The sequence below is a fragment of the Marivirga lumbricoides genome (assembly GCF_014636295.1).
In the GTDB taxonomy this organism is placed as follows: domain Bacteria; phylum Bacteroidota; class Bacteroidia; order Cytophagales; family Cyclobacteriaceae; genus Marivirga; species Marivirga lumbricoides.
Genome location: NZ_BMEC01000011.1, coordinates 1 through 57,671 on the forward strand (window position 1 = coordinate 1; position 57,671 = coordinate 57,671).

A 57,671-nucleotide genomic window follows, 5' to 3' on the forward strand; every position below is an offset into this window, starting at 1 on the left:
TTTAGATCTGAATCCGGTGCACGTTCTTTCGCAATTATCAGGTCTGTAATAGATACCATTATCAAAAGAAACAAAAACATATTTGATTGCTTGGCTATTACTGCTAATTTGGTACCTGAGTAGTTACTATTGTTTTAAGAAAGTGTATTAATATAAATATTCCTTTCTTAATCAAAGGTTCCGTTAGCTATATCGGTTACGGTTCATTGAATTGACAATTGGAAAAATAAAACATTATGGCTTATCCCAAGCACTATTTTTCTATCTTTGTACAAATCAATTGTATCAAAATAATTCAAATAGTTTATGGAGAATATAGCAGTGATTGGTTCAGGCACTATGGGTAACGGCATTGCGCACGTTTTTGCACAAAACGGTTATAAAGTAGCTTTAATTGACATCAATGAGCAAGCCTTGGAAAAAGCAATGGCGACCATTGAAAAGAATCTGGACCGTCAGGTAAAAAAGGAGTTAATTGACGAAGGAAAGAAAGCTGAAACGCTTAAGAATATTACTACTTATTCCAGCATGAAAGAAGGTGCTGCTTTGGCAGATTTGGTAGTGGAAGCTGCTACTGAAAGAGTAGACCTTAAATTAAACATATTTAAAGAACTGGATGCTATTTGTGGAGATAATACTATTTTCGCCTCCAACACCAGCTCTATTTCAATTACAAAAATTGCTTCCGTTACTCAGAGACCTGAAAAAGTAATAGGTATGCACTTCATGAACCCTGTACCTGTTATGAAGCTGGTTGAGGTAATAAGAGGTTACAGTACTTCTGATGAAGTAACTGAAAAAGTAATGGAATTATCCAAAAAGCTCGGTAAAATTCCTGAAGAAGTAAATGACTACCCTGGTTTTATTGCTAACAGGATTTTAATGCCAATGATCAATGAAGCTATCTATAGTTTATTTGAAGGTGTTGCAGGGGTATCAGAGATTGATTCTATCATGAAATTAGGAATGGCTCATCCGATGGGACCTTTACAGCTAGCCGATTTCATTGGTTTAGATGTGTGCCTCAGTATTCTGAATGTATTGCAAGATGGTTTAGGTGATCCTAAGTACAGACCGTGCCCATTATTAATTAACATGGTGCAAGCCGGAAAACTAGGTGCAAAATCAGGAGAAGGTTTCTACACCTACGGACATGGTACTAAAGATTTAATTGTAGCTGACCGGTTTAAGAAATAATGGAAGGTTTAAATCCTGAAATATTAAATGATTTAGTAAGAGTAAAGATGCCCTTCGGTAAATACAAGGGCTCTTTACTTTGTAATTTACCCGTCTCATACCTGGAGTGGTTCAAGCGAAAAGATGGTTTCCCTGCCGGTAAACTTGGTATGCAATTGGAAACACTATGGGTTATTAAAACCAATGGTTTAGAAGACTTACTGAAGCCTTTACAAACCAGGAGATAACTTATTTTTTGGATTTCTGAATATAAATTGCTGGTATTAATAGCAACATCAATGTAGGATTAATGATGAGCCTGTGGATAAAGGAAATATACATTGAGTTTATTGTAAATCCGTACCTCAAAATAAAATATGGAATCAACAGGAAGAAAAAACCAAATAGCTCCACTGCAAGTCCAAATTTCACATACTTCCTATCATAAAACAAGGCATAGATTAGTAAGAGCATGAGGTTATCATTTAGAAGAAACCTAATGCTTCTATTAAAAATAAAACTCCATTTAGAAGATAACCCTGAAAAGAAAAAGCTGCTGTAGTCAAAATGCTGGCCTATAAATATAATGCCCAAACCCAAAAGACTAGTGATAATGAGTATAAGCCTTAAGCTGCGGTTAGGTTGGAGTAAATCTTTACTTATCATTGATTTTAAAAATCCAAAGTGCCCAGGAAAGAAAAACGGCTATATAGATAAATGCTGTAAAAAGATATTTATGACTAAAATACAGAAAATCAGGCATAGAAAGTGTTACATGATATAAGAGAACAATCCTTGCTAAATTAAATAAATGAATCGTTAAAAGGCCTGCAGGTATAAACCAAAACATCTTTTTTGAAATAGTGCCGTAAGCCATCAGGAAAGAAATAAATATAATCATTACGTTCAACCCATTACAACCTTCATACACTGAAAGCACGGCTCTTTCTCCTTTAAATATGTAAACACTTTTTAAATCATCCTTCGGCCCGGTAGAAATACCGTTATTGTACCATGAAAGAATTTCTGCAGATTGCTCTGTTACCCACCTTGTCATTAGATCAGCTTCTCCCTTTGAAAGCTCTAAATAAAAGCCGTATAAAACATTCAAAACAATATAAAGCCCAATAAACTTAGCCAGAAATAATATAGAGGGTTTAAAATCCTGATAAATACTCACTTTCTTACGGTTTTTGCGGGTACACCAATAGCTACATTATTGGCATCTAAATCTTTTGTAAGTACAGCTCCGGATCCCAAAATTGAATTCTCACCCATCTTTAAGCCGTTTAATATATTGGCACCACTTCCTACAAAAGCCTTTTTTCCCAAAGTAACGTTCCCTGCCAAATTCGCTCCCGGCATAACTGAGCTGTAGTCTGTTAATTGGCAATCGTGTCCAATAGTAGCATTTAGGTTTACAATTACAAAGTCCCCTATTTCAATGTTGGTGGTTAGGTTGGCTCCTGCACAAATAATTGATCCCTTACCTACCTTAATAATATCATTTAAAATAGCGTAGGGTGATATTAAAGTGACGTAGCGAACTTTGATATTATCAATCTTATCAACAATTTTCTGCCTTGTTTGCCCATTTCCTACCGCTATGGCAATTGAAATAGGATCATTCCAGTTATTGAGTCGCTCAATATCTCCCAGGTATTTCTTCCCTAACTCGTTGGATTTATCTTCATCGTCAAAATAGCCAATGAAATTATAATCATTGTATTTCTTAATTAGTTGCTGAACGATCAGGTTTACTTCTTTTCCAAATCCACCCGCTCCTAAGATGGCTATATCTGTCATGGCTGTCTCGTTTTTATAATTTTTCCCGGGTTACCTACTACCACAGAATAGTCTGGTACATCTTCAGTAATTACTGCTCCGGCTCCAATAACGCACCACTTTCCAATGGAAACCAATGGAATTGCAGTAGCTCCGGCTCCAAAAAGGGTGCCCTCTCCTATTTTAACGCCACCACAAATGGAAGAGTTAGGTGCTATGTGAACAAAATCTTCTACTAAACAATCATGATCAACGCTTGATGAGGTATTAATAATCGCATGTTTACCAATTTTAGTATCAGCATTAATAATCACCCCGGGCATAACCACGCTGCCTTCCTGAATGTATACCTGAGAACCTATTGTAGATTGCTGATGGATAGCTGTACCAAAGCGGGCCTTCTCTTTAATTAGGTTGACCACTTTTCTCCGGGTCTTATTATCTCCAATTGAAACAATACAATGTCCTCTCTCCTGATTAAAATCAATGGTTTTTCCAAGTACCGGAATACCCATCAACTCCTTTTTACTTTCATCTTCATCATACAAACCCAGTACGGCTATTCCTTCCGAAAGAAGAATATCTATAATTACTTTTGCATGTCCACTGGCTCCAAACAGATACATTTTATTAATTTTGATTTAACTTAAATTATTCAGAACTCAAATATGCGAGAAGTTTTTAACATTATTAAGAATAATGAAACAGTTTAAAATTTCCCATTTATAATCCCTTGTTTCACCAATTCCTGAACTGTAAGTTCTGTCATCTCACTTTTAAATTTAAATTCATCCCTTATATCCATTACATAAGCCTTCAACCTCATTTTATAGTAGGAATGATTGTTATTTACCTCATTAAAAAAAAGCACAGTAATTGGCTTTTCCAAGTAAATATATTTGGATACGGTGGCTGCCTGGGTGGCTATCTGTCGGACTGCAATGGTATCTATAGTGAGTGGAAGGAAAATTTCGGCCACTACCTGGCAGTTGGGTTCTCCACTATTGGAGTTAGATAAAGAGCTATTCATCATCACTGCATTAGGTACAGCCACCAGTGAGTCATCAGGAGTTACAATCCGCGTAGAGCGTAAACCAATTTCTACCACTTCACCATAATATTTGTCTACTTCAATCTTATCGCCTGATACAAACGGCCTGTCCATTAATATCACAATGCCTCCAAAAATATTCTTCAGGATATCTTGAGATGCAAAACCAACAGCTACACCCACCGAAGCTGAAAAAGCCAACATAGTGGCCGCTGTAGGCTCAAAAATCACAATGATAATCAGCGTGATAATAATGATCCAACTTAGAATTTTTACAATAGGAATAGATCCTTTGAATGCGATTCTGTAGGTAGTGCTTCTCTCGGCAAGCGCATTTAAAATATAGGTTACTACGCGGATAAAAGCATACCCTATCAATAAGAAAACAATGGAATAAAAAATATTATTTCTGGAAAAAAACCTGCCAAAATCAGGCACTTCCTCTTCATTGCTATCCCCTTCAGCAGTTTCCTTTTCCTGCCTGTCTTCCACCAACTGACTATCCAGTGCCATTATGGCGGAATCGCTGATCTTTTTACTAATGATAAGACTGTCCTTATCAATAGGTTTCTTCTTGCTTTGCACTACAGGTTCAGTGACACTGGCAGAGCCTGAAGAAGTAGAGCCCTGAAGATCATTTTTAGGCAAACTGTCCCTCTTCAGACTTGAAGTATCTGGTTGAGCAGATAACTGACTCATACTTATTTGAAGTATCAGGAAATAACCAACTATTTTGATCAGTTTTTTCATTTGTTCCTTAGCTTTTTCCCACTATCATATTTCTGGCCTTTAGCAGCTGTACAGCATTTCTATAAACCAATGTGTTCACCATGTAAATATTATTCTGGTAAGTTAAAATACCATCCTCTGTCATTTCTAACACCAAAAATTTAATTTTCTGAAGGTCAATTGATAAAACCGAAGCTATCTGCCTTTCCGTAAGGCCATCATGCATAATAAGGGCTAGCAAAACGAATATTCTGTCCGATTGCAGAGAGGAGAGAAAACTAAGATCAGGCTTCTTGAAATTTTTAATCACTATACTCTGCCCGCTTACTTCCTTAGTGGAGAGCAACCAATACATAAGAGCCATGCTGATATTGCTTTTGGCAAAAGCATTTAATTCTTTAAAAAAACGCTCCTTTAAGTAAAGCTGCTTTTCCTTTTCATCCAATCGGTTAAACTTTTTATCGTTCAGGTCCTTTTCTGAGGCTTCAAATTCTATTTTAAATCCGCTGATTCTGTTTCTTTTTATAATTAGCTGGCTAATGCTTTCAGAACTGATAGGCGATAAAGGGATATGGTAACTAAAGAAAGCACTCATTTTAAGCGACCTCTCCAGGTAATTAAAAGTATATACAGACATAGAAGCAATCCAAAATATGTTTTTCTGGGTAGCGGTGATAATTTCTACCAACACCGATAAAGCTCTTTGTCCATATAAAACTCTAAGAAATACCTTTTGAAGATCTTCTAAAATAATAACCCTTTTATTTCCTTCGTTCAGGTACTTGATAATTTCTTCTGGGTCACTTGTTTCTTCTAACCCGATGAGCTGACTGAGTTTGTTACAAATTGCATCAGGCTCAGGATTGTTTCCGGCTAATGCCATTCTTACAGGGGTATATGGAAGTTTCAGTTGCTTTATACCATAATTAATGAGTGAAGTGAGCCCACTCCACTTTTCTCCTGTTAACAAAACTGAAGCATATTTACCCTTCTCCCAGGCTTGAAAAGCTGTGGCCAACCTATTAATCTCCAGCTCTCTACCCTCAAAAAGCACTATGTCATTTAAAGGCTCTATGGCATATAATCGTTTATAAATTACGGGCAGCTTATCTATAATAGTGTTGGATTCATTCAGAAAATCAGATACATCTCTATTAGGTTCATTTACAATTGTGGAAGAAAGGAACCTCTTATTGAGTTGCATCCGAATGTCGTTTGCCCGCTGGTAAGCTTGCAGAGTATAAGCTTTGGATATATTAAAAACGCGAATCGCCTCATCTGCTACTTTTACAGTAAAGGCTTCCGACTTTTGGAATGCCTTTGCCTTATTAATTCTTATTTTTAAAGCTGAAACATTCTCATTTTCCTTCAGTTTCTGAAGTTCATCTATTAATGATTGGCTTATTTTCCTGAGGTTTTCCACGCATAACAGGATAATCTCAGATAAGCGATCTTTACTTTCTTCTGACTTGTTGTGCGCCCTCTGAAAACCTTCTGATATAATTTTAAGCGCTTCTAGCTCTTTCTGCTCTTCATCCAGTGCATTGGAAGCTGTACTGAGCATGTAGCTTACCATTTCATCAATATCCCCTACCAGAATCAGCAATTCTCCCATTTTCTGGAATACTTTGCTCTTTAGGTCTTCCAGTTTTTCGTTGAGCTTAGGTTCAATTTCAAAAGAAAGCAGCTCATAATTGGAGATATAAGACAAATCACTATCCGCCAGAGGGATATTAAATTGATTATTTTTGGTCACCACGTACTGATTAGCCAGTTGGTCAATACGCTCATTGATCTGATGTTCTAATCTGTCCAGCTGATTGAGCAGTGAGTTTTTAGAAAGTGTGTCTTGAAGTTTCTGTAACAAACCTTGATCCAGCTGCTTTTTGGTTTGATAATTAACCTGAGTAATCTTTTTTCTCAACTCTGAAGCTTCCTCTTCTCTATCAAATTCAAAGTTTGACTGTGCCTCCAACAAAAACTGGTCAATTTCCTGTAAATAGTTATGCCTGATTTTCTTTTGCCAGTCTTCAATATTTGTTGATAAATCTGAGGTACCTGCCTGAATAAAAGCCTGAAGCGCCGAAAGCTCAAGCTCTGAACGCCAATCTTCAAAGAGCGCATAAGCAGTATTATTCCATTGATGATGGATCCGTTGCCATTTCTTAAGTGCTTTCGATTTTTCTTTAGAAAGCCTTCCTTCACTAAGATGTCTCTTTTTTAGTTCAACAGTACCGTCCAATTCATACTCCTCAGTTATTGATGCCAATGATTTTTCATACCACTCATCAATAGCGTTTTTAATGGAATGTCTGAAGTTTTCAGCAAAGAACTGATCAAAAGCTAAAACATTAGCCTCAGCTTCATCAATATTATAATTTTTCTCATAGTCTTTCACTGTCTCCAAAGCTGCCAAAAACTCCTTCTGAAGTGAGTCTTCTAAATTAGAAAGACAGTTAATGAAGTCTATAGCCAGATGTTTATCAATTAGCTTCTTTAGGCGCACTTCATGATTCCAATACCTGAGCGGTCGCTTATTTTTCCTGAATAGATTTAGAAAGTGAAATGGAATTCGAGAAATAAAGAAAGCTATAATCTTAAAAAACTTCAGAAAGCGAAGAAAGAAACCATCATTTTCCAGTAGTTTAAAGCGCTCTTTTTTCTGCTGCTCTACCATTATATCCGGTAAATCATTAAGAAGTATAGCTCCATTATCAAGCACCTCAAAATGGGTTTCTTCAAGCGAGCCAGTGGTGGGCTTTTCCGGAAATACGGTTTTAAGGTGGGTAAAAATAGCCTGCTTGTTCTTATCTCTAGCAGAAAAATCAGTAGTAAAGTGTAATTCAGCTTTTTTGGCTAAAATAAAGTCGGCTTGCTGCTTAACAAATTCTTTTCTTTCATCCACCTTGTTCTGAAAGTAAGATTGAAGAAATGCCCGCCACTTTGCTGCCTTTTCATAATACTGTTTTTCCATTGATCGAAATACTTCTGGATATTTAATCTGCATTTTACCACATATTCCTATTTCTTACAATATTTAAGGCAACTATAATAAAATAGGTACCGCTTGAATATACCTTATATCTAACTTCTCAGGAAATATATTGAAACAATAGCTCCTGATCTCAGAAAATAACAATTCTTATAAATTGAAAGTAAACTACTGAACTTCAACCAGGTCTGTTCACTCAGCCAAAATAAAATGAGCTATTTTTCTTCATTAAAACAGGAATAACACAAAGTGTTCCAATGAATATTCTTACCTTTGCAGCTTCAAAAATAAGCATATGATCACTACAAATAATTTAACCGTCCAGTTTGGTAAGAGAGTATTATTTGATGAAGTAAACATCAAATTTACCCAAGGCAATTGCTATGGCGTAATTGGCGCTAACGGGGCCGGTAAATCAACATTTTTAAAAATTTTAGCAGGCGACATCAACCCAACTAAAGGTTCTGTAGCATTAGAAGCAGGAAAAAGAATGGCTGTTTTAAAGCAGGACCACAATGCCTTTAATGAGCATACAGTACTGAATACTGTGATGATGGGCCATGACAAGCTATGGAATAATATTAAGGCCAAAGAAGAATTATATAGCAAACCGGATTTTTCCGAGGCTGATGGAATCAAAGTTTCAGAGTTAGAAGAGCAATTTGCGGAAATGGATGGCTGGAATGCTGAATCCGATGCAGCAGCTCTTTTAAGTGGTTTGGGCATTGAAGAAGAACACCACTATAAGTTGCTGAAAGATATAAGTGGTAACTACAAAGTTCGTGTGTTATTGGCGCAAGCCTTATTCGGAAATCCAGATGTGCTCATTCTTGATGAGCCAACTAACGATTTGGACATCCATACCATCGCGTGGCTGGAAGATTTCCTTCTCGATTTTAAAAATACTGTTATTGTAGTATCTCACGACAGGCACTTTTTGGATACTGTTTCGACACATATTGTAGATATTGATTTTAACAGCATCAATATGTTTTCGGGTAACTATAGCTTCTGGTACCAGTCCAGCCAGTTAGCCTTAGCGCAAAGGAGCTCGGCCAACAAAAAAGCAGAAGAGAAGAAAAAAGAATTGCAGGATTTTATTGCCCGATTCAGTGCAAATGCTTCTAAATCTAAGCAGGCAACCTCAAGAAGAAAATTATTGGATAAAATTAATGTGGAAGATATTAAGCCTTCTACAAGAAAATATCCTGCTATCATCTTCAACCAAAATAGAGAAGCAGGAGATCAAATTCTGCAGGTAGAAAAATTAAATAAGGCAGTTGAAGGTAAATCCTTGATCAAAGACCTTGATTTATTTGTAAATAAGGGTGACAAAATTGCTGTAATAAGCAAGGACAGTTTAGCGACTACCGCATTTTATGAAATTCTGAATGGAAAAATGAAAGCAGATTCCGGTGAGTTTAAATTCGGACAAACAATTACCACTGCTTATCTGCCAAACCACAACGATGAATATTTTCAATCTAATGAAAACCTCATCGATTGGTTAAGAAATTATTCCAAAGAAAAAGACGAAGTGTACATTCGTGGATTTTTAGGTAAAATGCTTTTTTCAGGTGAAGAGACCTTTAAATCAGTAAATGTGCTTTCCGGAGGAGAGAAAGTACGTTGTATGGTATCAAAAATGATGTTAGCTGGAGGTAACCTGCTAATGTTGGATGAACCTACCAACCATCTGGACCTTGAGTCTATTCAGGCATTTAACAACAGCTTGAAGGATTTTCCCGGAACGGTAATGTTCACCTCTCATGACCACGAATTCACGCAAACCGTAGCCAATAGAATTTTAGAGCTTACTCCTAACGGCATCATTGACAGCTTAAAAAGCTATGATGAATACATGGAGGATGAGAACATTCAGGCGCAAAGAGCTGAAATGTACGGCAAGGTGACTGCTTAATGATAAGCATCATTTAAGGAAGGTTTTAAAGCCTTCCTTAACCAATAACTATTTTACTTCTGAATCGTTATTTGATCAGCATGAAATTTTTAAAGAAATTCCTAAAAGGCCTGCTCATTGTGCTGGCTTTTTTTATTATAGTATTTTATATGATCAAATACCTTCACCCTCCTATTGGCAAGGCTCCTGAACAGTCTGCCATGCAAGCCTCTGAGTATTACGCAAATGGTAAATTTCAGAATAGCATTGAAACAGCCAGCGCAGATTTTAAGCAGATGCCTAAAATCTTAAAAGAATATTGGAATAGAAAGGCGGAGAAAAGTCCCACTGAAGCTTACCAATTTGAAGAAACAGGGAAAGAGAAATTGGAACAGGATACTAGCAACACAGTATATTTTAACTGGTTAGGCCACGCAGCTATTCTGATGTATAAAAATGGAAAATACATTCTTGCGGACCCGATGCTCTCTGAAAGAGCTTCTCCTTTTTCCTTTTTAGGACCCAAAAGGTTTAGCCCCTCTCCCATTGCAGCCGAGGATCTACCGGAATTGGAAGCAGTAGTAATTTCACATGATCATTATGACCACCTTGATTATGAAACGATAAAAAAAATAAAGGATAAAACGAAATATTTTTATGTTCCTTTAGGTGTAGCTTCTTCTCTGGAATATTGGGGTGTGCCGACAGAAAAAATTAAAGAATTTACCTGGTATGATAGCTTTCAACAGAGCGATAACATCAAAATTACAGCCACCCCAGCCAGGCATTTCAGTGGCAGGCTGTTTAGTCAAAACAATACCTTCTGGGCATCCTGGGTGATTGAGTGGGGTGATGACAAAATTTATTTTGGTGGTGATACAGGCATTTTTGACAGATTTGCTGAAATTGATGAAAAATTAGGCCCATTCAACATCGCCTTCATGCCTATAGGCGCTTATAATGAGGCCTGGCACGATATCCACATGGATCCTGCTGAAGCAACCGATGCATTCCAGCAAATGCGGGCTGATAAATTGTATCCTATTCATTGGGGTACTTTCGATTTAGCTTTGCACAGTTGGTATGAGCCTATTCAAACTTTGCAATCAATTGCTCAAGCTAAAAATTTACCATTGATCAGCAACCCTCAGGGACAATGGTTTTCAGCAGAAGAAAATAATTTCGACTTTAATTGGTGGAGCCAATATTCCCGCATTTTAAATACGAAATGATCGAATCTTTAGAAATTATTTACCAGGATGAGTACATGGTAGCAGTTAATAAGCCACATGGTTTATTAGTGCACAGAACCAAACTGGCTACCGAGGCCGATGAGTTTGCATTGCAGATATTACGGGATCAATTAAAGCAAAAAGTATATCCTGTTCATAGGATTGACAGAAAAACCTCGGGAATTTTACTTTTTGCACTTGATCAGGAGACAGAAAAGTTGCTAAATGCACTTTTTGCCGCCCAGGCTATAAAAAAGGAGTACCTGGCCATAGTTAGAGGTTATATTCCGGATGATGGGACTATTGATTATCCTCTCAAAAAAGAAAATGGAAGACTGCAAGAAGCCGTTACACATTACAAAACATTAAGCAGGACAGAAATTGATGTTCCTCTTGGGCAGCATGCTACATCCAGGTATTCCCTGGTGGAAGTGAAGCCTGAAACCGGCAGAATGCATCAGATTAGAAAGCATTTAGCACATATTAATTACCCCATTATTGGAGACAGGCCTCATGGCTGTAACAAGCAAAATAAACTGTTTAAGGAAAGGTGGGAAATGGATAAAATGATGCTCCATGCTTCTAAAATGCAGTTACAGCATCCTATTAATCGCAGAGAAATAACTATTGAGGCAAAAATTTCGGAAGAGTTTCAAAGAACTTTAAAGTTCTTGACTTTTGAAGGCGTAGATATACTGGAAACTAAAATTTCGTGAGATTCTACTGGCATAAGCAGCATTTTTATTTCAAATTTGTAGATAGTTAGTAGTTTATTCCCTTAAAATAAAGACCATGGGCAATAAAAATAAGAAAAACAGAGAGGGTATTATTTATTCAACCAGTGAGGATTTTGAATACCAGTATGATGAAGATCAGGAGCAGGAAACCCTGCCCCCACAGCAGCAAAACCTGAAGGTGCAACTAGATAAAAAAGCCCGTGGAGGCAAACAAGTAAGTTTGGTGAGCGGATTTGTAGGTACTGATGAAGACTTAAAAGACCTGGGGAAGCTTCTCAAATCAAAATGTGGTGTTGGAGGAAGTGCCAAAGAGGGTGAAATACTTATTCAGGGAGATTTCAGAGATAAATTAGTTGAACTCTTACAAAAGGAAGGTTACAAAGTAAAAAGAGTAGGTGGTTGAGGCAACCTATAAATAACAAACATTTAATGCTCTACATCTGTTAATCAGAGAACTATTCACAGCAGTATGCGTGAAATATGAGTAGTTAAATAAACTACCTGCAATGAATGCTTAAATTTCTTCGACATCAAAAAAATAAATACTGGTTTCGCCTGAAGCGGTATTTGATGAACATCCTGAAGTCGAACAAATCAGATCATACTATCGCATGGAGCTACTCCCTCGGCACATTCATTGCTGTATTTCCTACCCCCGGCTTCAGCACTTTCATCGGTTTAGGGCTTATTGCAATTTTTCGCCAAATTAATAAAATGGCAGTTTTATTGGCCATGGTTGTTTGGAATGCAGTTACCGTAGTACCCGTTTATTGGTTCAGCTTTAAAATAGGACAAAATTTGGCTTTAACTGATGAAACTACCCTCTTTCGGTTTGAATGGGCAAACAATTTATTACAATACTTCAAGGATTTTATAGTCGGAAATCTTTTTATTACTATTCCTATCTCCATCTTAAGCTATTTTATTGCCAAGGCATTACTCAAGAAGTCGCGAATAGCAAGGGAAAAAAGGTCGAATGCGAAGTTAAAGGCAGTAGACAAATAGCTATTTATAGCCATTGAAATTGCTAACATACTTTCGTCCTGATGGAGTTTAAGAGGGATTTTTAGAGTCTAGAATCTAGAGTCTAGGGTCAAGGGTCTAGATTCTAGAGCATGGAGCGTGGAATCTTGAATGAAATCATCGAGTATATACTAAATAGTAAGATTACAAGTAAGTACATCTCATATTCATTTGTTAGAATCTTAACCTCGTAGAGGTGATATTTTGGTAACCTTGCCTAATACCAATACCAAATCCCTGTAAGGGCGACATTTTAATTCATCCATGTAGAATCATTTCTCTCTAAAATGATGTATAATACTGTCATCCCTACGGGATTATTCTATCTGCGCAATTGAAACTAACATAATTCCACCCAGATGGGGCTTAAGTGGATTGTAGAATCAAGAGTCTAAGGTCTAGAATCTAGAGTCTAGAGTCTATTATATAGAGCCTGTAGCACCAGCAACACCCGAAAAAAGCTAAAAATCAGTTAGTTATATGATTTAAATCATCATTTGTAATAGAGATTCAATCTATATTTAAAGTATAAGAATGAAGAAATTAACCATTCACCTTAAATAACAGATGCCATGATTAAGCGAATCCTAATACCCACCGACTTTTCAGAATGTTCCATCAATGCCTTAAAATATGCTGTCCAATTAGCAGAAAAGATTAATATTGATGAAATCCTTATTCTACATGCTTATGCTGTCCCACTATCCTATAGTGATCTCAATATCTCATATGACCTAAGTGATACAGCAGAAGCTATAGAGAAGGATATAGACAAAGAGTTTAGCTTACTGGAGCAAAAGATTCCTGAATTAAAAAACATAAAGTACCATAAAGTGAAAATAGATCACTATTTAAATGATGCTATTCTTTCAGTTTGCTTAAAAACAAATATAGACCTGATTATTATGGGTACACAGGGAGCTAGCGGAATAGATGAGGTAGTGCTAGGAACTAATGCCCACAGAATTATTAAAAGCCAGATTTGCCCAGTGCTGGTAGTGCCGGAAGATGCAAAATTTACAGGGATGCGGAATATAGCACTCTCCAGTGATTACAAGGGTCTCATGTCAGAACTGCTTTATCCTTTAAAGGCACTCCGCTATGCTTTTGGTGCTACAGTGCACGTCATTCATATTAGCAAAAAAGATCATTTGGAAGGTGAGAAAGCCGAAGCTGCTAAAAGTCTGGAACTTCACCTCAAAGATTTGCCTCACCAATTCCATTTTATGAAAGATGAAGATATCGAATTTGCACTGGAGAATTTTGCCCAGAAAAAGAACATTGATCTACTGGTAATCTACCCCAGAAAAAAAGGATTGTTTGAAAGAATATTTGGTAAAAGTGAAAGCAAATCCATTATCTTTCACAGTAAAATACCGCTTTTAGCGCTTTCACCTTATAAAAAAGCAAAGCACTGAGTTTCGTTAATTAAATGTAAAACCTACTCTACCAATGCACCCGCTATTGTGGCAGTCATCATACAAGCAAGGGTGGCTGCCAATAAGGCGCGCATTCCTAATTTAGAAAGATTACCCTGCTGATTTGGCGCCATACTGCCTATACCTCCTACCTGAATGGCAATTGAGCTGAAATTGGAGAAACCACACAATGCATAGGTAGCTATGATAATGGATTTCTCAGAAAGCATATTTTCCGCTTTTAAATCAGCCAGGCTTAAATATGCGACAAATTCATTGATAACTGTTTTTTGACCGAGTAAACTACCTACTGCTAAAGTATCACCCCATTCTACTCCCATTGCAAAAGCAAAGAGCCGGAAGGCCTGGCCCAGTATATACTCAAGGCTAAAACTGGTAAAAGTACCATCTGTAGAAGAATTAACCAATGAATTTAAACCTGTAATTTCGCCTATTACATTACCGAGAAAATAATTAAGGGCAGCAATTACAGCAATAAATGCCAATAACATTCCGCCAATATTTAATGCAAGTTTTAAACCATCTGCAGCACCTTGAGAAAGGGCATCAATTAAATTCACTCCTAGTTTATCACTGCTTACCTGTAGCTTATCATCAATCTGACCAGGGTTCACTTCCGGAATTAAAATTTTAGCAATCACTATGGCGGCAGGTGCATTCATGATAGAAGCACTTAACAAATAGGACGCAAAGCGCGACTGTTGAACGGGGTCATCTCCTCCTAAAAATGCCACATATCCGGCTAAAACTCCCCCGGCAATGGTAGCCATACCCCCTGTCATTAAGCACATTAACTCAGAACGTGTCATGTTCGGCACAAATGGCCTCACGAGTAAAGGTGCTTCAGTTTGCCCTAAAAATATATTACCAGCTGCAGAGAGGCTTTCCGCTCCTGATAGACGCATGGTTCGGGACATTATCCAGGCAATGCCAAACACCACTTTTTGTAAAACTCCTAAATAATAAAGCCCTGCGGTAACAGTGGAAAAGAAAATAACAGTGGGTAAAACCTGGAAAGCAAAGATAAATCCGAAGGAATCTCCCGCTAAATCCCCGAAAAGGAAGCGAGCGCCATCTTTTGAAAATCCGAGAAAAATAACAAATGCATCAGATACTTTCTTAAACAGCACCTCTACAAAGGGTACTTTAGTAATTAATAGTCCGAAAATAATCTGCAGCAACAATCCGGTGGCCACCAGACGCCAATCAATCTTCCTTTTGTTCACTGAAAAGAGGTAGGCAAACCCCACCAAGACCAGCAATCCTATAAGCCCACGTATATAATCCATAAAATATTTTCCAAAGGCACAAAAATAAAGGAATAAGCCTAATTAAAAAATGTATTCCCGGAAAGAGTAGCATGTAATAGTTACAGCAAAAGGATTTTCACCTAATTTAATTTACCACGGTTAACGTGATTTCATTCCTTGTGGATATAAAAGTATATTCCATTATAGCTGTATTTTGGCAGAAATGTGTCCTATTACGTAAAGCAGGATCATAAATTTTCCTTAATTTTGAGAATGATTTTATTTTATCAACCTCTGTTACCGGAGATTCAATACCTGGACCTTGAAGAATCAAAGCATTGTGTAAAAGTGCTACGGAAACAAAGCGGAGACATTATACATATAGTGGACGGGAAAGGCTCTTTCTATGAAGCAGAGATAACCGTAGCCAGTCATAAGAAATGCGAGTTTATAGTAAAAAGCAAACAACAGGATACTAGCCACAGTTTCAAAAGACATATTGCCATCTCTCCTACCAAAAATCTTGATAGAATGGAGTGGTTCGTAGAAAAAGCAGTGGAATTAGGGGTAGATGAGATCAGTTTTCTTAATTGCTACCATTCCGAAAGAAAAGTACTAAAATTAGATAGGCTGGAGAAAAAAGCCATCAGCGCCATGAAGCAATCGGTGAAAGCAAATCTACCGAAGCTGCACGAGATAGAGAATTTTAGCCCATTTGTCAAAAATCAGCCTGCTGAAATTAAATGCATCGCATTTGTAGATTTTCACAACCCAGTGCATTTTAAAGATAAACTGAAGGCGGAAAAAGAAACCCTCATTTTAATTGGGCCTGAAGGAGATTTCAGTGATGAAGAAGTAAAGGAAGCAGAGAGTTATGGTTTCGAAAAAGTAAGCCTGGGAAGCAGTCGCCTCAGAACAGAAACTGCCGGAATTGCTGCTGTACATTTGATGAATTTAATGTGAGATATTAGATTCAAGATACAGTAACCTGGAAAAAAGAGCGTAGAAACTGGATGATATAATTAGATATTGAAGCTAGATTTTGAACAAGAGAAAATTTATATTTCCAGAACCCCATCGCCCCTTCCCTCCAATTATTCTTGCACTAATACACTAATGAATTAAAAACTACTTTTCCTATCCAATTTCTGATTAACTAGTTACTAATTAACTAATTACTATTCCCTAATTTCTAATTAACCAATTCCTATTTCCTAATATAACTAATTCAATTCCCAAACCTTTCCACTAAGTCCGTACCTGATGACAGACTTTCAATTTCCAGTTGCCCTTGTGTAATCGTATTCACTTCGAAAAATTCAGGGCTGGCTGACTCCCATACGAAAGCTACAGTATCAGTAGGTAAAAGAGAAGAAGAACCGGGTGAAGGTATAAACCAGTAACCTTTTAAAGTATCCGTTTCAGTGGCGCACGTTGCTACTTTATTCACATACCAAAGGCTATTATTATCACTTGTATTTGAAGTGTAATTAAAAATCAATTGTCTGTCAACCTCACAAGTATCTAACGCAAGTGTTTCGCCATCTACTATTCTTCTTTGAAGAGTCCATTTCTTTTCAATGGCGAAAGACAATAATTTTTCTAATTAATGTACTCTCAAACCTTCATATTCTTTATCAGCTACGAAGCTTTCAGTTAAGCTATCGTTAGGTGAAATACTTTCTACAGAAAGCTCGATAGGGCTAATGGTGCTTAAATGAAAAAAGGCCGTATCGACAGAATCCCAAACAAATACTACTGTATCAGTAGCTGCAAATGCATTATTAAGTAATGGTATATACCAAATACCTTTTAATGTATCATTTTGCGCATTACATTCCTTATTATAATTCACATACCATAGACTGTCACTATCAGTAGCGCTGCTGGTAAAATTGAAAATCAGATGGCGGGCATTTTCGCAATTGTCAAGCTCTACAACCTCTCCCATTAGCACTCTTTCTTCCAATAACCATATTTTTTGATCCCCTTGTGAAAGTAGGCGTTGAACATGCCCCCTTCTAAAGCCTTCAAATTTGGCTTCATCAGGTAAGCAGGATGTACATATAATCAATAGTAATAACAGGTTAAGCTTATTCATGGGGCAAATATATCTATTAAAATCACAAGATGAAACGACAGTATAACGTGTAGCTTAATGAATAAATTATTATTGATCATTCAACTGCTATTGACCAGCATTAATTCATCAAATTTTTTAGTACGAATTGCTATTGTAAAAAAACGGTTTTTTGAAGAAATTCTCTCAGAGAAGCATGTAATAAAACCGAAACTATTGATCCTATATTACTATAGCCGATCTTGTATATTTGCGCATTCATTCAGAGGTTTCGGTAAATCCATTGCTTTATTTTATTACGTAACGCTTTGTAATATTTACGAGACAAAAGCAATAATTAACAAATGTATGTAAATCAGAGGCTTTATTTTCATAACTAATTATATTTAAAATATCACTTTTTGAATAATTTAGTCGATTAAGCAAATGTAATCTTCGATAAACATCTTCTTTTATGTTATTAAATATTCGTCATATGTTTGTACTGTAAGATATGAATTGTGTGTAGATGACCCTTAAGGTAAAAACGATTGATGAAGCATAAATATAGAAAGAGCGCCATATCAGAAGTTGTAAATCCCAATTCGGTTGTCACAAATACATTAAAAAAGCTATCACTATAATAACCTATGAAACACATTCTACTTTCTATATTTATTTTTTTAGCCTTATTGGGAGGAAGTTTTGAGACTTTATCTCAACCTTTCAATTGTTCTAATATAGTTATTGGATCCGGAGGTGGAAACAATATTAATATTGAAGGAGCCAATGGATTGGGAAGGTTTTGTGCCCCTGTTACTGTTAATTGGTTTATGTCATTCAAGGCGACTATTCCTCCTGGAGCAAACGTAGATATTATTGTTGACTGGGATGATGGAGAGTTTTCTACGTATGATGCTATTTTATCAGGTACAGATTGGATAATAGCCAATGGAAATGGTGATGATTTCGGGACAACACCAGTCTTTCAAGGAATCAATAATGCTAAACATATTTATGAAAACGAAACAGATGGAGTGTGTTTTTATGAAGTAAGTGCAAGATTAGTAATTGACGGTAATATATGTAATGCTTCTAGAATTCTTGGAAATACCCTAGTTAATTATTGGGACATTGATGAAGTTAACCCCGGTAATGTAGCTATAGAACCATTAGAGTTTTTAGTTTGTGCAGGTGATCAGGTCACTTTAAACTTTGATGATGCTACAGAATTTAATTGCATAAATTCAGCAGATACAGATATTCCAAATGGAGAAGATCAACGAAATGTAAGATGGACCTATAACACTACTGATGGACCGGCTCCTGCTGGAAGAATTGACGATGTGCTCTTAGGAAATGGCGTAACACTGGATGGCTCAAATGCTGCTGACCAAAACTATATTGCTCCTACCGGAAATCCTTCAAATACAGAAATTTATCCCGCTGTAGTAAATCCGGGAGATGCGGTATCAACTACTTTGGATATTACAGTTCCGGCTAGTGCAACAGTTGGAGAAGTGTTTGAAGTCAAACTCGAAAACTGGGGTCCTTGTAACCCATTAGGTGGTAGTAAACCTGCCATTGAGAGATATGCAATTATTAGAATTGTAGCTCCCCCACAAAATCCTAATTTCACTATTTCTTCAGATGCAAATGGTAATAATTTAAAGTCAGTATTTTGTCCTGGTGAGGATATGCGTTTTAGAGGAACAGCTTCTAACCATAATGGGAACTTTATCTATCGTTGGGAAGTGTATGATGGCCCTACTGATGCAGGAGCCCCCATATGGACTAGAAATAATGATAGAAATACGTGGCTTTCTGATGGCAACACCAACCTTAATGATGTATTTTCTGGTCCTGGTTTTAAACTAGTACGAATGTACGTAAGAAATTCGGACACTAACTTTCAAGGGAATTGTGAGGTATTTATAGATAAACAAATAGAAATAGTCAGTTCACCAGTAGCTACCATTCAATTTGATGCAGGAGCAGGTATAGAAAATGGCGGGTTATATGAGATTTGTTTGGAAGATATAGGTTCTTCGTTAGATATATCTTTATATGATCAGTCCACTCTAAAGAATGTTTCTTCAACAACTACCTGGATAATTGAAAAAACCGTCCCTGGTCCTACTGTATTAATTGATTTAAGAAATGGTCCTATTGGAGCTTCTCTTTTCGATTACCCTGCAAACCCACTTTCTATTACTGAAGCTGGAGAGTACAGAGTGAGGTTAAGAATAGAGGATGGTTCTACAAACTGTACGAGTACAGATCAATTAATAATACGCGTCTACGATACGCCTTCTGCAGCTTTTAATTCTAACCAGGTTTGCGAAGGCAGTAATGATCCTAATAACAAGACATTATTTTCAAGTATAGCTAATAATTTAAATGGAATATCTCCACGAGTTAACGGAGATGAAATTGATCGTTGGATGTGGGATTTTAGCTATGATGCAGCTTCAGGATTCAATATCGAAGCAGATTTTGTCAACAATAATGACTTCTCCAGATTTTTAGATGGAACAAATGGTGCAGAACCTTCAGCGTCAGTTGCCGGTACTTATACAGTTGCGTTGGTTGTGGAATCAGCATTTGGCTGTACTGATACATTAATTCAAAATGTTACAGTTAAATTAAACCCTGATGCTGACATTGAAGCTACTTATACAAATGATTATCTAACAAATAATGCAGGAGATTCATATACAGGAGCTGCTATATGCCCAGGAACATTCTTAAGTTTTACAAATACCAGTGATGCCTCCATTAACTCTGATCCTGAATTAGCAACAGTTTCCTATGAATTAGAAATTGAGGATTTTAGTGGTAATATTAGCACACAACCAATAGGAGCACCCGGTTCTGCTAGTGAAACTATAGAAACTGATGCTTTTAATAATTTAACAGGAAGTAATCAAAATTACAAAGTAAGAATTGTTGCTACTGGTGCCAATAGTTGTGAAGTTATAAGCCCTGAGATTAATGTACTGGTCTTGCCTGCTGTACAAGCTAATTTTGATATTTTTGATGGAATACCTGGAGATGCGGGTACAAGTTTATACAATAGTGGGGCCGTATATTGCTCTCCTTATGAATTTTATTTTGAAACTGATCAGGATACTGAAGATTTCAATGCTGACCAGTATCTCTGGACTGTAACTGATGCAGGGACAGGAACGGTATTGGATACGAGAACAGTAAACATCAGTTCAGATGCAAATCCGCAGCAATATTCTTATAATTTTACAAATACTAGCTCTTCAACAAGAGCATTTGATATTAACCTTGATGTTATTACAAATAACTTCTGTGTAAGTGCAAGAAGTAAGAGAATAGAATTGGAACCACAACCTATCGGAGATTTCACATTAGAACAAACTGTTGTATCATGCTCTCCTGACCCAATTGTTCAATTGAGATTTGAGGCTCAGCAAACCGGTTTGGGAGCATATAATTGGAGCATTCCAGTTGGTTTTGCAGATACTGTGTCTACTGTTGGAGGTACGGGTACTGATTTCTTCGTTGTAACATTTAACCGTCCTCCAAATGGTGCAGGTGATCTGAATTACTCCATTCAGCTTATTACTGAAACTTTAGCTGGTTGCCCCAGCGTACCTATTTCTTACAATGGGACTATTGAAGAGACAGAAATTATTAACATTAATGCTAGCTTTACTCCTGCTGCTGCAGATGTATGTCTACCAGCCATCTTTGATTTTGAAAATACAACAACTACATTCCCATCAACTGCAAAATGGTCATTTGAAATAAGCAGATTTGTTTCTGGTAGTTACGTATTGGAGGAGACATTAAATGGCACAAACTTTCCTGGCAATGAAGATTTTACTAGTCCTATCCAATATGAGTTTACTCAACCAGGGCAATATAGAATTGATTTAGTTGCTGTGGCTGAAAGTAACTGTGTATTTTATCTGGCTACTCCTTCTGAAATTACTATTAGAGATAGGCCACAAGTAAGATTCAGAACCAATGTAAATCAAGGATGCTCACCTTTATCTAATATCAACTTACAAGGAACTTCTGTCAATCTATCTGGTAATGCAAGTAGTTTTGATATGTATTACGAAGTTATTAACCCCAACACTGGAGTAATATTTACAAGTAATATTTTTAGTGGAAATGGTAATCAGCTTAATGGAGTAACTGTAGATACAATATTGACCAACCCAACTACTGCTAATATTGATTTTGAGATTAAAGTATATGCATTTAATCCAGCTTTCCCTTCTTGTATTAATGACTCAAGTGTTTTTGTAAGAGTATTTCCAGAGCCGCAGATCGACTTTGCTGTTACTTCTACTAACCCTGCTTGTGAGGCTGATTATTCATTTGATTTCGAAGTACTCGGCACTTCAATTTATCCTGCTGGAACAACTTTCCGCTGGAACTTTGGAGATGGGTCAACAGTGATTTCACCATCATTAACCCAAACTAAAACCTATAGTAACCCAAATGGTACTGGTGGGCCGTTTACTTACACTGTAGAATTAATTGCCCAAACACCTGATGGATGTACAAGTAGCATCTCTCATGATGTTACATTACTACCTTTAGTAAGACCAGGATTCTTTTTGCTGAACATTGCCGGCTGTACACCTTTTGAGGTAGAAATTAGAGGGAATGCACAAGGTACGGGTATTACTAATAATATTGTATATGAAAAAAGACTGCTAGGATCATCTACCTGGACACCTTTTACAAATGCAGCAACAGGGTCTGGTGATGTAATTGAAACTTTTACCAATACCACAGGAGCCCCTGGTTCGGATCAGGTTTATGAAATCCGACAAATTGTTACAGGTAATGGACCATGCTCAGCTACATCACCAATACAAACTGTTACAATTTATCCGGAACCTGTGCTTCCTACTATTGTGGGGCCTCAAATAGTATGCGAAAATGAGCAAAATGTAGAGTATGCAATTTTGCACAGGCCAAACTACACTTATCAATGGGAAGTTCCTGCTTCTGCATTTATTGCCAGTAGAAGCCCTAATAATGATACTATTTTGGTAAGCTACGGGCCAACCCCGGCAAATCCTAATCCTCAAATAGCAGTAACAGTAACTGATGCTAACCAATGTAAAGGTGCTAAAGTAACTTTACCTGTTAATATAGTATCAGGCCCCACTGCTTCTTTATCTCTCACCGGCCCTACTTCAATTTGTCCCGGAGAGACTACCGACATAACAGTTAGTCTTAATGGCCCTGGAACTGATGCTACAATTGGATATGACGTGGTCATTTATAACGGATTTACAGATACTACACTTTTAAACATACAAGATGGCTTTGTATTCCAACCTAGTCCTACTCAGTCAAGCAACTTCTCTATACGGTCTGTTGTAGATTTGGAATACCCTTCATGTCCAGGCAGGCCTTCTCCCGCTGATGTCCGCGTTAATGTAAACAATGCTCCTACTGCTTCCATTTCAGGTGATGCAACAATCTGTAATGGTGAAACAACTAACATTAGGGTGGTTTTAACAGGACAAGCACCTTGGACTGTTGAATACACTGATGATGGTGGAGTAACAACAAAATTTGTAAATTCTAGCAGTTCAGTATTTTCAATACCTGTCTCACCTACTCAAAATACAAGTTATCAGTTAGTGGGCGTGGTAGATAATATATGTACCGGTACTGTAGGTCCTGAAGTAGTTAGTATTGATGTAAATCAATTACCTACTGGTAACATTTTTACTGCAGACCTTAATCCTCAAGTATGTGTAGGATCCGAAATTGCATTATTTGTTCAACTTACTGGATTTGGTCCTTGGTCTATTACTTATAATGATGGTACCAACAGTTATAGCATAAATAATATACAATTACAGCATGATCCTACAATCCCTGGTGCAAATACAATCTTTCCTTTTACAGATATTCCAACTAATGCTTCAACGACTTACACATTAACTGAAGTAATTGATTCGAGAGGATGTAGAAATGTAAGTCCTTCTTCTGTAACAGTGAATTTGTTTCCGGTACCACAAGCACGTATGACAACTACTGGCGGACTAAATTCTGTATCGATTTGTGAAGGAGAAAGTGTGCCATTAAATTTTAATTTCCCTTCTGGCGCTGCACCATTTGATATTCAGATAGCTGTGAATGATTTCGACACACTGAAACTTGATGATGTTGCTAATCCAGGATCTATTACTATAGATACTCTTGCTGAAAATACTACATTCAGAATAGTATCTCTGGTGGACAATAATGGTTGTACCACTACTGATTTAGGGTTACCGGTAAGAATAAATGTACGTGAAAGACCTACTGCGGTTTTATCCGGTGTAGATTCTATCTGTTATGGAGAGGAAACCAACCTCACTTTTAATTTTACTGGAAAAGGACCTTGGACAGTCACTTATAATAATGGCATAAAAGATACTACATTTACTACGCCATTTAACAGGCATTTTGAGTTGGTAAGTCCTGAAGTAACTACAGAATACACCTTAGTTTCTGTTACAGATAGTAATTCGCCAACCTGTAGCGGACCTGTTTCAGGTACTGCCAATATCGAGGTGGCTGCAGAATTAATAGCCAGCTTTACCGCTACGCCTGAAAATATGATTTTACCTGACAGAACAATTACCATCACGAATACAACTACTAATAAAGAAGAGTGGGATTATTTATGGCAGTTTGGTGATAGTACTACATCTACAGCGGTAGACCCTGGCACGCATGTATATGATACATATGGTACTTATTTTTTAACCATGACGGCCACTTCCAAAAATGGTAAATGTTCTGACAATTTCCAGACAATTATTGAAATAGATGCAATTCCGGCTATCGTAGACTTTGACGCCACCCCAAGGGTAGGCTGTCTGCCATTGACAGTGCAGTTTGAAAACTTAACACAGTTTGCAGATTCTACTACTTATCTCTGGGATTTTGGGGATAATCAGTCCACACGGGTAATCAATCCTCAACATACTTATACGAGACCAGGCACCTACCGCGTAAGGTTATCAGCCAATAATATTACGGGCGTACCTGTGGAGAAGGTAGAAGAACAGTTTATTACTGTATATGAAACTCCTGAAGCTATTTTTAATGTGAAAAGAGGATTTGAGCAGGTATTTACTGAAGAAAGAGTGGAGTTCTCCAATTCCAGTAATAATGCAGATCAATTCCTATGGAATTTTGGAGATGGCAACGAAAGCAACGAGTTTGAGCCGGTTCACATGTATGCAGACAGTGGTATTTATGATATTACATTAGTGGCGATTAATAGTTCAACAGGGTGTGCAGATACCCTAAGAAAAAGATCACAGGTAATGGTGCTAACTGATGGAGAATTCAAAGTACCGAACGCTTTCACACCAAGTAGAGGCGGCCAGGGAAGCGGGAGTGATAATCCTCAGGATAATGATTTCTTCCGTCCGATTGTGAATGGTGCACAGCAGTACAACCTCAAAATCTTTAACAGATGGGGTGAATTACTCTTTGAATCGAATGACAAAGAAGTGGGATGGGATGGCTACTATAAAGGTGAGCTCATGCCAATGGGTGTGTACGTTTTCAGGCTAGAAATTATCTATGAAAATGGACGAAGAGAAGTTAAACTGGGCGATGTAACTTTGGTGAGATAGTATGAAAAACCAGGAATTTTTAAATACTCAGGAATTAGTCATTAAAAATTTAAACAGAAGGAGAAAGTTGGATATACTTATCAGAAAAATTGGAATTTTATTGATGACAGGAATGCTGGCTTTTGCATCTATTGAAGTAAAAGCTCAGGATTTTCAATTCTCTCAGTATTATGCTTCTCCTCTGTATTTAAATCCTGCCTTTACAGGTACTGGTAAGATGCACCGCCTGAATATTAACGGCAGGCTTCAATGGCCTAATTTACCTAAGGCCTACAGAACAATGGCAGTTTCTTATGATTATAACTTAGAATCCCTTAGCAGTGGCTTTGGCTTATTACTGACTAATGATGTAGCAGGGTCCGGTAACCTGGGTAATACCAATGTGGGTTTCCTTTATTCCTATAAAGCACAAATCAACAAAAAATTAGTGATCTCAGCCGGAACTCACTTTGCTTACAACTTTACAGGTTTAAATTCCAGTGGCTTAACGCTGGGTGACCAATTAGCGGACGATAGAAGTGTCTCTTTTGATGGGGAGTTATCTAATGTACAAAAAGTGAGATATTTCGATTTTTCATCAGGAATTTTAGCCTATACTAAAATGTTTTGGGCAGGAGTGGCATTTCATCACATCACCGAACCTAACCAGTCTCTAATAGGAGATACTAATCCATTGGATATGAAGGTATCTGTGCATGGTGGAATAAGAATTCCATTGTACCGAGGCCCTAAGGAGTTTGACAATATTTCCAGCATAGCTCCTTCTTTTATATATAAGCAGCAAGGAGAGTTTAACCAGCTGGATCTTGGAATCAACTGGCATTATAATCCTATTTCCGCGGGTGTTTGGTACCGTGGTGTACCTTTTGGCAAAGCTGAAAACTCCAATATTTATGATAGGGATGCATTGATTTTCATGTTTGGCTTAAAGTTTCCTGACTTTGAAGTGGGCTATAGTTATGATTTTACCATTTCAGATATTGGGGATGCTTCTGGTGGCGCACATGAAATTTCTATTGTCTACGATTTTGTTGCTAAATTTAAGAAGAAAAGAAAAGAGCGATTTTTGCCTTGTCCTTCTTTTTAAAAAATTAAGCCCGATTATCCAAATTAACTCACCCGATCTAACCGTCATTGCGAACATGCTATTATTTCAATGTCAATTGAAATAATTCATGTGTGGCAATCTTTTGCTTTGGAACTTCATACGTATTACCTAGATTTCATAAGACTGCCGCGGTTTGCTATGGCTTCATAAAAGCCATGAGGAAAACCTCGCAGTGACGGGTTCTTCTAGATTAGCAGTTTCAACAATATCACTTTCTATTAAATCCCCCCAGCCCCCTTTTTAGGAAAGGGGGAGAACGATCTCAGAAAGTTTGATAGTGAGTAATCAGCATTGGAATTACCTTTTAATTAAATCGTTATTTAAGCCAAAGGCAACTCAGAGTTTTAAGAGGTACGAGGAAAATATCAGGAATCTTTACAATGATGTGCAACATCATTATCAGCAACAGCAAAATAATAGATATTTCAACCGTAGCTTTCAATCTTTAGATTCTCGACTGCTCGGGAATGACGATCAATTTAACTTAATGGGTCAAAAATCAATGGCTATGCCAAATTGTACCGTCATTGTGAACATGCTATTCTTGCGGTGTAACCGGAAGAATTTATGTGTGGCAATCTTTTAATTTAGACACACTAAACGTATTGTCTACATTTCATAAGACTGCCGCGGTTTTCTATGGCTTCCATAAAGCTATGAGGAAAACCTCGAAGTGAAGAGTTCTTCTAGATTAGCAGTTTCAACAATATCACTCTCAAATAAATCCCCCCACCCCCTTTAAAAAAGGGGGAGAACGATCTCGGAAAGTTTGATAGTTAGTAATCAGCATTGGAATTACCTTTTAATTAAATCGTCATTCCAGAAGGTTTCGGAGAGCAACGAAGAAAGCTATCTGGAATCTTTACAATGATGTGCACATCATTACCATCAACAGTAAAATAATAGATATTTCAACCTAGGTTTCAATCTTTAGATTCCCGACTGCTCGGGAATGACGATCAATTTAACAGAATGAGTCAAAAATCAATAGCTATGACAAGTTGTACCGTTATTGTGAACATCCTATTATTTCAATGTCAATTGAAATAATTCATGTGTGGCAATCTTTTAATTTAGAACTTCATACGTATTGTCTACATTTCTTAAGACTGCCGCGGTTTTCTATGGCTTCCAAAAAGCCATGAGTAAAACCTCACAGTAACGAGTTCTATTAGTGATTTCAAGGTAAAACAATCTTATCCTTTTTACAAACCAATAAAATCCCCCCTGCCCCCTTTTAAGAAAGGGGGAGAGCGATCTCGGAAAGTTTGATAGTTAGTAATCAGCATTGGAATTACCTTTTAATTAAATCGTTATTTAAGCCAAAGGCAACTCAGAATTTTACGAGGTACGAGGAAAACATCAGGAATCTTTACAATGAGGTGCAACATCATTACCAGCAACAATAAACTAAGCGATATTCAACCACTGGTTGAAATCATGAGATACCACAGTCCCGATAACCTACAATTGATACGAGCTAAAAGCTCGCACCAGCTGGGGCTAGTCGATCATTTTTGTTCAACAATATTAAGTACGTATTGATGATGAAAAATTATTATAAGATAATAAGCTATAAAAAAACTAATTCCTGAAAAAGATGTAAATAAATGAAATTTCCATGATAAAAAACTGAAATTTAAAAAGAAAAAACTTAATACAAATGATAATAATATTAGACTAAGTATTATTATTAAATAATTAGCCTTAGAATATAAGTAGTACTCATCACTTTTCCCCATTTTATATATATATGTATATATAAAAGGCTGTAAATATAAATTATTATTATCTTTTAATTTGAAGCCATTTTTAACAGATTTAAGTTCAATTCCATTCTTAAGTAGTTTATTTTTATCATTTAATATCTTAATATTAGTTTTCTTATTCATCTGCTCGATTAACTTTTATAAATTCATAAGTTGTTTCAGTCCCAAATTTAAAGCTTCCTTCTAAACCTATTATTAATTTTGCTCCTATAGAGAAGTCAACTCCACTAAATAGCTTCCTATTAGTATATTTGTAGTTACCATCTATAGTATCTTCATAACCATAGAAAAGAAGACTTATTTTACCTGATAAATATGTTCTTCTTGCTGCATTCAAAAAAGTTTCTGCTTTACCTTCTAGTCCTATACCAAGAGCCCCTATTGCTAATTTAAGTTCTGTTCTGTTTAACCCTTCAAAATCAAGCCCTTCTGATCCAGCAGATCCTTTTGCAACTAGAATATTCGCAACTGTAACATCTGCTTCTAATATATCAACTATATTAAATCCTGATTGCACTCCTACAGTAAACTCTCCTTTCAACTCTCCTATGTGCTCACTTTTCTTTTCTGCCCATTCGAATGTATTATTTTCTTCATAATATAACTCTACATCACCAAATCTATCTCTATGAATCGTCAAAACTCCATTTTCCTGTCTTTCTTTACTTGATGTATATGCAGTTCCTCCCTCTATAAAAAAGCCACCGTTAGGCCTATCAAATGGATCTTTAAAACTGTTCCAAATATTGTTAACTCTGCCTGTATTTTTTGTATCATTAGCATTAATAATAAAAATTGAGGTTTTACAATCTAAATTAGTATTACTAATTACAATATATTCTTCCAACCCATCCAAATCAATAGCCATAACTGGTGTATTCCCTGCAAACTGATACGGAGTATACCATGGATATTCAGCAGTCAACGGATCAACACTTAAGAACTTGCCAATGGTGGGGTGGTAAATACGGAAGCCGTAGTCGTACACTATGCTGCTATTGCCAGCATCTGCTATAGGGTTCAGATCAGGATCTCTGCCTGACGCACCCGGAGTGCTACTTGATGGCGGTGGGCGTTCTTGCCATTTCGAAAGAATTGAGTGAGTTTTCATTTAATGTATCTATAAATATTTCATCTCACTTCTCCAGCTAAATCACTCATGCTCTCTAACCCTAGCCTCTCTGCTTGCTCCTGTCGCATGAGCATGGCAAAGGTATTGTTAAAACCTAAAGGGGGTAGCCAGCTAAAGCCAAATTGCTCAGTCGATTCTTTGTTAACAAAGTCAAAAACTTCTTCGGGGTTAGACAATAACTGCTGAACTTGACTACTTTTTGTATCCAATAAGAGCATCAACGCTGTGCCCGTATATTCAGGGTATAAGTCTATCTCATTATTTTTCATGGCATCCATCAGTAACTTGGTGCCCCCAAATCCTAAGTTCATTTCGACAGAAAGATTTGTATGTGACTCAATCATCAGCTGGAAAATGTGCGCCAGAATATAGTTCTCTGTAAAGGCTTTACTTCCAATCTTAATCACTCCTCTCCTGCTATTCTCATTTGAACTCTCAGCAAGTAAATTATTAGACTTTAAAAATTCATATGCCACATCTTTCGGACTTTGCTTCCCTTCATCCACCTGATAGTTCATCTCCATCATGGCTCTATTATCAATTTTGTCTGCTAACCTTTCAAGGGCCGATTGCAATTGAGGATATTGCCTGAGAGCCTCCCTTCTTGCCATAGGAGCTGCCTGATAAGGCGGAAAATAATTTTGATCATCATCCAACACTTTTAGATTATATGATTTTATTCTTCCATCAGTTGAAAATCCACTGACAATATCCACCTGTTTTTCTGCCAATGCCTTATACATTAGCCCTATCTCCATCTCTACATAATCTATTTTAAAATCATAATGTGCAAAAAGCCCTTTTAAGCCATCTTCCCGATAGATAAATTCTGAAGGGAAACCTCCCAGTAAGCGCTCATCATCATTATTTTTATCAAAATCAATGTTATTTACCGCCCTCCCTCCAAAATACATCAGCAGAACACCGGTAAAACCAATCATTACCCACTTAATTACATTTATACTGCTTCTCTGGATAATACCTAATATGGCATCCATGGAAAGTGCTAACAAGGAAGCAGGAATGGCACCTGCCAATATCATTTGTGTATTATTAAGCTGAATACCCTGCAGTATGAACTTGCCAAGTCCTCCCGCAGCAATAAAAGCACTTAAGGTGGCAACTCCTACATTAATTACTGAAGCCGTTCTTATTCCGGCCATAATATAGGGTAAAGACAGTGGTAATTCCACTTTTAGTAAGATTTGCTTTTTTGTCATACCCATGGCAACAGCCGCTTCTTTCACTGCCGGTTCTACTTCTACTAATCCGGTATAAGTATTTCTGACAATGGGTAGTAATGCATATAAAAATAAGGCGATAATGGCGGGTACTATGCCAATACCAAATAGTGGCAAAAGAAAGCCAAGAAGTGCGATACTCGGAACTGTCTGAATAACATTCACCAGCCCAATGAAAGATTGCGCGAATTTACGCTTGCTGGCTATGAACATTCCAATGCTAATCCCAAAAACAGCAGCAAAAAACAGGGAAATAAAGGTAAGCTCAATGTGCTCCAACAGTTGCTTCAGAATCTCCTGCTTATTCTCTACTAAAAAGCTCCATAAATTGCTCATCTGAAACGCTCCTCCCACTGGTAAAATGCTGACATTAATGCTTTGCCTGATTGACTGTCTGCTGTTTGCAAAACTTCAAGCAGTGAATTATCTGAGGAATTAAATAATTCTGTTTCAGTTAGAAATGGTTTTAAATCTTTTATTTTACATGCAATTAATGCTGCCTGAAACCTATCTGACTGGATAAAATTTTTAACGAATGAATTGGCCGGCTTAAATATTAAATCAGATGGTTTTCCCAGCTGCTGAACCTTCTTTTCTGCAAGCAGGCAAATTCTATCAGCCAGACTCACGGCTTCCTGCAAATCGTGAGTGACCATAATTGCTGTGATTTTTTCTCTTTTCTGAATGGTCCGGAAATCATTTCTTATTTGCGCTCTGATCACAGGATCCAGTGCGCTGAAAGGTTCGTCCATCAGTATTAATTGAGGTTCCCCGGCTAAGGCACGTGCTAAACCCACTCTTTGAGCCTGCCCCCCGCTTAAAGCAGCCGGCAATTTACGTGCATGAACGTCAAACGGTAACCCCAGCCGATCCATCCAGGTTTTTACAGTTTCCTTTATTCGCTGTTCTTCATGTTTTAAAAGCCGGGGGACCAAAGCAATATTTTCAAACACTGAATAATGAGGAAAAAGCCCCACCTGTTGAATCACATAACCTGTATTTCTTCTTAAATTAGTTATGTCTTTCTTCGTTACCTTATTATTGTTGATGAAGATGTTGCCGGCATCGGGTTGAATAAGCCCGTTGATCATTTTAAGCAAGGTAGTTTTTCCACTTCCACTAGCCCCTAAAAGCACCAACAGTTCTCCTTCCTTCACTTCAAGTGAAATATCTTTTAATACCTGATGGCTATCAAATGATTTACTTATACTTTCAAATCGAATCATTGTATTCAATTTATAATTAAATGGAAGAACCAAAAAATTTTCCGGCTGCTAAATGCTTAAGAAGTTAATCAAACGAAGGAGCGTTTATTTGGGGCAGATAAATTTATACATTATTAAAAGTAATGCCTTATTTTTGCTGATTGAATTTAATTAATCAAGAATATTATGAGCAAAGCAGAAATAGTAACCAATAAAGGCACTTTAAAAATTGAGTTTTACGATAAAGATGCCCCTAACACAGTTAAAAACTTTCATGATTTAGCCAAGAAGGGCTTTTATGATGGCGTGAAATTCCACAGGGTAATTCCTGATTTTGTAGTTCAGGGAGGAGACCCAACCGGGACGGGTGCCGGTGGACCAGGTTACTCCATTGACTGTGAATTGGATGGTGAAAATCAATTCCACGATAGAGGTGTATTATCAATGGCGCATGCAGGTAGAAATACCGGGGGGTCACAATTCTTCATCTGCCATAACAGGAAAAACACACAACACCTTGACAGAAATCACACTGTATTCGGAAAAGTGTATGAAGGCCTGGACATTATTGATGACTTGAGACAAGGCGATGTAATGGAGAAAGTGACTATTACTGAGGAGTAGTAATTATTAAGCGTTAATAAACGAAGCCATTGGTCGGAAGATCAATGGCTTTTTTATTGAGACATATCTCTATTAGCCAAGATAAAGCTTTACTAAAGAAGTTCTATAAGTGAATTTTTTTCAATATCTTACGGATGACACACTCATGGTTATTGATTAATTTAAGTTCAACAAAGAAAAGTTAAGCATAAGTAAATAGGTCTAAATTAATAGCATATGTTATTCAAACATTGAAATTGAATAAATATAGACGAAAAATGGCAACTAATAAAAAAGCAGTTAACCCTAAACTAATTTCAATTCCAGAAAAAGGTTATTTCAAAATATCAGGACAATCAATCAGTGATAATTCTGCTAAACACTTCTCTAAATTCTTAAATGATATAAATAGATATTTGAATAAACCTTTCAAATTAACGCAGCTAGATATACAATTAACATATTTTAACACTGTTACCTCGCAGATATTACTTGATATCATTCATAAGTTAGAAACCTTAAAGGGTATTGAAAATCATGAAGTAATAGTGAAATGGTTCTATAAAGTTGGTGATGATGACATGATCGAAATTGCAGAAGACTTTTCCAAACTTACGAGATTAAAAATCGAATTAGTACCATTTCCTCCTGAAAATACAAATGCGTCAGATTCAACAATAATCGGCTTAGATCCTACTTCAGAGGCAAAGCACTTAATGCATACTCTTTCAAATAGAATAGAAGATAATGAACTCATTAGCCAAGGCTTTTCAAATATTGGATTAATAGGTTTTGCTCTAAATCACCCCCCTGCATCGGATTCCTTACCATTAGTTTTATCACCACTTGAATGGAGAAATGGAATTAGGACTGAAGTTGCTGAAAATATTGAAGCGAAATTATTAGATGATATAAGAGCTATTGGTTATGCTGCTGATGAAAGAACATCAAAAAATGATGATTTAGTTAGTCTACATACATTCATATCAGAAAATAAAAGTGATAAGTTAAATTGCACTTATCCTCTCTTTGAAGAAGTTGAGAAGTTTGGATATCAGGAAGAACCCAACTCACCAAAGTATTTATTATTTGAACAGAATGTTCCAGGGTCGTTTCCAATTTATTTATATTCTACGGATAAAAATGTTAAGCTATTTGAATCTTTTGCACCTAAAGGATACAACCACGATTCCGAAATAATCCCTGACGGAATTGCAAAAGACGATGTCCTAAACCGAAAAGGACTAATGCAGGTAATCCATAAGAAAGTTAAAAGCTATTGGGGAGACAAGTCACAGCAAGACTCTTTCACTTTACTAATCAATGGACCTTGGGGAAGTGGCAAATCATCCATGCTGTATTACCTCAAGGAATTTCTGACCAAAGAAGATAATTGGAATGTAGTAGAATACAATGCCTGGAAAAATCAAAGGTTCGAAAACCCCTGGTGGATTCTCGTGAATAAAATAAGTGAAGAAGTTCCCCGTGAAGCAACTGAGTTGAATAATAATTATGAAAGCAGATCACATTGGTACTGGAAAAATATTAGCCAAAACTCAATTAAATACAGAGTAGCTTTGGTGATAGCTGTACTATTTATTGTAGGTTTTGCCAATAATTGGTTCGGCCAACCTGAAACGCTTTCATTTGTTGGAGGGCTACTTGCTTTAATTGGTTCTGCATGGCTGGCAATTCAGGGAGTGATAAAGCAAATCTTTAAAAAGCAAGCTCTAAATGAATTACAAATAGAAAATGTGAGTGATCCATTAGAGATATATAAGGATCGCTTTGAAAAGGTAGTGAAACACAAGAAAGTAGCCATTTTTATTGATGATCTGGACAGGTGCGAAGTAGAACCTACTATAAAATTACTGGAAGGTATTCAAACACTTTTTAAAGATTCTAAAGTTTTATATGTAATGGCTGCAGATGGTCAATGGCTAGTCAATTGCTTTGATAAAAAATATGAAGATTTTAAAACTATTACACCTAAAGGTCAAACTATAGGAAATCAGTTTCTTCAAAAAACTTTCCAATTAATTGTAGATGTACCAAAGATTAATAATGATCACATAACAAAATTACTGGAAGGATATTTAGGTGTTTCTCAAAAAACAGAACAACCTTCAAGTATGGAAACTCCTAAATTTGATTTATCCGATGTTAAAATGGCAACATCCTCTGAAGACCTTCGCAGTATTACAGGAAGTACAAGCTCCAGTGCAGAAACCAGAAAATATGCTAGTGAGCGTTTAGAGGAAACGATAGAAGATGAGATTCAGGATTTAGAACATTATATTTTTGCGTTTCATAAAGAAAATAATTTACCCTTAAACCCACGGCAAATAAAGAGGATCATTAACCTTTACACAATGAAAAGTCAGGAGTTTGCTATTACTGGTGTTACAAATGAGGTCAATCAGGAAATGATTTTAAATTATATATTATTTTCCACTGAATATCCAAAATATAGAGCTGAACTAGATAATTTAAACAAGACAGAATTTTCGGAAAAGTACCCTCAAATGATTGAACTACTTAGCCCTCTGAACATCGAGCAAATTAAAATGTATTTCTAACACCTTACCTCCCTCATCCTCTCCAAAATATGAAATACAGCCGGGCACACTTCAGCATTTTTGAAAGTTTTGCTGAGGATCTGTCGCATGCGCTTTCTGTTAGTGTGCGGATATTCCCTACAGGCAGTAGGACGGCTTTTATATACAATACATTTATTATCATATCCTAAAAATGGGCAGGGAGAGGATTGTAGCACATAATCACCCTCTTCATCCTTAAAAAGATAGGTATTGATGAAATCCGGCACTTTCATCTTCAGGGCCTTGGAAACTCTTTCAATATCATGCTGGTAAAATATGGGGCTGGTAGTTTTACAGCAATTCGCACAATCCAGGCAGTCCATCTTCGCAAATGTATCTGCATCCAACTGATGGAATTGCTGATCTAACTGCTTTTCTTTCAGTTTACGCAGCTGTTTATAAAAGTCCTGATTGTTCTTCTGATAACCAGCAGAGTCAGTAGCCCAATTCTCAATCAACTCCTTACTCATTTACTTCACCAAATAGATGCCATCAGCCTGGATATTGATCTTTTTCTCTTTGTATAAATGGCCAATTTGTCTTTTAAATTCTTTTTTACTCAATCCAAAAACCTCTTGAATCTGTTCCGGGGCCGATTTATCGTGGTAAGGCATAAAACCATCATTTTCAGAGAGCAAAGTCAATATTTCTTTTTGCTTTTCCTCCTTTTCTATAAACCACTGCACATCAATTTTTCCATCTGCACGGATAGATTTAATCTTCCCTTTGCTTTCCATTCCAATATCCAATGGTTCAAATACAGTATTTTGGTATACCAGCCCTCTATACTTTTGATCAATCACCACTTCATAGCCCAGTTCAGTAATTCTGTAAATCATCAGGTCTACCAGCTGGCCTTCCTTTAAATCACCTCTATCTTTAGCAAGGAATGAATCAATATGCATAGAAGCCACAATTCTCTCCGTTTTAGGGTCTATAGTGACAAATGCCACAATCCAGTCGCCCACTTCCAACTCATCTGTTTGTTCGGAGAACGGAATGATTAAATCTTTTTCTAAACCCCAATCGATAAAAGCTCCAACATTTGTAATCTGCTTCACTTCAAAAAAGCCTATTTCATTTACTTTTGCCACCGGTTTTAAGGTGGTAGCAATCCATCGCTGTCCGGAATCTTTATAAATAAATACATCTATTTCCTTACCAATCGCTTCCGGCTTATAGCCTTCATTATCTATATATTCTGAAGGTACATATTTGCCCGGCAACAAAACATCCTGATCTCCACTGCTTAAATACAAGCCTTGGGGCGAGTCACGCACGATTGTAAGCGTATTCCATTTTCCTAATTGTAACATGCTGCAAGTTAGCTATGTTTTCTATGATGCATGAAAACTGAAGTAAAAAAATTTCCTTTAAACTTAATACTGTTTGAGATACCTGATAAATTAAGGCTCATGAAAAATTAAGCCTCAATTTTCTGGCATGACGATAATGCTCTAATTACATAGTAGCAGCAAAACAAAAAAGCCATCCGAAATAATCGAATGGCTCTTACAGAGTTTGTAGAATTCAATTTAGCAACTTGAAAACTTGTTTACTACAATACCTTATTTAATTACTACTCTTCAAATATTTATAAAGCTCACTATCAGTAGATAAAATTACTGTAGTCTGATCATTAAATGTTTTCTGGAATGTTTCCATCGACATTAAGAATTTATACAAATTTCTGGACTGACTGTTTTTGTCATAAGCATTAGAATAGATGGCTGCTGCCTCAGCATCTGCCCTACCTTTAATTTCTTCTGCTTTTCTAAAGGCTTCCGATTGGATGGACTTCAACTCTCTTTCTTTCTCTCCATTAATTCTGGAAGCTTCACCCTGTCCTTCTGAGCGGAATTTATCTGCAATTCTGTATCGCTCACTTTTCATTCTTTCATAAACCTGTGTACGTACTTCTTCTACATAGTTTATTCTCTTGAACCTGAAATCCAGGATGGCAATTCCTAAATCCTGAGCCTGCAAACTGGCCGATCTTTGAATATATTCCTGAATACTATCGCGGCCTACATAAATCTGCACTAAACTGTCTTCCACAATTTCGCTGATCGCTCCGCTTGATATAGGTGAGCGGTTACTGGTTCGCACTGTTTCTTCCAGGTAGTTCTTTGCGATGAAGTCCCGTGTTTCACCATCTAAAATATCATCTAACCTGGATTGCGCTCCTCTTTCATTGGTTAAACGCTTGTAGAACTGCAACGGATCTGTAATTTGCCAGCGTGCATAAGTATCCACAAAGATAAACTTCTTGTCCTTAGTAGGCACCTGATTAGGCGCTCCATCCCACTCTAAATAGCGCTTTTCAAAATAATTGGCTTTTTGAATAAAGGGAATTTTAAACTGGATTCCTGCCTCAGTAATAGCATCCCCTACCGGACGCCCAAACTGGGTAATTACTACCTGCTGCTCTTCGCTTACGATGTAAAAGCTTTGGGCAATTACTATCAATAAAACGACAACAGCAATTAATATGGTGATTGTACTTTTTTTCATATATCTATAATCTTTTATATCGGGTTTTTCGAATTACTGATTTCCTTTTGCCGATTGAGAAGTCATTTGCAACAAGGGCAACACGTTGCTTCCTTTGTCATCCATAATGATTTTCTCTCCCAATTTCGGAATTACTTCCTGCATGGTCTCCAGGTAAATTCTGCTCTTAGTAACTTCAGGCGCTTTGGCATATTCCACATATAATTCGTTGAAACGTGCTACCTCACCTTTTGCATTGTTCACACGCTCCGTGGCATAACCTTCTGCTTTCTGTATGGTTTCCTCAGCTTGCCCGGCTGCTTTAGGAATCACCTTATTATACTCAGATTTAGCCTGATTAATTAAGGTTTCCTTTTCCTGTTGGGCTTCGTTTACTGCATTAAATGCTGGTTTTACCGGCTCAGGAGGTGTAACATCTTGCAAAACCACCTGTTCTACTCTAATCCCTAATTCATACTCATTGGATAAATCCTGAATCAGCACTTTTAGTTTGCTTGCTATTTCGGCCCTGCCCACTGTTAATACTTCGTTAACAGTTCTATCACCCACTATTTGGCGCATCCCTGACTCAGAAATATCTCTTAATGTATTCTCAGGATCTCTTACTTTAAAAAGGAAATTGTAAGGATTATCAATTCTGTATTGAACTACCCATTCTACGTCTGCTAAATTTAAATCTCCAGTCAGCATCAACGATTCGTCCTGGGCTCCTGCTTTGCTAAAAGTGGACTGATGGCCTACACTGGTTGTTCTGAAACCAAATTCCTGCTTTTGTTGCCTTTCTACAGGCACTTTGTACACTGATTCAATAAAAGGAATCTTGAAATTTAAGCCTGACTCTAAAGTTCTGTTATACTTGCCCAGACGGGTTATTACGCCCACTTCCTCTGCTCCTACCTGAAAAAAAGTGCTGATAATGGCTACCAATACCACTACTACAACCACTATTATTCTGATGTTTTTAATTATCTTTTGAAAAGACTCTTTTGCTTTGTCTCCATCAAAATCGAAATCTGCCATAAATACTTATTTTATTATTTAGTTTATTTCCTTTAAACAAAAAGGGACACTTACTGCCCCCATTTCCATTCATTTCCTAGCTCTAATTCTTCTTTTAAACCTTGTTCAATCATAAACTCACGAGTTTGTTCGAATGAAAGCTTTTTTGCAGGAATTTTTTCTGCATTAGCCAGTTCCCATAAAAACATAGCTCCGAAACGAACTGTATTTTTTAAATGCTCCTCATTTACTAAATCAAAGTCATCACCATTAGAGTGGTAATAATCATACACTTCACGATCTAACTGACTTACAACCCCAACTACAGGCACACCTTCCATCATAAACGTCTGATGATCACTATGCAGGCCTGCTCTGTTAGCATTTTCATTTGCATAAGTAGTGTCCACAGCTTTAATCTTTTCCCCTATAGCCTCAAAAACGGGCATCATTTCTTCTCTACCTGAAGCATTGTATCCTTTAGGGTTACCACTCATATCGATATTCATCATATAGCTTACTTTTTCCAGATCATTGGATTCATTCATTCTTTTCACCAATGCCTTAGAGCCTAATAAACCTTGCTCCTCTCCCATAAACATCACAAACTGGATATTTCTTTTAGGTTGAAGGTTCAGCGCTTTAAAAGTACGAGCCATGTCTAAAATAGCAGCAATGCCAATTCCGTTATCTATCGCACCGGTTGCTAAGTCCCAGCTATCGAGGTGGCCTCCTACTAAAATATTCTCCTTTGTTAATTCAGCGCCTGGTAAAGTAGCAATCACATTTCTTGATTTGATCACTTCACTTTTATTGGTCATTTTAATGTGCGCGTCCAAAGACTCCCCTTCCGCTAAAGCAGACTTTAGCCTCATTCCATCTTCATAAGTAATACATACTGCAGGAATATCAATCAATTTACCTGTCACGGAAGCAGTTCCTGTTAATAAAACACCACCAGGCACCTGGTTGATAATCATAATTCCCTTCGCACCATACTCAATGGCAAGGGCAGTTTTTTCAGAGCGGTGAATGTTATTTAATCCTTCTCCGCTATCAGGTAAAATACCAATATAAACCAATGCAATTTTATCCTTTACAGCTTCTTTGTTGGCTTCAAAATCTGCTCTTAAGCCATTTCCGACATCAACTAAAGGAGCTTCTACATCAGCTGAAACAGGTGAATGACCCAGTGATACTACTTCAGGAATACTCTCATTATCAACTGATAATTTTACAGAATCCCTTGCCCATGCTTCTACCTCAAATTCATGAAACTGAACATTTTCGAAACCATAAGATTTAAACAAATCATAAGTATATTGTTCTGCTTTTTTACCATTCTCAGAACCTGTTAACCTGTGTCCAATTTCGGTCGTCATGTTCTGAAGTGTTAAATAAGCTTTGCTGTTATTTTTCACTTCATTATTGATTCTTTCCAGATCACTTTCTTTTTCTTCCTTTTCTGTGTTACAGGAAAACATGATTGCAGCTACTATTATTAAACTGCTTAATCCTTTTGCGATTTTCATACGTATTTAAATTTACTTTTAACCTTTAAAGTAGTTGAAATCAAGTAAATCAGTTCAAACTTTGCTTCTTGAATTGAGCAAGAAGGGTATTTCTCTGATTTAATTGCTCCTTATTAAGAAAACTAAAGTTAGTAAAATCTCTCTATATAAAATCATATATTTGATAGAAGTAGATAATAACTCTGGCAATGGAAGAAACACATGAATTTTGGATGAGGATGGCTATTGACCTGGCAAAGGAAAGTAAAACGCCCTTTGGGGCGGTAGTAGTGGATCCTGAAGGACAGTTTGTGGGTGCCTACAATACAGCTATTCATAATGGCCCTACCGCACATGCAGAAATAAATGTATTAAAGAAGATATCCTCGCTGGATTACAACCATGCCGATGAGTTGATATTGTACAGTACCGTAGAACCATGCCCTATGTGTATGTCTGCCATTATCTGGGCTCAAATAGGACAGGTTGTGTATGGAGCAGACATTCCGTTCGCTCAAACTAAAGGTAAACAAATTAATATAAGAGCTCAGGAAGTTATTAATGCTGGCTGGACTGACTCCATTCTTATTGGTGGAATCCTAAAAACTGAATGCGAAAAGCTTTTTGGTAAGTAAGTAGTTATAGTTATAACAGGAATTGGATTCTTAATTTTCTTTAAAAATCCGTCAGAGCGTTCCCGCATTTGGCGGGGATGCCATTTTATTGATCCAACTTAGGTTTACAGCAATAAGTACAAGCTTTTTCAGCTTCTCCAATTTCAACTTTTAAAACCCCTTCCTTTAATATCTTCATACACTGCATGTGCCGCCAACCTGCCTGACAGCATAGCAGCATTGATTGAGCCATTTAAAAGATAATCCCCGGCAAGATACAATCCTTCCTGTATTTTACTATTGGAAGGTTTCATGCTGTATTGGTAATCATCAATTTTAGGTAAAGCTTTATTAATGAGGTAACTTTTCAAATGCCTGATTTCTGCCTGGGCTAATTCCGGAACCAGTTCTTTTAATTCCCGGATAACTTCCTGTTGAACTGCAGCGTCATCTTTTCCTTGAGTATCATTCACAGAGATTGATAGCAAATATTTACCTGCCGGAGCATAATTCTCGGCCGTCTTATTCATTACGCAGAAGTTATTAATCAACATTCCCTCATCAGGAACAAGGCCAATGAGCGCTTCATCAATGGGAGTAATATCAGACTCAAAATAAAGGTTTAAAACCGACTGCCAGTCTTCAAATTGACCCTTTAATTGCGGAACTAATTTTTCAGGATTGGTTGCTATTATCACAGCATCGGCAGCTATTCGCTTACCGTTTTCCAGTTCTACACTTTTTAAACCAATCTTTTCCACCTTTTGGTTTAGCATAATTTCTGTAGTGGATAGTTGCGCAGCAAGCATCTCAGGTATAGCACCCATTCCCTTTGCAGGCAGAGCCGCATAGCCTTCACCAAACATTTTAAATACAAACTCCAGCATTCTGCTTGAAGTATTCAATTCATTCTCCAGAAAAATACCTCCAAAAAAGGGCTGAAAGAACTGCTGGATCATCACATTGGTAAAACCCTTCTTTTTTAAAAATTGCAGCGCTGTTGTTTCTTTCTTCTTAAATATTTGCTCGACCGTGGTAGCTTTTAAAGCTCTGGTCCATTTAAAAATCTTCAGTTTATCTGAAAAGCTTCCTACCTGTGAAAACATCATTTCAATAATCCTTGAAGGTTGTCTTAAAGGATCGCTTATTCGGTAGGCATCTTCACGGTTCAACACCAAAGCTCCGGGATTAAAATACTGAAGATCAAGCTTTTCATAATCCAGGTATTTAGCGGCTTCAGGATAAGCCGTGAGTAATACCTGAAATCCATGGTCTAATAAAAATCCATTTACTTTATCTGTCTTTACCCTACCACCAATCCGATCATCAGCTTCTATAATAACCGGGTTGAAACCTGCTTTTTCAAGTTCTATAGCAGCTACCAAACCTGCCAATCCGGCCCCGATAACAATGATCTTTTCCTCTTGCATAAACTTTAAATGAATTTTGATTCGAAATTAAATTGAATTAGTGATAGTTGAAAGAAAATGAACGAAAGGAAATAACTACTGTTTTAACATTCTATTAATAAATTCCACTCGAATAATAAACCATTAACATCAAACTCCAAAAACCCACTAAAGTTTAGAAAGACAGAAATGAAGCTACATTAGTTTTCTGTTTTAACTGTAACAGTGAGCCATAGCCTTCGTAAATTTAAAGTAAGAACCGCAACAATTTTTGAGCTGAAATGGCATATCAGGTATATGCTCCACTAGAATCAGCTAATAAAATTTATGATTTTTTAATCTAAAACTGAAGCCAATGAAAAATTACAAAACACTTAGTATTTCCTTATTAGGTATTTTATTCCTATTAGGAAGTTGTGCTCCTTCTACTGATATTACTGCAACATGGAATAACCCTGATGTTGAAGATGATGCTTTAGGTAATATTTTAGTGACTGCCATGGTTGATGACGTAAGTGCCAGACAGAATCTTGAAGATGAGCTAGCCCGGGAACTCATGGAGCGTGGAATATCAGTTACTAAAAGCATCAATCTTTTCCCTCCGAGTATGAGAAATGAGAAGATGCAGGATAAAGAAGCCCTTCTTAATGCCATTGAAGAAAACAATTTTGATGGTGTAATTACAGTAGCTTTAATTGATAAAGAAACTGATACGCGTTATATACCAGGAAATTATGCTTATTCACCAGTTAACACTTATGGATATTATGGCAATTTCTGGGGTTATTATAATAATTGGTATCCGCAGGTATATAATACCGGCTATTATGATGTGGATAAAGAGTACTTTCTTGAAACAAACTTATATAATGCTGAATCAGAAAAGCTGGTATGGTCGGCACAATCTCAAACTGTTAACCCTGAAACTCTGGAGAACCTTACAGAGGATTATTCAGAAAAAATTGTAAGGTATATGGAGAATGAGAGTTTGGTAGGAAAAGCAAGTACCACTCCATAAAAAAATTATTTAACATGATTTTAAAAACGCAGGCATGTAAGTGTCTGTGTTTTTGCTTGATAGAACACAGTTAATATCCGTAATCATATTTATATCAATAAATAATTATAACTTAATACCAATCAACTCTTTAGCCCCATCCCTCAGTACAATAGTAATCTAAAAATATTTTTTGTCATTTAATAGTATTACAGCATAAGGGGGACAAGACAATACGTACAAGAAAAAAAAAAAAAAAGAAAAAAAACTGCGATTGCTTAACAATTAGAGAGATTTAACAGGAAAAAGCAAAAAATACGAGTTAAGTCAATACGTACGAAAAAGTAAAAAAAGCAACAGGTTTATTGCTTTTAGTGTACAAGTAATGATTCAATGCGTATTAAATCAGGTCTAAAACCGTTTAAAAGCTATTAAATAAAGCTTTTTAACCTATTTAATTAATCTTCACGATCCTTTATACTAATACCCTCTGCCTGATCTAATTCATTCTTACCTAATTTAAAGCTAATCAGCTTCAAAACTTTAGATTGTTCCTTTAAAATAGCTGTTTGAGCCTTATTCTGGTCTTTTATTTGTTCTAAGCATGCAAGTTGGTAGATCATCCAGACAAGAGAGATAACGCTACTACTATAATGATCAATGTTTCAATAATATGTGCTTTTTAGTTAATAATAAACATTAGGTAACAGTTTCACTCTCTATTTTCCAAATCAGATAATCTTTTATTAATACTATATAATTCACGTTTCAAATCCTCAGCAAAAGCATCTATAAAACTCTTTGCTTTAGTATTACCATACTCCAATAATGGTTCATTCATAATTTGCGTAGTATAGCTATTTTCCTTAGAAATCATTTCTCCTTTTCCAGTAAGCAGCCAATTTGCATCAATTTCGGGATACGTTTCGATAATTATCGACAGCCATGAAGCCCTAATGTCCTTACTATTTTTAATAGCATTGCTTATAACGCCATTACTGGCACCTATAGACATTTCAAATTGCCTCATACTTATGCCCTTCTGAGCTATAAAAAATTGTATTCTATCGATTAAAACAGACACTTTATCAAAATTAATTAGATAATTATCTACAAACAATTGCAATCATAGATAATTATCTATATATTTGGGTTTACAAATAATAAATAGTCGAAATGTACGAAAATATAAGAGATATTAAAATAAGTCAGGATAAGCTAGATAGCTTATATAGTAGACTTAAGCATGGTGACATCGCATTTATCGCGCAGTATTAAAGGGAGACCACTTTAATAAAGAAGTCATTGAAGCGGTAATCAAGAGAATTGAGGACAGGGACAGCCTTAAAGCTGAATTGGAATCTAATATAGATAAGCACATCACTGAAACTATTAGTAATACAAGTAGTTTTATCATTTAAAACCTCTATTGAAAATAAACTATCCATCGAAGCTATTTGACATTAAATCTCCATAAATACCAATTCTATCTTTTTTAATCTCAACCTCAAATAGTTTCACTTGCATGTTACAACACTTTTAAGTATCATTTACTACCATTTGAGACATTTCTTTTAATTCTTTAAATACAATGATATATTTTATTTCATCGATGAAAAATTATAAAGAGAGCCTGTTTTACCATTCTTTTGCACATAACTATGAGTAACAAACCAATTATAGATTTGAAAGATGATTACATGGTAGTGACTGGTACTGGTGTAAGAAGAAACTTTATGGATATAATAGACGGAACTGTTAAAATTTATAATGCGGCAAAAGAATTAAATATTAGTAGAGTAATTGGCGACTATAGAAAAGTGAGATATGAAGTGGCCATGTCTGAAGCCTTTAATCTTGTACGATATTATGAAATGAAACTTCCTGATTTCTACAATATATCAATGGCTTCTGTATCAAACCCCAAGGATCTTGAAATAGCTAAGTTTTGGGAAGAACTTTGCAATAAGCGAGGATTTAATGCAGCTGTCTTCACCGATTACAATTCAGCTGAAAAATGGATTTTAAATCAGCCGATCAATAAAATTACTTAAAACACTATTCTTCTTCAAATAAAATATGCCGGTTAAGGTCCTCATTAATAGAAATAAACGATTCTGTATAATTTATTCCTTTAATTTTTAGGATTTTCTCTTCATAAATTGATCGGTAATGCTGGGTATCTTTAGCATGTACTTTAACAAATAAGCCATATTTTCCGGTTATATGATGAATCTTTACCACTTCAGGAATAAGCTTCATACTTGCAATTACGCTTTGATAATCTTCGCTTTTTGTTAAATGAATGAAAATAAAAACAGTTAATCCCCAGCCAATCTGCGAGTAATCTATATTTAAAGTGGCGCCTTTTACCAATCCCGCTTCACGCATTTTTTTCATGCGCAAGTTAACCGTGCCACTGGTCACTTTTATCTCTTTTGCTACTTCCGTATAAGCCATTTGAGCATTCTCCGAAAGTAAAGTTAAAATTTTTAAATCGATAGCATCAAGCTTCTTAACCATTATCAAACTACTTTACGCAATACACAAGTTAACCAGGTTAAAATTTAACCCTACATTCTTTCTATTTATGTAAATGAAATAAATTTTGATTGATTTTTTAACCTTTTACAAAATAAAATTAAAAAAAAAAAAAATAAAATAATTTAACTATTTGTAAAATATCAAAAATTAAAATTTGGATAAAGCGGGAAGAAGAAATTTAAAATATTTTATAAAAACCTGATAAAAATATACAATAAATCAACAAAATCAGAATTCACTTCTATTTATAATTACATTTACCATAAAAGCAAAATTTTATATTGTCAAATCAACTATGTAAATTATCCCCTAGTTAAGCTAAAACATTAACAATAAGAGGATATATCATCATGAGTTTACAAAATATCAGCAGAAGAGATTGGTTAAAATCAGGAGCCCTTACCCTTGGCGGTCTGGCCCTGCTTCCTCAATTTACATTTGGGGAAATGCCCAAAGCCAACTTAAAAATTGACAGGAATGGGGACTTCTTGTATAGTCCGTTTTTCAAGGAATATATTCACAAGCCTCTTTTAAAAAAAGAAGCGTTAAGAGCAAAGCTTAATGCTAATGAAAACCCCTATGGACCATCATCAAAAGCATTAGAGGCATTTAAAGGAGCTGCTGAACTGGGTAACAGATACGCTTGGAGAGAGCTTTTTGATTTAATCGAGAAAATTGCTCATAAAGAAGGCGTGGCACCAGAAAACATTATGATGGGGCCTGGTTCCTCCGATCTCCTCGAAAAAATTGGCATTGTTTTGTTTTTAAATGGTGGAAATGTTGTTTCAGCTGATCCTTCCTACATGTCTTTAATACGAGTGGCTGAGGCAACCGGTGCAACATGGAAGGGTGTGCCTTTAAAAGACGACTGGTCGCATGACCTGGCTGGAATGGAGAAGGCTATCAATTCGGATACTAAACTGGTTTATATTTGCAACCCTAACAATCCTACAGGCAGCATAACCGATAGTAAAAAACTGTTGGATTTTTGCTCAAGAGTTTCTGAAAAGGTGCCAATATTCATTGATGAGGCGTATTTAGAGTTCTTACCAAAGCAGGATCAGCAAAGCATGGTTTCTCTTATTAAAGAAGGGAAAAATGTTATTATAGCACGTACCTTCTCCAAAATTCATGGAATGGCGGGCTTAAGAATAGGTTATATTGTAGCCCAGCCAGATACGCTTGATCAGGTTCAGAAAATAACACGGGGAGGCATGGGAATCAGCTACCCTACAATTTATGCAGCCTCAGCCAGTATGGACGATGCTGAGTTTCTTGCTATGTCTTATCATAAAAATACAGAAGCAAAGGAATTTGTATATAATAGCCTGGACAAGATGGGAAAAACGTACGTTAAATCTTCTACAAGCTTTATTCTTTTTCCTATTGAGATGGAAGGCAAGAGCTTCCTTAAAAAAATGAGCGATCAGGGTGTTGGCGTTCGGTCTTTTGAAATAATGAATCAGAACTGGTGCAGGGTAAGCATGGGTACTTTAGAAGAAATGAAAATTTTCATCAACACACTTCAGAAGGTAATTGGGTGATCCCCCTTTCACTATTGCTAAGTATGCCTCCCAATGAGGCCGTTTCCGCTCATTGAAAAGAATATTATGCACTGTAGCTAACCAACTGAAAGTAAACACCTTAACAGACATCATTTATTATATTCAAAAATACAGTTAAAATGAATTTAGCCATACAAAAATCTGTTGGCCTTCTGCTCCTTATAATTATCGGATTTCTGTTACAAAAAAAGTTAGCGGGAAATGATAGTTTAAAAGGAGTAAAAGTAATTATTTTGAGCATAGCACTACCTGCTACAATATTTGTTGCACTTCTCAAAATAGAACTGGCTCAGGATCTTTTGTTACTTCCGTTGTTGGCTCTGCTCATGAACTTCTTATTATTTGGCAGTTCCTACATTGCTTTAAGTGCATTCGGAATAAAGAAGAATTCCTCTACAAGAAAAACTTTATTACTTCTACTCCCCTCTCTGGCCCCCGGGCTCTCTTGCTTCCCTTTCCTGATGGAATATTTAGGTGAAAATGAACTTGCCCTGGCTGCTTTAGCAGATGTCGGAAACAAAATATTTGTATTGATTTTCCTTTACCTATTAGCGGTTCACTGGTTTCACCAAAGGCAAAGCAGTTCCATTCAGCAAAATACGATGGCTAAAGTGAGAGGGCTATTATTGAGCATGATTAATGAGCCTATAAATGTGGTGATTATTATTGCGTTAATAATGTTAGGCTTTGGCTTTCAACTTAGCTCCTTCCCTGCTTTTCTGGAGAATGAAATTTTGAGATTAAGCAGCATAATGACCCCATTAGTACTATTATTTATTGGAATGGCTGTTAAAATCAATTGGAAAGAGTTTAACCTGATATTTTTCCTTTTAAGCTGGCGTGCAGGTATTGCCTTTTGTTTAAGTGCCATAATCGTTTTTTTAATGCCAGCACTATCCCCTTCACTTATTCTGCTATTGATTGTATTTCCTCAAAGTTCGTGCAGTTTCTGGCCATTTGCACATATGACTGCCATCAATAATATGGAAGAACATACACCTCCAAAAAATAAAACATTCAATACGCATTTTGGCTTATCAGTTTTGGCTTGTTCTTTACCCTTTTCAACTCTGTTGATTTTATGTGTCTTTTCATTTCAGAGTTTCTTTATTAATCCAATTTACTGTTTGTATGTTGGTGTTGCAATGCTTATTGTTTCATTCTTTCCTTTTTTCATTACTAAAATAGTTCATAAGAAAATCCCTCAATCATCCACTAAAGAAATCCCATTTTTCTCAAAGGCAGTTGATGCTATAGAGGCCAGAAAAGCTTCATAAACTAAAGTCTGTGTAAAGAGGCTCTGTGCTCATTCCTATCTATTTATCTAACGACTCAGTCTGTAAAGAAGAGTAATTGGTCGAAAAGAAGAGGGGAAAGTATCTAATGTTGTAGTTTTTAGCGTATACATCAACATAATAAATATGTTATGAAACTAACTGAAAATTTAATTGCTCCAATATTTAATGAGAAGGATATCTTCGGAAGAAAAATTAATTTAGAAGAGTATAGAAATAAAAAAATCCTGATTGCATTTTTCAGACATGCAGGCTGCCCATTCTGTAATCTAAGAGTTCATGCATTAACAAAAGTGCATCAGGAATTGAAAGCAGAAGGTTTAGAAATGATTTTTTTCTTTGAATCTAAAGAAAACGTACTTTTGAGAAGTATATTTCATAAAGAAGTTTCACCGATTCCTCTAATTTCAGATCCTAATAAAACCTGGTATGATGCGTACGGATTGGAATCTTCTACATCCAAGTCGACCATAAGCCATATAACATCATTTGTACAAACTGCTTTTAAAGCTAAAATGGCAGGTTTACCTATGCACACAATGGCTGATGGAGAATCTATCAACACTATTCCTGCTGAATTTTTGCTGGATAAAGACCTTAAAATAAAAAAAGTACATTACTCAAATAGTTTATCTGACAGATTAGACATTAATTTAATCAAACAGTTCGCTCAGGACAGCAATATATTTGAAGATAAATCCACTTCGAAATAAATCGCCTAATCATACCATCTACTTCAAATGAAGAATAAGCAACGATACATATTATTGTTGCTTTTTTTATTTAAATAATATTCTGAGAAAATTATAATAGGTCTATCTATTTAATTAGCTCCAACTCAATTTTAAATTATAATTCTTATATTTAAATTCATTGATTTTTACACTGAAACAATAAATATTTTTAATACCCTTGATACAAGCTAAATTCGTGATGTATGCGCTTTAAGTTGAAACAACTTGGTCCTGGGGTATTGGTTGCCGCGGCTTTTATTGGTCCGGGAACCGTCACAACAGCCACTATGGCGGGAGCCGGCTATGGCTACACTTTACTCTGGACCATCCTCTTTTCAATAGTCGCTACTATAATTTTGCAGGAAATGTCTGCCAGACTTGGAGTGATAACAGGCTTAGGAGTAGGTGATGCATTAAGGTTAAAGACCAAAAGTAAACCTTTTAAGTTGTTTACTTTTACTCTGGTAATTTTAGCTATTGTTTTAGGCAATGCAGCTTATGAGGCGGGCAACCTTTCTGGCGCTGTAATAGGATTTGAATTAAGCACAAAGGGATTTAAAGTCAATCCGCTCATCGTTTTATTAGCTCTAGTAACTTTTGCTTTATTATTTATTGGTAAATATAAGCTGATAGAAAGGTTTCTAATTGGTCTTGTAGCGATTATGGGGATTGTATTTCTAATTTCAGCCATATTATTACAACCTGATATTTTCCAAATAATTAAAGGGCTCTTTACTCCTTCCATCCCGGAAAATGGGACATTGATGATCTTAGGAATGGTAGGAACCACCATTGTACCCTATAATCTCTTCCTGCATGCCTCTTCCGTAAAGCAAAAGTGGAAAGGGGGCTCAAGTTTAAGCTCTGCACGTTGGGATACCATACTATCCGTAACACTAGGTGGAATAATCACTATGTGTATAATGATAACCAGTGCAGTTGCTTTTGAAGGACAAAATACAAAGATTAACGACCTCAATGATCTTTCCTTGCAGCTTCAACCAATATTAGGTACCTGGGCCACAGAATTTACAGCTTTTGGATTTTTGGCTGCCGGTTTTTCTTCCACTATTACAGCCCCACTTGCAGCAGCTTATGCCACTGCTGAAATCATGGGTTGGAAAAATGGTTTCAAGAATATAAAGTTCAAATCCATCTGGATTTTCGTACTATTAACAGGTGTAGTTTTCTCATCGCTAGGATTTCGTCCTACTGCAGTGATATTTTTAGCGCAGGTAGCAAATGGATTAGTACTTCCCATAATTGCCATTTACTTATTATGGGTCTTGAATGATAAAGAGATTATGGGTAACCATTCAAACTCCGGATGGGTTAATATAATAGGCATAGCAGTAATATTCATTACTGTTTTACTGGGAATAAAAGGTATAAATTCAGCCTTAGGATTGATTTAGATTATGAAAGAAATAGATTTCAATTGTGATGTAGGAGAAAGTTATGGTAATTTTAAAGTAGGAAATGATGAGGCTTTGATGCCTTTAATTAGCTCTTGCAATATAGCTTGTGGTTTTCATGGCGGAGATCCTTTAACTATTGAAAAAACAGTAAAGTTAGCACTAAATAATAATGTACAAATTGGCGCACATCCCTCCTATCCTGATTTAATGGGTTTTGGCAGGAGATACATTCAACTGCCTATTGATGAGCTTCAGGCAGTGGTAAAGTATCAAATCTCATCTTTAAAAGGTATTACAGAGAGCCTGGGAGGAAAGCTCAGCTACGTCAAGCCTCATGGCGCTTTATACAATTCTATTGCCAACAATGAAGAAGAAGCTATAGCAGTAATAGAAGCTATTCTAATGCTTGATGAAGATTTAGCAATAATGGGACTAGCAGGAAGTAAACTTGAAAATACAGCACAGAAAAAAAATATTAAATTTATAAAAGAAGGTTTTGCAGACCGCAACTATCTGCCAAACGGAAACTTAGCCCCTCGTTCTGAAGAGGATTCTGTCATTTCCTCTGTTGAAGAGACAGTAGCTCAAATATTAGGTATAGTTGAGAAAGGGAAAGTGAAAACAGCTGAAGGTGAAATAGATTTATATGTTGATAGTATTTGCATCCATGGAGACAATCCTCTGGCTATTGAAATACTACAGGAAGTACATAATCTGGTTCATCAGCAACAATTGTCAATCAAAAAATTTACTATTTAATGAAGTTGACTCAATATGGAAGCAATTCAATACTCATTCAGTTGAAGGAAGTAATTGATCCTGAAGTAAATGAGACCGTCTCCTGGCTTAATTCTAAACTGGAGATGATGCCTGAAATCGTGTATACTATCCCTGCTTACAATTCTGTTACTGCTGTTTTCAATCCTGGAAAAATCAGCTTTGATGTATTAAAGAATAGGATTAAATCATGGGAGAGCAAAGAAAAGAAAAACACAATCAGCTCCAAAGAACAAAGAAGCTTTCGCATTCCTGTCTGCTATGAAGAGAAATTTGCACCTGATATGGAAGAAGTCTGTAGCTATACCAGTCTTACTTCAGAACAAATTATTTCCCTACACACTTCTACTCCTTTCAAAGTTTATATGATCGGTTTTATCCCAGGCTTTCCGTACCTGGGGAAATTGCCAGATCAGCTTCGTTGTAAAAGAAAAGAAAACCCTCGAAAACAGGTTCCTCAGGGCGCTGTTGGCTTAGCTGGATCACAAACAGGTATTTATCCTGCTCAGGCACCAGGAGGATGGCAATTAATTGGAAACTCTCCCGTTCCGCCTCTTAACTTAGCGGAGCAAAACCCATTTCTGTTTAGAATGGGAGACACTGTTCGCTTCTATCCAATTAGTGCATCGGAACATTCTACAATTGCCACTGGCTTTTCTAAGGGACAAATTACTGAAAAAGAGTTTTATGAATGAGATAGTGTTAACTTTTAAAAAACCAGGTTTACATACTACTGTTCAGGATTTAGGAAGATTAGGCTATCAAAATGTAGGCGTACCACTTGGTGGAGTATTAGACAGGCAAGCAGCAAAGAATGCCAATTACCTGGTAGGAAACCCGGAAAATACTCCCGTTTTGGAAATAACATTAATAGGACCTGAAATCACTTTTAACACTGATTGCGAGATAGCAATAACAGGCGCTAGTTTAAGTCCTCAACTAAATGACAGCTTAATTGGCAACCATCAATTAATTTCCATTAAGAAAAATGACGTTCTTTCATTTGGCAAGCCTGTTTCAGGTTGCAGGGCATATCTTGCAATTGCTGGCGAGTGGCAGGTTACAACATGGCTGGGAAGTGCCAGTGCCTCAAGTTTTTCACCTGAGCTACTTACTCCTGATAGTCTCATTAAAAAAGGCAGCACATTATCTATACTTGCTGGTAAGAGCAAAACTAGCAGAAATAAGATAAACAAAAGAACGCCTCACGCTGACATTTTAAGGGTAAGGGTTGTTCCAGGGCCTGAATTTGAAGGGTTTTCACGACTGACAATCGCTCACTTCTTTAGTGCTGGCCATATTATCACTCAGGATTCCAATAGAATGGGCTATCGCTTAGGCACTAAACTTAAAGGAGGCCCTGGTAATTATGAAATGATATCTTCAGGAATAATCCCTGGTACCATTCAAGTTACAAATGAATATAAACCCATTATTTTATTGGCAGATGCCCAAACCACCGGGGGTTATCCACGCATAGCCAATGTTATTGAGGAAGACCTTGATAGCCTGGCTCAAATGAAGCCAGGCAGTGAACTGTGGTTTAGTCTGGCGTAAAATAGTTTAAAGTAGCCATTACTTCAATTTATCTGCAAATAGTCTCTTCAGTTTATCAACTTTTGGTTTGATAACAAAAGTACAGTAAGGTTGCTCCTGATTAAGCCTGTAAAAATCCTGATGATAGTCTTCTGCTTCGTAGAATGCTTCAAAAGGAACAATTTCTGTAACAATAGGATCATCAAAAATACCTGATTCATCAAGCTTTTTCTTCATATTCTCTGCAATACTCTTTTGCTCCTCATTATGATAGAGTACAATGGATCTATAATGAGTGCCTACATCTGCACCCTGGCGGTTCAATGTAGTGGGATCATGAGTTTGCCAAAAGACCTCTAAAATTTCCTCGTAACTAATTACTGAAGGATCAAAGCTTATTTGAGCAACTTCCGCATGCCCTGTTCTGCCAGTAACCACCTCTCTATAGGGTGGATTCTTAATAAATCCTCCTGAGAACCCTGAGGTTACTTTTTCTACTCCCTTTAACTTTCTCAGCACTGTATCAATGCACCAAAAACAACCTGCTCCTAATGTGGCTAATTGCATATATTTCTTTATTCAATTAAATTCTAAAATGATTGCCTACCCAACTTCCTTTTAAAAATTAGGATAGTCGGAAATAAAAAAAGGCTACTCCATGAGTAACCTTTATTTTAAACGAATGTTTCAATAGCGGGCCTTAATTTCCTCCCTCTGTAGCTCCGGATTTTGCTTTGATAGCATCAGCCTTCTCCATCAATTTCTCAGCTTTATCATTCTCACCTAATTGCATGTAAACTGTTTGCAATGTTTCTATTACCGCCAATTCTTCAGGTGCTATTTCATGAGCTTTCTCGAAATAAGGTTTAGCTTTTTTCAAATATTCTTTTGCTTCAGCTTCTATCTTTTTCCCTTGCTTCTGGTAAGTTTGAAGATCCATGTCTCTTGCTTTACCAAAAAGGTCTGCAGCTTTATTATAGTAGAATACCGCCAAATTGTAATTAGCATCCAAATAATCAGGATCTAACTCCACTGCTTTTTTGTAAGCTTGCTCAGCTTTTTCAGGCTGCTTTAATTCTTCATGTAAATAACCTAAGTTAAAGTAAAGATTAGCATTAGTAGGATCTTTCTCTATGGCCTCAGAAATCTTCGCTCTTGCTTCATCAGTTCTTTCTGCTGAAATTAAAAGGTTAATCTCTTGTTTTTCAAATGCATCATTTTCAGGGAACTGCTTTTGAGCCATCTTGATAGCTTCAAGAGCTTTGTCTATATCTTGATTCTCATATCTTTCAATAGAGATGATGCTACCATAGATATCTTCTGATTGATAATCTAAATCAATTAACCTGTAGTAATATTTAAGGGCAGTTTTATTATCCTTTGCCTGCTGAGCTGAAATACCGGCATATAAAGTTGCTGTTGTATCTTCCGGTAAAACTAATAAAGCTTTCTCAAAAGCTTTGTTGGCTGCTGAGTAATCAGCCGCTGAGTAAGCCTCAGAGCCTTTATTGATAAAATTACCCCATAATTCCTGGATTTTCAAATCCGTCAAAGTATAGTAGTTAGAACCTTCTTTTTCCATTTCCTGTACTTTATCATAGCTTTTTACAGCTTCTTTCAGGTTCTCATCAGAGTACTCCTTATTTACTAAAGCCTGATAAATGGTTCCTCTTACATACCAGGTCTTGCCATCATCCATGGTTTTCTCATGTTTTGCTGCTTCATCAATCAGCTGTTTAGCTTCTTGCAATTTGCCACTTTCCAATGCACTTTCTGCCTTTCTCACGTTGGAATTTTGTGCAAACGCCAATCCCGCAAATAAGATCATGGCAAAAAATAAAGTTATTCTTTTCATCTTCTTTTTATTAGTTATACTTGTTTAATCACTGATCCCCTCAGCATGATTTGAGGTAAAATTAGAAAATTACAATTTCTGTTCAAATAATTATTTCCTACTCTTCAGTTTTTTCTTCTTCTGAACCTGTTGAATCACTCATATTTTCCGAAGTAATATCATCTACTTCATCCTCTATGTCATCAATTTTTTCAATTTTCTCTACAGAAGAAATACTATCCTGCTCATTAATTTTAATAAGCCTCACCCCTTGAGTTGCACGACCCATCACACGTAAGGTTTCAACTGCTAACCTAATTGTGATGCCTGATTTATTAATAATCATTAAATCGTCAGTATCTATTACTTCCTTTATGGCCACAAGGCTGCCGGTTTTTTCAGTTACATTAAGTGTTTTAACACCTTTACCGCCTCTTTTTGTTACTCTGTAAGCCTCAATGTCCGATCTCTTACCATAACCTTTTTCTGAAACTACCAATAAGTTAGCGTTCTCTCTGGTGATGGCCACCATTTCAACTACCACATCAGTTTCACTGGCTAAAGTAATACCGCGAACCCCTGCAGCTGTTCTTCCCATTGGCCTTACGTTACTTTCATGGAACCTGATAGCTCTTCCGGATCTGGCTGCAATAATGATGTTATTGTCACCATTCGTCATTTTAACATTTAGCAATCTATCGCCTTCATTAATAGTGATGGCATTAATTCCATTAGTACGAGGTCGTGAATAAGCTTCTAAAGTAGTTTTCTTGATCGTACCTTTTTCAGTACACATTACTAAGAAGTTATTATTAATGTAATCTTCATCAGAAAGATTATCCACATTAATAACAGCACGAACAGAATCACTTGGTTCTATATTAATCAGGTTCTGAATGGCTCTTCCCTTTGAGGTTTTGGCACCTTCAGGTAACCTATATACTTTAATCCAGAAAACCTTTCCTGATTCCGTGAAAATCAGCAGGTAATTATGGGTTTTAGCTACAAACAAATGCTCTGTAAAATCATCTGTTTTACTGCCGGCCCCTTTCGAACCTACTCCACCTCTTCCTTGTGTTTTATATTCTCCTAATTGCGTTCTTTTGATATACCCTTGATGAGAAATTGTAATAACTACCTCTTCATTAGGGATCATATCTTCATCAGTGAACTCTTCTGCACTATGAACAATCTCAGTTCTACGCTCGTCCCCATATCTATCTTTCATTTCCTGCAACTCATCCTTAATGATTTGCATTCTTAATTCTTCATTATTCAAGATACTTTCCAGATACTCAATCAATTTCATGATTTCCTCGTATTCCGAAACTATTTTTTCACGCTCAAGACCTGTAAGCCTCTGCAAACGCATATCTAAAATAGCTTTGGCCTGGATTTCCGAAAGCTCAAACTTCTCCATCAAGCCATTCTTCGCAATTTCAGGATCTCTTGACTCTCTGATCAATTTGATTACCTCATCCAGGTTATCAAGAGCAATTAAATATCCCTGCAATATATGGGCTCTCTTTTGCGCCTCATCTAACTCATACTGTGTTCTTCTTATCACTACATCATGTCTGTGATCCACATAATGTTTAATAAGATCTTTTAGATTTAAAGTCTCTGGTCTCCCTTTTACAAGAGCCACATTGTTTACACTAAAAGAGGTTTGAAGTTGGGTATATTTATAAAGGTTATTTAATACAACGTTAGGAATTGCATCTTTCTTAATATCATACACAATTCTCAATCCATCTCTATCAGACTCATCCCTGATATCGGAAATGCCTTCTATCTTCTTTTCATTCACAAGGGCAGCAGTCTTTTCAATCATGCTGGCCTTATTCACCATATATGGTATTTCAGAGACTATAATTTGCTCTCTCCCTGATTTCAGCACTTCAATTTCAGCTTTTGCTCGCATTACAATTCGGCCTCTTCCTGTTTCAAAAGCCGATCGTACACCCTGATACCCGTATATTATTGCACCTGTTGGGAAATCAGGAGCAGTAATGTGCTCCATTAGCTCTGAAATAGTAATTTCATTGTTTTCTATATAAGCAACAATACCATCAACAACTTCAGAAAGATTATGTGGCGCCATATTGGTAGCCATACCTACAGCAATACCAGATGCTCCATTTAATAGCAAATTCGGAACTTTCGCAGGTAAAACTGAAGGCTCTTTTAGGGAATCATCAAAGTTAGATTGGAAATCAACCGTGTTCTTGTTGATATCTCCCAACATTTCATCCGCAATTCTTTTAAGCCTGGCTTCAGTATAACGCATGGCAGCAGGAGAATCCCCATCTATAGAACCAAAGTTACCCTGACCATCCACCATTTGGTATCTTAACGACCATGGCTGAGCCATCCTCACCATAGTATCGTACACGGCTGAATCACCATGTGGGTGATACTTACCTAATACTTCACCAACAATTCTGGCAGATTTTTTATAAGGGCGGTTGTAGGATAAACCTAAATCCTGCATTCCGTAAAGTATACGTCTATGTACTGGTTTGAGCCCATCCCTCACATCAGGAAGTGCTCTGGAAACAATTACCGACATCGAATAATCGATATAGGCTACTCTCATCTCATCCTCGATGTAAATCGGGATTATATTCTCATTTTCTCCTTGAGCCATAAGTATGTTACTAAAATCTAATTAATCTGCAATTTACTGAATTTTAATCAAGCAGTGACAAAAATAAGCATTTCATTTACGTTTCAAAAAACCAAACAAACCTCTTTTTTCTGTCGCTAAATAAGGGTGATTTTCACCCACTTTTGGGTTTTGTATTTTATGGATTGGCTGACCTCTAAATTTTTTATCAACATGGATGTGTTCTTTCTGCGCCTCACAATTTTTTATGGGGCAGTTTCGATATAATGGGAAGCTAACCCTTATGCCTACTTGAAATTGAACATTCCACATGTTGGTTTTAATGGTTTCTCCGGTAGGAATTTGAGTATTTATCGATTTTAAGTCGATAGAAGGACGCATAACCAGATGGAAGTATTTTGATAAGTTTTTTTCTACAGGAAATCCGAAATTCCAGTAGCTATTTTCCGAAACTGTTGAGGAAGGAAAAGTACTCTCAGGAAGCTTAAATTTCCCAAACTCTATATCCGCGTAATATGAAAAATTCCACCAATCCCAGTAACGTACCCCTGCAGTGATATAATACTTTTGAGTAAAAAAACTGTTAAAATCTGATTCATAACTGTTAATATAATCAGGAAA

The 57,671-nt window shown here is 36.5% G+C and carries 48 protein-coding genes (1 of these 48 running past the window's edge); 23 read left to right on the top strand and 25 right to left on the bottom strand.

All coding sequences use genetic code 11. From position 1 onward, the window contains the following. Window positions 1-306 precede the first annotated feature (306 nt). The gene (locus tag IEV85_RS16470) at window positions 307-1,197 is read left to right on the top strand and encodes a 3-hydroxyacyl-CoA dehydrogenase family protein (protein WP_188465441.1); all 891 of its coding nucleotides are present in this window, start codon (window positions 307-309) and stop codon (window positions 1,195-1,197) included. After that, a complete protein-coding gene (locus IEV85_RS16475) occupies window positions 1,197-1,424 on the top strand; it encodes a DUF3820 family protein (RefSeq protein WP_188465443.1) in 228 nt (75 codons plus the stop codon). Before IEV85_RS16470 ends, IEV85_RS16475 begins: the two co-directional genes overlap by 1 nt. A gap of 1 nt (window position 1,425) precedes the next feature. On the opposite strand, the gene IEV85_RS16480 is transcribed toward IEV85_RS16475, so the two are convergent. The 6 genes from IEV85_RS16480 to IEV85_RS16505 form a co-directional block, all read right to left on the bottom strand. After that, window positions 1,426-1,842, bottom strand: coding sequence for an exosortase F system-associated membrane protein (locus IEV85_RS16480; RefSeq protein WP_188465445.1), 417 nt, complete (start codon window positions 1,840-1,842; stop codon window positions 1,426-1,428). Further along, entirely contained in the window at window positions 1,832-2,356 is a 525-nt protein-coding gene (xrtF, locus tag IEV85_RS16485; protein ID WP_188465447.1) for an exosortase family protein XrtF, read from the bottom strand. The genes IEV85_RS16480 and xrtF overlap by 11 nt, the downstream gene beginning before the upstream one ends. Beyond that, window positions 2,353-2,982: an acetyltransferase gene (locus IEV85_RS16490; RefSeq protein WP_188465449.1), complete on the bottom strand. Its 630-nt coding sequence runs from the start codon at window positions 2,980-2,982 to the stop codon at window positions 2,353-2,355. Before IEV85_RS16490 ends, xrtF begins: the two co-directional genes overlap by 4 nt. After that, window positions 2,979-3,587, bottom strand: coding sequence for an acetyltransferase (locus tag IEV85_RS16495; RefSeq protein WP_188465451.1), 609 nt, complete (start codon window positions 3,585-3,587; stop codon window positions 2,979-2,981). The genes IEV85_RS16490 and IEV85_RS16495 overlap by 4 nt, the downstream gene beginning before the upstream one ends. An 83-nt stretch (window positions 3,588-3,670) precedes the next feature. Further along, on the bottom strand, window positions 3,671-4,762 hold the full coding sequence (locus IEV85_RS16500) for a mechanosensitive ion channel family protein (protein ID WP_229712626.1): 1,092 nt from the start codon (window positions 4,760-4,762) through the stop codon (window positions 3,671-3,673). Window positions 4,763-4,769: 7 nt separating this feature from the next. After that, the gene (locus IEV85_RS16505) at window positions 4,770-7,715 is read right to left on the bottom strand and encodes a hypothetical protein (protein ID WP_188465453.1); all 2,946 of its coding nucleotides are present in this window, start codon (window positions 7,713-7,715) and stop codon (window positions 4,770-4,772) included. Window positions 7,716-8,028: 313 nt separating this feature from the next. Between IEV85_RS16505 and IEV85_RS16510 the strand changes: the two genes are divergently transcribed. The 6 genes from IEV85_RS16510 (at window position 8,029) to IEV85_RS16535 (ending at window position 14,043) form a co-directional block, all read left to right on the top strand. Beyond that, window positions 8,029-9,654, top strand: a complete 1,626-nt coding sequence (locus IEV85_RS16510; RefSeq protein WP_188465455.1) for an ABC-F family ATP-binding cassette domain-containing protein — start codon at window positions 8,029-8,031, stop codon at window positions 9,652-9,654. Window positions 9,655-9,803: 149 nt separating this feature from the next. Then, on the top strand, window positions 9,804-10,865 hold the full coding sequence (locus tag IEV85_RS16515) for an MBL fold metallo-hydrolase (protein WP_229712627.1): 1,062 nt from the start codon (window positions 9,804-9,806) through the stop codon (window positions 10,863-10,865). Further along, entirely contained in the window at window positions 10,862-11,581 is a 720-nt protein-coding gene (locus tag IEV85_RS16520; RefSeq protein WP_188465460.1) for a pseudouridine synthase, read from the top strand. The genes IEV85_RS16515 and IEV85_RS16520 overlap by 4 nt, the downstream gene beginning before the upstream one ends. Before the next feature lie 76 nt (window positions 11,582-11,657). After that, window positions 11,658-12,005, top strand: coding sequence for a translation initiation factor (locus tag IEV85_RS16525; RefSeq protein ID WP_188465462.1), 348 nt, complete (start codon window positions 11,658-11,660; stop codon window positions 12,003-12,005). A 107-nt stretch (window positions 12,006-12,112) separates the two neighbouring features. Further along, window positions 12,113-12,607, top strand: coding sequence for a DUF2062 domain-containing protein (locus IEV85_RS16530; protein ID WP_188465464.1), 495 nt, complete (start codon window positions 12,113-12,115; stop codon window positions 12,605-12,607). 590 nt (window positions 12,608-13,197) lie between these two features. Next, a complete protein-coding gene (locus IEV85_RS16535; protein ID WP_188465466.1) occupies window positions 13,198-14,043 on the top strand; it encodes a universal stress protein in 846 nt (281 codons plus the stop codon). A gap of 23 nt (window positions 14,044-14,066) precedes the next feature. Here the strand turns inward: IEV85_RS16535 and IEV85_RS16540 are convergent, their stop codons facing one another. Next, window positions 14,067-15,353: a NupC/NupG family nucleoside CNT transporter gene (locus IEV85_RS16540; RefSeq protein ID WP_188465468.1), complete on the bottom strand. Its 1,287-nt coding sequence runs from the start codon at window positions 15,351-15,353 to the stop codon at window positions 14,067-14,069. 234 nt (window positions 15,354-15,587) lie between these two features. On the opposite strand from IEV85_RS16540, the gene IEV85_RS16545 reads away from it, so the two are divergent. Further along, window positions 15,588-16,277: a 16S rRNA (uracil(1498)-N(3))-methyltransferase gene (locus tag IEV85_RS16545; protein ID WP_188465470.1), complete on the top strand. Its 690-nt coding sequence runs from the start codon at window positions 15,588-15,590 to the stop codon at window positions 16,275-16,277. Between the two features lie 265 nt (window positions 16,278-16,542). On the opposite strand, the gene IEV85_RS16550 is transcribed toward IEV85_RS16545, so the two are convergent. Both IEV85_RS16550 and IEV85_RS16555 read right to left on the bottom strand, forming a co-directional pair. Further along, window positions 16,543-16,908 carry a hypothetical protein gene (locus IEV85_RS16550; protein ID WP_188465472.1) on the bottom strand — a complete coding sequence of 122 codons (366 nt, stop codon included), beginning with the start codon at window positions 16,906-16,908 and terminating at the stop codon, window positions 16,543-16,545. 12 nt (window positions 16,909-16,920) lie between these two features. Next, a complete protein-coding gene (locus tag IEV85_RS16555; protein WP_188465474.1) occupies window positions 16,921-17,415 on the bottom strand; it encodes a hypothetical protein in 495 nt (164 codons plus the stop codon). Window positions 17,416-18,023: 608 nt separating this feature from the next. Between IEV85_RS16555 and IEV85_RS16560 the strand changes: the two genes are divergently transcribed. Together IEV85_RS16560 and IEV85_RS16565 are read left to right on the top strand one after the other, a co-directional pair. Then, window positions 18,024-25,016 carry a PKD domain-containing protein gene (locus IEV85_RS16560; RefSeq protein WP_188465476.1) on the top strand — a complete coding sequence of 2,331 codons (6,993 nt, stop codon included), beginning with the start codon at window positions 18,024-18,026 and terminating at the stop codon, window positions 25,014-25,016. 1 nt (window position 25,017) lies between these two features. After that, window positions 25,018-26,103 (top strand): PorP/SprF family type IX secretion system membrane protein, encoded by a 1,086-nt coding sequence (locus tag IEV85_RS16565; protein WP_229712628.1) that lies wholly within the window; start codon window positions 25,018-25,020, stop codon window positions 26,101-26,103. 1,905 nt (window positions 26,104-28,008) lie between these two features. Here the strand turns inward: IEV85_RS16565 and IEV85_RS16570 are convergent. From IEV85_RS16570 to IEV85_RS16580, 3 genes are read right to left on the bottom strand one after another with little or no spacing between them, the layout of a single operon-like run. Next, window positions 28,009-29,004 carry an RHS repeat-associated core domain-containing protein gene (locus IEV85_RS16570; RefSeq protein ID WP_188465478.1) on the bottom strand — a complete coding sequence of 332 codons (996 nt, stop codon included), beginning with the start codon at window positions 29,002-29,004 and terminating at the stop codon, window positions 28,009-28,011. A 20-nt stretch (window positions 29,005-29,024) separates the two neighbouring features. Beyond that, entirely contained in the window at window positions 29,025-30,602 is a 1,578-nt protein-coding gene (locus IEV85_RS16575) for an ABC transporter permease/substrate-binding protein (RefSeq protein WP_188465480.1), read from the bottom strand. Next, window positions 30,599-31,492: an ATP-binding cassette domain-containing protein gene (locus IEV85_RS16580; RefSeq protein WP_188465483.1), complete on the bottom strand. Its 894-nt coding sequence runs from the start codon at window positions 31,490-31,492 to the stop codon at window positions 30,599-30,601. The genes IEV85_RS16575 and IEV85_RS16580 overlap by 4 nt, the downstream gene beginning before the upstream one ends. Before the next feature lie 165 nt (window positions 31,493-31,657). Here IEV85_RS16580 and IEV85_RS16585 point away from each other — a divergent pair, with 165 nt between their 5' ends. Continuing rightward, complete coding sequence (locus tag IEV85_RS16585; protein ID WP_188465485.1) at window positions 31,658-32,095, top strand: peptidylprolyl isomerase; 438 nt, start codon at window positions 31,658-31,660, stop codon at window positions 32,093-32,095. Window positions 32,096-32,352: 257 nt separating this feature from the next. Further along, window positions 32,353-34,653 (top strand): SiaC family regulatory phosphoprotein, encoded by a 2,301-nt coding sequence (locus IEV85_RS16590; RefSeq protein ID WP_188465487.1) that lies wholly within the window; start codon window positions 32,353-32,355, stop codon window positions 34,651-34,653. Here IEV85_RS16590 and IEV85_RS16595 read toward each other — a convergent pair. The 5 genes from IEV85_RS16595 to IEV85_RS16615 form a co-directional block, all read right to left on the bottom strand. Continuing rightward, complete coding sequence (locus IEV85_RS16595; RefSeq protein WP_188465489.1) at window positions 34,650-35,144, bottom strand: YkgJ family cysteine cluster protein; 495 nt, start codon at window positions 35,142-35,144, stop codon at window positions 34,650-34,652. The genes IEV85_RS16590 and IEV85_RS16595 overlap by 4 nt on opposite strands. After that, a complete protein-coding gene (locus IEV85_RS16600; RefSeq protein ID WP_188465491.1) occupies window positions 35,145-35,990 on the bottom strand; it encodes a CvfB family protein in 846 nt (281 codons plus the stop codon). 256 nt (window positions 35,991-36,246) lie between these two features. After that, window positions 36,247-37,188 carry a protease modulator HflC gene (hflC, locus tag IEV85_RS16605; protein WP_188465493.1) on the bottom strand — a complete coding sequence of 314 codons (942 nt, stop codon included), beginning with the start codon at window positions 37,186-37,188 and terminating at the stop codon, window positions 36,247-36,249. Window positions 37,189-37,221: 33 nt separating this feature from the next. Further along, entirely contained in the window at window positions 37,222-38,208 is a 987-nt protein-coding gene (gene hflK, locus IEV85_RS16610) for an FtsH protease activity modulator HflK (protein WP_188465496.1), read from the bottom strand. 50 nt (window positions 38,209-38,258) lie between these two features. Continuing rightward, the gene (locus tag IEV85_RS16615; protein ID WP_188465498.1) at window positions 38,259-39,719 is read right to left on the bottom strand and encodes a M20/M25/M40 family metallo-hydrolase; all 1,461 of its coding nucleotides are present in this window, start codon (window positions 39,717-39,719) and stop codon (window positions 38,259-38,261) included. Window positions 39,720-39,907: 188 nt separating this feature from the next. On the opposite strand from IEV85_RS16615, the gene IEV85_RS16620 reads away from it, so the two are divergent. Beyond that, window positions 39,908-40,333, top strand: a complete 426-nt coding sequence (locus IEV85_RS16620; protein ID WP_188465500.1) for a nucleoside deaminase — start codon at window positions 39,908-39,910, stop codon at window positions 40,331-40,333. Window positions 40,334-40,476: 143 nt separating this feature from the next. On the opposite strand, the gene IEV85_RS16625 is transcribed toward IEV85_RS16620, so the two are convergent. Further along, a complete protein-coding gene (locus tag IEV85_RS16625; protein ID WP_188465502.1) occupies window positions 40,477-41,742 on the bottom strand; it encodes an NAD(P)/FAD-dependent oxidoreductase in 1,266 nt (421 codons plus the stop codon). A gap of 334 nt (window positions 41,743-42,076) precedes the next feature. On the opposite strand from IEV85_RS16625, the gene IEV85_RS16630 reads away from it, so the two are divergent. Next, window positions 42,077-42,739, top strand: a complete 663-nt coding sequence (locus tag IEV85_RS16630; protein ID WP_188465504.1) for a DUF4136 domain-containing protein — start codon at window positions 42,077-42,079, stop codon at window positions 42,737-42,739. A 437-nt stretch (window positions 42,740-43,176) separates the two neighbouring features. Here IEV85_RS16630 and IEV85_RS16635 read toward each other — a convergent pair whose 3' ends face one another. Both IEV85_RS16635 and IEV85_RS16640 read right to left on the bottom strand, forming a co-directional pair. Continuing rightward, window positions 43,177-43,341: a hypothetical protein gene (locus tag IEV85_RS16635; RefSeq protein ID WP_188465506.1), complete on the bottom strand. Its 165-nt coding sequence runs from the start codon at window positions 43,339-43,341 to the stop codon at window positions 43,177-43,179. 89 nt (window positions 43,342-43,430) lie between these two features. Continuing rightward, complete coding sequence (locus tag IEV85_RS16640; protein ID WP_188465508.1) at window positions 43,431-43,802, bottom strand: helix-turn-helix transcriptional regulator; 372 nt, start codon at window positions 43,800-43,802, stop codon at window positions 43,431-43,433. Between the two features lie 577 nt (window positions 43,803-44,379). Between IEV85_RS16640 and IEV85_RS16645 the strand changes: the two genes are divergently transcribed. Next, entirely contained in the window at window positions 44,380-44,772 is a 393-nt protein-coding gene (locus tag IEV85_RS16645; RefSeq protein WP_188465510.1) for a hypothetical protein, read from the top strand. Between the two features lie 4 nt (window positions 44,773-44,776). Here IEV85_RS16645 and IEV85_RS16650 read toward each other — a convergent pair whose 3' ends face one another. Further along, the gene (locus IEV85_RS16650) at window positions 44,777-45,241 is read right to left on the bottom strand and encodes an Lrp/AsnC family transcriptional regulator (protein WP_188465512.1); all 465 of its coding nucleotides are present in this window, start codon (window positions 45,239-45,241) and stop codon (window positions 44,777-44,779) included. Between the two features lie 371 nt (window positions 45,242-45,612). On the opposite strand from IEV85_RS16650, the gene IEV85_RS16655 reads away from it, so the two are divergent. The 7 genes from IEV85_RS16655 (at window position 45,613) to IEV85_RS16685 (ending at window position 52,608) form a co-directional block, all read left to right on the top strand. Next, window positions 45,613-46,806, top strand: a complete 1,194-nt coding sequence (locus tag IEV85_RS16655; RefSeq protein WP_188465514.1) for a pyridoxal phosphate-dependent aminotransferase — start codon at window positions 45,613-45,615, stop codon at window positions 46,804-46,806. Between the two features lie 140 nt (window positions 46,807-46,946). Continuing rightward, window positions 46,947-48,104: an AEC family transporter gene (locus IEV85_RS16660; RefSeq protein WP_188465516.1), complete on the top strand. Its 1,158-nt coding sequence runs from the start codon at window positions 46,947-46,949 to the stop codon at window positions 48,102-48,104. 149 nt (window positions 48,105-48,253) lie between these two features. Then, the gene (locus IEV85_RS16665) at window positions 48,254-48,835 is read left to right on the top strand and encodes a peroxiredoxin-like family protein (protein WP_188465519.1); all 582 of its coding nucleotides are present in this window, start codon (window positions 48,254-48,256) and stop codon (window positions 48,833-48,835) included. A gap of 224 nt (window positions 48,836-49,059) precedes the next feature. Continuing rightward, complete coding sequence (locus tag IEV85_RS16670; protein ID WP_188465521.1) at window positions 49,060-50,271, top strand: Nramp family divalent metal transporter; 1,212 nt, start codon at window positions 49,060-49,062, stop codon at window positions 50,269-50,271. A gap of 3 nt (window positions 50,272-50,274) precedes the next feature. After that, complete coding sequence (locus IEV85_RS16675; RefSeq protein WP_188465524.1) at window positions 50,275-51,033, top strand: 5-oxoprolinase subunit PxpA; 759 nt, start codon at window positions 50,275-50,277, stop codon at window positions 51,031-51,033. Then, window positions 51,033-51,746 carry a 5-oxoprolinase subunit PxpB gene (gene pxpB / locus IEV85_RS16680; RefSeq protein WP_188465526.1) on the top strand — a complete coding sequence of 238 codons (714 nt, stop codon included), beginning with the start codon at window positions 51,033-51,035 and terminating at the stop codon, window positions 51,744-51,746. The genes IEV85_RS16675 and pxpB overlap by 1 nt, the downstream gene beginning before the upstream one ends. Continuing rightward, window positions 51,739-52,608, top strand: coding sequence for a 5-oxoprolinase subunit C family protein (locus tag IEV85_RS16685; RefSeq protein ID WP_188465528.1), 870 nt, complete (start codon window positions 51,739-51,741; stop codon window positions 52,606-52,608). The genes pxpB and IEV85_RS16685 overlap by 8 nt, the downstream gene beginning before the upstream one ends. Window positions 52,609-52,626: 18 nt before the next feature. Here the strand turns inward: IEV85_RS16685 and msrA are convergent, their stop codons facing one another. From msrA to IEV85_RS16705, 4 genes are all read right to left on the bottom strand, one after another. Then, entirely contained in the window at window positions 52,627-53,154 is a 528-nt protein-coding gene (gene msrA, locus IEV85_RS16690) for a peptide-methionine (S)-S-oxide reductase MsrA (protein ID WP_188465530.1), read from the bottom strand. 133 nt (window positions 53,155-53,287) lie between these two features. Further along, window positions 53,288-54,442 (bottom strand): tetratricopeptide repeat protein, encoded by a 1,155-nt coding sequence (locus tag IEV85_RS16695; protein WP_188465532.1) that lies wholly within the window; start codon window positions 54,440-54,442, stop codon window positions 53,288-53,290. Window positions 54,443-54,539: 97 nt separating this feature from the next. Continuing rightward, window positions 54,540-57,071 carry a DNA gyrase subunit A gene (gene gyrA / locus IEV85_RS16700; protein WP_188465534.1) on the bottom strand — a complete coding sequence of 844 codons (2,532 nt, stop codon included), beginning with the start codon at window positions 57,069-57,071 and terminating at the stop codon, window positions 54,540-54,542. A 72-nt stretch (window positions 57,072-57,143) separates the two neighbouring features. Beyond that, window positions 57,144-57,671 carry the 3' portion of a hypothetical protein gene (locus IEV85_RS16705; protein ID WP_188465536.1) on the bottom strand. 522 nt of this gene lie beyond the right edge of the window, so the window shows 528 of its 1,050 coding nt (coding positions 523-1,050); its start codon lies beyond the right edge, outside the window; its stop codon occupies window positions 57,144-57,146.

What these genes read in the sequence shown, in the direction of transcription:
- IEV85_RS16645 (WP_188465510.1), top strand. Translation starts at nt 44,380, where the DNA reads ATGAGTAACAAACCAATTATAGATTTGAAAGATGATTACATGGTAGTG.
- IEV85_RS16660 (WP_188465516.1), top strand. Translation starts at nt 46,947, where the DNA reads ATGAATTTAGCCATACAAAAATCTGTTGGCCTTCTGCTCCTTATAATT.
- IEV85_RS16575 (WP_188465480.1), bottom strand. Translation starts at nt 30,602, where the DNA reads ATGAGCAATTTATGGAGCTTTTTAGTAGAGAATAAGCAGGAGATTCTG.
- IEV85_RS16495 (WP_188465451.1), bottom strand. Translation starts at nt 3,587, where the DNA reads ATGTATCTGTTTGGAGCCAGTGGACATGCAAAAGTAATTATAGATATT.
- IEV85_RS16655 (WP_188465514.1), top strand. Translation starts at nt 45,613, where the DNA reads ATGAGTTTACAAAATATCAGCAGAAGAGATTGGTTAAAATCAGGAGCC.
- IEV85_RS16625 (WP_188465502.1), bottom strand. Translation starts at nt 41,742, where the DNA reads ATGCAAGAGGAAAAGATCATTGTTATCGGGGCCGGATTGGCAGGTTTG.
- IEV85_RS16545 (WP_188465470.1), top strand. Translation starts at nt 15,588, where the DNA reads ATGATTTTATTTTATCAACCTCTGTTACCGGAGATTCAATACCTGGAC.
- IEV85_RS16555 (WP_188465474.1), bottom strand. Translation starts at nt 17,415, where the DNA reads ATGAATAAGCTTAACCTGTTATTACTATTGATTATATGTACATCCTGC.
- IEV85_RS16525 (WP_188465462.1), top strand. Translation starts at nt 11,658, where the DNA reads ATGGGCAATAAAAATAAGAAAAACAGAGAGGGTATTATTTATTCAACC.
- IEV85_RS16560 (WP_188465476.1), top strand. Translation starts at nt 18,024, where the DNA reads ATGAAACACATTCTACTTTCTATATTTATTTTTTTAGCCTTATTGGGA.
- IEV85_RS16480 (WP_188465445.1), bottom strand. Translation starts at nt 1,842, where the DNA reads ATGATAAGTAAAGATTTACTCCAACCTAACCGCAGCTTAAGGCTTATA.
- IEV85_RS16650 (WP_188465512.1), bottom strand. Translation starts at nt 45,241, where the DNA reads ATGGTTAAGAAGCTTGATGCTATCGATTTAAAAATTTTAACTTTACTT.
- IEV85_RS16670 (WP_188465521.1), top strand. Translation starts at nt 49,060, where the DNA reads ATGCGCTTTAAGTTGAAACAACTTGGTCCTGGGGTATTGGTTGCCGCG.
- IEV85_RS16695 (WP_188465532.1), bottom strand. Translation starts at nt 54,442, where the DNA reads ATGAAAAGAATAACTTTATTTTTTGCCATGATCTTATTTGCGGGATTG.
- IEV85_RS16585 (WP_188465485.1), top strand. Translation starts at nt 31,658, where the DNA reads ATGAGCAAAGCAGAAATAGTAACCAATAAAGGCACTTTAAAAATTGAG.
- IEV85_RS16540 (WP_188465468.1), bottom strand. Translation starts at nt 15,353, where the DNA reads ATGGATTATATACGTGGGCTTATAGGATTGCTGGTCTTGGTGGGGTTT.
- IEV85_RS16505 (WP_188465453.1), bottom strand. Translation starts at nt 7,715, where the DNA reads ATGGAAAAACAGTATTATGAAAAGGCAGCAAAGTGGCGGGCATTTCTT.
- IEV85_RS16510 (WP_188465455.1), top strand. Translation starts at nt 8,029, where the DNA reads ATGATCACTACAAATAATTTAACCGTCCAGTTTGGTAAGAGAGTATTA.
- IEV85_RS16675 (WP_188465524.1), top strand. Translation starts at nt 50,275, where the DNA reads ATGAAAGAAATAGATTTCAATTGTGATGTAGGAGAAAGTTATGGTAAT.
- IEV85_RS16635 (WP_188465506.1), bottom strand. Translation starts at nt 43,341, where the DNA reads ATGATCTACCAACTTGCATGCTTAGAACAAATAAAAGACCAGAATAAG.
- IEV85_RS16565 (WP_229712628.1), top strand. Translation starts at nt 25,018, where the DNA reads ATGAAAAACCAGGAATTTTTAAATACTCAGGAATTAGTCATTAAAAAT.
- IEV85_RS16520 (WP_188465460.1), top strand. Translation starts at nt 10,862, where the DNA reads ATGATCGAATCTTTAGAAATTATTTACCAGGATGAGTACATGGTAGCA.
- IEV85_RS16685 (WP_188465528.1), top strand. Translation starts at nt 51,739, where the DNA reads ATGAATGAGATAGTGTTAACTTTTAAAAAACCAGGTTTACATACTACT.
- IEV85_RS16590 (WP_188465487.1), top strand. Translation starts at nt 32,353, where the DNA reads ATGGCAACTAATAAAAAAGCAGTTAACCCTAAACTAATTTCAATTCCA.
- IEV85_RS16615 (WP_188465498.1), bottom strand. Translation starts at nt 39,719, where the DNA reads ATGAAAATCGCAAAAGGATTAAGCAGTTTAATAATAGTAGCTGCAATC.
- IEV85_RS16665 (WP_188465519.1), top strand. Translation starts at nt 48,254, where the DNA reads ATGAAACTAACTGAAAATTTAATTGCTCCAATATTTAATGAGAAGGAT.
- IEV85_RS16515 (WP_229712627.1), top strand. Translation starts at nt 9,804, where the DNA reads ATGATCAAATACCTTCACCCTCCTATTGGCAAGGCTCCTGAACAGTCT.
- IEV85_RS16530 (WP_188465464.1), top strand. Translation starts at nt 12,113, where the DNA reads ATGCTTAAATTTCTTCGACATCAAAAAAATAAATACTGGTTTCGCCTG.
- hflK (WP_188465496.1), bottom strand. Translation starts at nt 38,208, where the DNA reads ATGGCAGATTTCGATTTTGATGGAGACAAAGCAAAAGAGTCTTTTCAA.
- IEV85_RS16580 (WP_188465483.1), bottom strand. Translation starts at nt 31,492, where the DNA reads ATGATTCGATTTGAAAGTATAAGTAAATCATTTGATAGCCATCAGGTA.
- IEV85_RS16630 (WP_188465504.1), top strand. Translation starts at nt 42,077, where the DNA reads ATGAAAAATTACAAAACACTTAGTATTTCCTTATTAGGTATTTTATTC.
- hflC (WP_188465493.1), bottom strand. Translation starts at nt 37,188, where the DNA reads ATGAAAAAAAGTACAATCACCATATTAATTGCTGTTGTCGTTTTATTG.
- IEV85_RS16570 (WP_188465478.1), bottom strand. Translation starts at nt 29,004, where the DNA reads ATGAAAACTCACTCAATTCTTTCGAAATGGCAAGAACGCCCACCGCCA.
- IEV85_RS16600 (WP_188465491.1), bottom strand. Translation starts at nt 35,990, where the DNA reads ATGTTACAATTAGGAAAATGGAATACGCTTACAATCGTGCGTGACTCG.
- IEV85_RS16535 (WP_188465466.1), top strand. Translation starts at nt 13,198, where the DNA reads ATGATTAAGCGAATCCTAATACCCACCGACTTTTCAGAATGTTCCATC.
- IEV85_RS16490 (WP_188465449.1), bottom strand. Translation starts at nt 2,982, where the DNA reads ATGACAGATATAGCCATCTTAGGAGCGGGTGGATTTGGAAAAGAAGTA.
- IEV85_RS16500 (WP_229712626.1), bottom strand. Translation starts at nt 4,762, where the DNA reads ATGAAAAAACTGATCAAAATAGTTGGTTATTTCCTGATACTTCAAATA.
- msrA (WP_188465530.1), bottom strand. Translation starts at nt 53,154, where the DNA reads ATGCAATTAGCCACATTAGGAGCAGGTTGTTTTTGGTGCATTGATACA.
- pxpB (WP_188465526.1), top strand. Translation starts at nt 51,033, where the DNA reads ATGAAGTTGACTCAATATGGAAGCAATTCAATACTCATTCAGTTGAAG.
- gyrA (WP_188465534.1), bottom strand. Translation starts at nt 57,071, where the DNA reads ATGGCTCAAGGAGAAAATGAGAATATAATCCCGATTTACATCGAGGAT.
- IEV85_RS16595 (WP_188465489.1), bottom strand. Translation starts at nt 35,144, where the DNA reads ATGAGTAAGGAGTTGATTGAGAATTGGGCTACTGACTCTGCTGGTTAT.
- IEV85_RS16470 (WP_188465441.1), top strand. Translation starts at nt 307, where the DNA reads ATGGAGAATATAGCAGTGATTGGTTCAGGCACTATGGGTAACGGCATT.
- IEV85_RS16475 (WP_188465443.1), top strand. Translation starts at nt 1,197, where the DNA reads ATGGAAGGTTTAAATCCTGAAATATTAAATGATTTAGTAAGAGTAAAG.
- IEV85_RS16620 (WP_188465500.1), top strand. Translation starts at nt 39,908, where the DNA reads ATGGAAGAAACACATGAATTTTGGATGAGGATGGCTATTGACCTGGCA.